49 protein-coding genes, 1 other RNA gene and 3 pseudogenes (2 of these 53 cut by a window edge) are annotated in these 57671 nt (G+C 53.6%); 16 read left to right on the forward strand and 37 right to left on the reverse strand.

Annotation, left to right across the window (positions count from 1 at the left end; genetic code table 11):
* Positions 1 to 1710, reverse strand: partial view of a peptidoglycan glycosyltransferase PbpC gene (pbpC, locus tag PSSD_RS00260; RefSeq protein ID WP_058968028.1) — the 5' portion only. It extends 609 nt beyond the left edge of the window; the window shows 1710 of its 2319 coding nt (coding positions 1–1710); the start codon lies at positions 1708 to 1710; its stop codon lies off the left edge, out of view.
* 6 nt (positions 1711 to 1716) lie between these two features.
* On the reverse strand, positions 1717 to 6603 hold the full coding sequence (locus PSSD_RS00265) for an alpha-2-macroglobulin family protein (RefSeq protein ID WP_058968029.1): 4887 nt from the start codon (positions 6601 to 6603) through the stop codon (positions 1717 to 1719).
* 155 nt (positions 6604 to 6758) lie between these two features.
* On the opposite strand from PSSD_RS00265, the gene sseA reads away from it, so the two are divergent.
* On the forward strand, positions 6759 to 7601 hold the full coding sequence (sseA, locus tag PSSD_RS00270; protein ID WP_058968030.1) for a 3-mercaptopyruvate sulfurtransferase: 843 nt from the start codon (positions 6759 to 6761) through the stop codon (positions 7599 to 7601).
* A gap of 36 nt (positions 7602 to 7637) precedes the next feature.
* Here sseA and sseB read toward each other — a convergent pair whose 3' ends face one another.
* From sseB to trmJ, 5 genes are all read right to left on the reverse strand, one after another.
* On the reverse strand, positions 7638 to 8405 hold the full coding sequence (gene sseB, locus PSSD_RS00275) for an enhanced serine sensitivity protein SseB (RefSeq protein ID WP_039329860.1): 768 nt from the start codon (positions 8403 to 8405) through the stop codon (positions 7638 to 7640).
* Positions 8406 to 8510: 105 nt separating this feature from the next.
* Positions 8511 to 9797 (reverse strand): aminopeptidase PepB, encoded by a 1287-nt coding sequence (pepB, locus tag PSSD_RS00280; protein WP_058968031.1) that lies wholly within the window; start codon positions 9795 to 9797, stop codon positions 8511 to 8513.
* A gap of 61 nt (positions 9798 to 9858) precedes the next feature.
* Entirely contained in the window at positions 9859 to 11028 is a 1170-nt protein-coding gene (locus PSSD_RS00285) for an IscS subfamily cysteine desulfurase (RefSeq protein ID WP_058968032.1), read from the reverse strand.
* A 484-nt stretch (positions 11029 to 11512) separates the two neighbouring features.
* A complete protein-coding gene (gene iscR, locus PSSD_RS00290; protein ID WP_038645393.1) occupies positions 11513 to 12010 on the reverse strand; it encodes a Fe-S cluster assembly transcriptional regulator IscR in 498 nt (165 codons plus the stop codon).
* A gap of 135 nt (positions 12011 to 12145) precedes the next feature.
* A complete protein-coding gene (gene trmJ / locus PSSD_RS00295; protein WP_058968033.1) occupies positions 12146 to 12889 on the reverse strand; it encodes a tRNA (cytosine(32)/uridine(32)-2'-O)-methyltransferase TrmJ in 744 nt (247 codons plus the stop codon).
* Between the two features lie 121 nt (positions 12890 to 13010).
* Between trmJ and suhB the strand changes: the two genes are divergently transcribed.
* Complete coding sequence (suhB, locus tag PSSD_RS00300; RefSeq protein ID WP_039329879.1) at positions 13011 to 13814, forward strand: inositol-1-monophosphatase; 804 nt, start codon at positions 13011 to 13013, stop codon at positions 13812 to 13814.
* Between the two features lie 41 nt (positions 13815 to 13855).
* Here the strand turns inward: suhB and PSSD_RS00305 are convergent, their stop codons facing one another.
* Together PSSD_RS00305 and PSSD_RS00310 are read right to left on the reverse strand one after the other, a co-directional pair.
* Positions 13856 to 14839: a nickel/cobalt transporter gene (locus tag PSSD_RS00305; protein WP_058968034.1), complete on the reverse strand. Its 984-nt coding sequence runs from the start codon at positions 14837 to 14839 to the stop codon at positions 13856 to 13858.
* A complete protein-coding gene (locus PSSD_RS00310) occupies positions 14830 to 15456 on the reverse strand; it encodes a DUF1007 family protein (RefSeq protein ID WP_058968035.1) in 627 nt (208 codons plus the stop codon). The genes PSSD_RS00305 and PSSD_RS00310 overlap by 10 nt, the downstream gene beginning before the upstream one ends.
* A gap of 157 nt (positions 15457 to 15613) precedes the next feature.
* On the opposite strand from PSSD_RS00310, the gene csiE reads away from it, so the two are divergent.
* Positions 15614 to 16882 carry a stationary phase inducible protein CsiE gene (gene csiE, locus PSSD_RS00315; protein WP_058968036.1) on the forward strand — a complete coding sequence of 423 codons (1269 nt, stop codon included), beginning with the start codon at positions 15614 to 15616 and terminating at the stop codon, positions 16880 to 16882.
* On the opposite strand, the gene PSSD_RS00320 is transcribed toward csiE, so the two are convergent.
* Together PSSD_RS00320 and glyA are read right to left on the reverse strand one after the other, a co-directional pair.
* Positions 16879 to 18015: a 3-phenylpropionate MFS transporter gene (locus tag PSSD_RS00320; RefSeq protein ID WP_058968037.1), complete on the reverse strand. Its 1137-nt coding sequence runs from the start codon at positions 18013 to 18015 to the stop codon at positions 16879 to 16881. The genes csiE and PSSD_RS00320 overlap by 4 nt on opposite strands.
* Positions 18016 to 18202: 187 nt before the next feature.
* Positions 18203 to 19456, reverse strand: a complete 1254-nt coding sequence (gene glyA / locus PSSD_RS00325; protein ID WP_058968038.1) for a serine hydroxymethyltransferase — start codon at positions 19454 to 19456, stop codon at positions 18203 to 18205.
* 337 nt (positions 19457 to 19793) lie between these two features.
* Here glyA and hmpA point away from each other — a divergent pair, with 337 nt between their 5' ends.
* Entirely contained in the window at positions 19794 to 20978 is a 1185-nt protein-coding gene (gene hmpA / locus PSSD_RS00330) for an NO-inducible flavohemoprotein (RefSeq protein WP_058968039.1), read from the forward strand.
* Positions 20979 to 21026: 48 nt separating this feature from the next.
* Here the strand turns inward: hmpA and glnB are convergent, their stop codons facing one another.
* The 5 genes and pseudogenes from glnB to purL form a co-directional block, all read right to left on the reverse strand.
* The gene (gene glnB / locus PSSD_RS00335; RefSeq protein ID WP_039329891.1) at positions 21027 to 21365 is read right to left on the reverse strand and encodes a nitrogen regulatory protein P-II; all 339 of its coding nucleotides are present in this window, start codon (positions 21363 to 21365) and stop codon (positions 21027 to 21029) included.
* Positions 21366 to 21441: 76 nt separating this feature from the next.
* Positions 21442 to 22774, reverse strand: a pseudogene (gene glrR / locus PSSD_RS00340) (two-component system response regulator GlrR).
* A 2-nt stretch (positions 22775 to 22776) separates the two neighbouring features.
* Positions 22777 to 23433, reverse strand: coding sequence for a two-component system QseEF-associated lipoprotein QseG (qseG, locus tag PSSD_RS00345; protein WP_058968163.1), 657 nt, complete (start codon positions 23431 to 23433; stop codon positions 22777 to 22779).
* An 18-nt stretch (positions 23434 to 23451) separates the two neighbouring features.
* Positions 23452 to 24879, reverse strand: coding sequence for a sensor histidine kinase (locus PSSD_RS00350; protein ID WP_058968040.1), 1428 nt, complete (start codon positions 24877 to 24879; stop codon positions 23452 to 23454).
* 593 nt (positions 24880 to 25472) lie between these two features.
* Positions 25473 to 29363: a phosphoribosylformylglycinamidine synthase gene (gene purL, locus PSSD_RS00355; protein ID WP_058968041.1), complete on the reverse strand. Its 3891-nt coding sequence runs from the start codon at positions 29361 to 29363 to the stop codon at positions 25473 to 25475.
* A gap of 270 nt (positions 29364 to 29633) precedes the next feature.
* Here purL and mltF point away from each other — a divergent pair, with 270 nt between their 5' ends.
* Positions 29634 to 31091 carry a membrane-bound lytic murein transglycosylase MltF gene (gene mltF, locus PSSD_RS00360; RefSeq protein WP_058968042.1) on the forward strand — a complete coding sequence of 486 codons (1458 nt, stop codon included), beginning with the start codon at positions 29634 to 29636 and terminating at the stop codon, positions 31089 to 31091.
* Here the strand turns inward: mltF and tadA are convergent.
* Positions 31088 to 31582: a tRNA adenosine(34) deaminase TadA gene (gene tadA, locus PSSD_RS00365; protein WP_039329972.1), complete on the reverse strand. Its 495-nt coding sequence runs from the start codon at positions 31580 to 31582 to the stop codon at positions 31088 to 31090. The two genes, mltF and tadA, sit on opposite strands and share 4 nt — an antisense overlap.
* Positions 31583 to 31638: 56 nt before the next feature.
* Positions 31639 to 32277, reverse strand: coding sequence for a phosphatidylglycerophosphatase C (yfhb, locus tag PSSD_RS00370; RefSeq protein ID WP_039329901.1), 639 nt, complete (start codon positions 32275 to 32277; stop codon positions 31639 to 31641).
* A 206-nt stretch (positions 32278 to 32483) separates the two neighbouring features.
* Between yfhb and PSSD_RS00375 the strand changes: the two genes are divergently transcribed.
* Positions 32484 to 33323 (forward strand): MurR/RpiR family transcriptional regulator, encoded by an 840-nt coding sequence (locus PSSD_RS00375; protein ID WP_058968044.1) that lies wholly within the window; start codon positions 32484 to 32486, stop codon positions 33321 to 33323.
* 139 nt (positions 33324 to 33462) lie between these two features.
* Here PSSD_RS00375 and PSSD_RS00380 read toward each other — a convergent pair whose 3' ends face one another.
* Positions 33463 to 33654, reverse strand: coding sequence for a hypothetical protein (locus tag PSSD_RS00380; RefSeq protein ID WP_153011383.1), 192 nt, complete (start codon positions 33652 to 33654; stop codon positions 33463 to 33465).
* Positions 33655 to 33864: 210 nt separating this feature from the next.
* Here PSSD_RS00380 and PSSD_RS00385 point away from each other — a divergent pair, with 210 nt between their 5' ends.
* On the forward strand, positions 33865 to 34113 hold the full coding sequence (locus PSSD_RS00385; protein ID WP_058968046.1) for a YfhL family 4Fe-4S dicluster ferredoxin: 249 nt from the start codon (positions 33865 to 33867) through the stop codon (positions 34111 to 34113).
* On the opposite strand, the gene acpS is transcribed toward PSSD_RS00385, so the two are convergent.
* From acpS to rpoE, 11 genes are all read right to left on the reverse strand, one after another.
* Entirely contained in the window at positions 34110 to 34490 is a 381-nt protein-coding gene (acpS, locus tag PSSD_RS00390; RefSeq protein WP_034825626.1) for a holo-ACP synthase, read from the reverse strand. The two genes, PSSD_RS00385 and acpS, sit on opposite strands and share 4 nt — an antisense overlap.
* The gene (gene pdxJ, locus PSSD_RS00395) at positions 34490 to 35221 is read right to left on the reverse strand and encodes a pyridoxine 5'-phosphate synthase (RefSeq protein WP_058968047.1); all 732 of its coding nucleotides are present in this window, start codon (positions 35219 to 35221) and stop codon (positions 34490 to 34492) included. Before pdxJ ends, acpS begins: the two co-directional genes overlap by 1 nt.
* 71 nt (positions 35222 to 35292) lie before the next feature.
* A complete protein-coding gene (gene recO, locus PSSD_RS00400) occupies positions 35293 to 36021 on the reverse strand; it encodes a DNA repair protein RecO (protein WP_058968048.1) in 729 nt (242 codons plus the stop codon).
* Positions 36022 to 36024: 3 nt separating this feature from the next.
* Complete coding sequence (gene era, locus PSSD_RS00405) at positions 36025 to 36930, reverse strand: GTPase Era (RefSeq protein ID WP_058968049.1); 906 nt, start codon at positions 36928 to 36930, stop codon at positions 36025 to 36027.
* A gap of 49 nt (positions 36931 to 36979) precedes the next feature.
* Positions 36980 to 37660 (reverse strand): ribonuclease III, encoded by a 681-nt coding sequence (gene rnc / locus PSSD_RS00410; protein ID WP_039329911.1) that lies wholly within the window; start codon positions 37658 to 37660, stop codon positions 36980 to 36982.
* A 114-nt stretch (positions 37661 to 37774) separates the two neighbouring features.
* The gene (gene lepB, locus PSSD_RS00415; protein WP_058968050.1) at positions 37775 to 38746 is read right to left on the reverse strand and encodes a signal peptidase I; all 972 of its coding nucleotides are present in this window, start codon (positions 38744 to 38746) and stop codon (positions 37775 to 37777) included.
* 9 nt (positions 38747 to 38755) lie between these two features.
* Positions 38756 to 40555 carry a translation elongation factor 4 gene (lepA, locus tag PSSD_RS00420; RefSeq protein WP_039329914.1) on the reverse strand — a complete coding sequence of 600 codons (1800 nt, stop codon included), beginning with the start codon at positions 40553 to 40555 and terminating at the stop codon, positions 38756 to 38758.
* Between the two features lie 217 nt (positions 40556 to 40772).
* Complete coding sequence (gene rseC / locus PSSD_RS00425; protein ID WP_039329915.1) at positions 40773 to 41237, reverse strand: SoxR-reducing system protein RseC; 465 nt, start codon at positions 41235 to 41237, stop codon at positions 40773 to 40775.
* Entirely contained in the window at positions 41234 to 42190 is a 957-nt protein-coding gene (rseB, locus tag PSSD_RS00430) for a sigma-E factor regulatory protein RseB (RefSeq protein WP_058968051.1), read from the reverse strand. Before rseB ends, rseC begins: the two co-directional genes overlap by 4 nt.
* Complete coding sequence (rseA, locus tag PSSD_RS00435) at positions 42190 to 42849, reverse strand: anti-sigma-E factor RseA (RefSeq protein WP_058968052.1); 660 nt, start codon at positions 42847 to 42849, stop codon at positions 42190 to 42192. Before rseA ends, rseB begins: the two co-directional genes overlap by 1 nt.
* 27 nt (positions 42850 to 42876) lie before the next feature.
* Positions 42877 to 43455: an RNA polymerase sigma factor RpoE gene (rpoE, locus tag PSSD_RS00440; protein ID WP_039329921.1), complete on the reverse strand. Its 579-nt coding sequence runs from the start codon at positions 43453 to 43455 to the stop codon at positions 42877 to 42879.
* A 442-nt stretch (positions 43456 to 43897) separates the two neighbouring features.
* On the opposite strand from rpoE, the gene nadB reads away from it, so the two are divergent.
* Positions 43898 to 45517: an L-aspartate oxidase gene (gene nadB, locus PSSD_RS00445; protein WP_058968602.1), complete on the forward strand. Its 1620-nt coding sequence runs from the start codon at positions 43898 to 43900 to the stop codon at positions 45515 to 45517.
* Here nadB and trmN read toward each other — a convergent pair.
* A complete protein-coding gene (trmN, locus tag PSSD_RS00450; RefSeq protein ID WP_058968053.1) occupies positions 45502 to 46251 on the reverse strand; it encodes a tRNA(1)(Val) (adenine(37)-N(6))-methyltransferase TrmN in 750 nt (249 codons plus the stop codon). The two genes, nadB and trmN, sit on opposite strands and share 16 nt — an antisense overlap.
* 137 nt (positions 46252 to 46388) lie before the next feature.
* Between trmN and srmB the strand changes: the two genes are divergently transcribed.
* Positions 46389 to 47717 (forward strand): ATP-dependent RNA helicase SrmB, encoded by a 1329-nt coding sequence (gene srmB / locus PSSD_RS00455; protein ID WP_039329925.1) that lies wholly within the window; start codon positions 46389 to 46391, stop codon positions 47715 to 47717.
* A gap of 198 nt (positions 47718 to 47915) precedes the next feature.
* On the opposite strand, the gene grcA is transcribed toward srmB, so the two are convergent.
* Positions 47916 to 48299 carry an autonomous glycyl radical cofactor GrcA gene (grcA, locus tag PSSD_RS00460; RefSeq protein ID WP_039329927.1) on the reverse strand — a complete coding sequence of 128 codons (384 nt, stop codon included), beginning with the start codon at positions 48297 to 48299 and terminating at the stop codon, positions 47916 to 47918.
* Between the two features lie 265 nt (positions 48300 to 48564).
* On the opposite strand from grcA, the gene ung reads away from it, so the two are divergent.
* Positions 48565 to 49242 (forward strand): uracil-DNA glycosylase, encoded by a 678-nt coding sequence (gene ung / locus PSSD_RS00465; protein ID WP_058968054.1) that lies wholly within the window; start codon positions 48565 to 48567, stop codon positions 49240 to 49242.
* Between the two features lie 50 nt (positions 49243 to 49292).
* Here the strand turns inward: ung and grpE are convergent, their stop codons facing one another.
* Positions 49293 to 49871, reverse strand: coding sequence for a nucleotide exchange factor GrpE (gene grpE / locus PSSD_RS00470; RefSeq protein WP_039329975.1), 579 nt, complete (start codon positions 49869 to 49871; stop codon positions 49293 to 49295).
* 122 nt (positions 49872 to 49993) lie between these two features.
* Between grpE and nadK the strand changes: the two genes are divergently transcribed.
* The 3 genes and pseudogenes from nadK to bamE all read left to right on the forward strand — a co-directional run bounded on the left by nadK (position 49994) and on the right by bamE (position 53246).
* Positions 49994 to 50872, forward strand: a complete 879-nt coding sequence (gene nadK / locus PSSD_RS00475; protein WP_039329930.1) for an NAD(+) kinase — start codon at positions 49994 to 49996, stop codon at positions 50870 to 50872.
* Between the two features lie 85 nt (positions 50873 to 50957).
* On the forward strand, positions 50958 to 52619 hold the full coding sequence (gene recN, locus PSSD_RS00480) for a DNA repair protein RecN (protein WP_058968055.1): 1662 nt from the start codon (positions 50958 to 50960) through the stop codon (positions 52617 to 52619).
* Between the two features lie 332 nt (positions 52620 to 52951).
* Positions 52952 to 53246, forward strand: a pseudogene (gene bamE, locus PSSD_RS00485) (outer membrane protein assembly factor BamE).
* Between the two features lie 55 nt (positions 53247 to 53301).
* Here the strand turns inward: bamE and PSSD_RS00490 are convergent.
* A complete protein-coding gene (locus tag PSSD_RS00490) occupies positions 53302 to 53592 on the reverse strand; it encodes an RnfH family protein (protein ID WP_039329935.1) in 291 nt (96 codons plus the stop codon).
* Positions 53585 to 54019, reverse strand: coding sequence for a type II toxin-antitoxin system RatA family toxin (locus PSSD_RS00495; RefSeq protein WP_039329937.1), 435 nt, complete (start codon positions 54017 to 54019; stop codon positions 53585 to 53587). Before PSSD_RS00495 ends, PSSD_RS00490 begins: the two co-directional genes overlap by 8 nt.
* Before the next feature lie 158 nt (positions 54020 to 54177).
* On the opposite strand from PSSD_RS00495, the gene smpB reads away from it, so the two are divergent.
* The 3 genes from smpB to PSSD_RS00505 all read left to right on the forward strand — a co-directional run bounded on the left by smpB (position 54178) and on the right by PSSD_RS00505 (position 56453).
* Positions 54178 to 54660, forward strand: a complete 483-nt coding sequence (gene smpB, locus PSSD_RS00500) for an SsrA-binding protein SmpB (RefSeq protein WP_039329939.1) — start codon at positions 54178 to 54180, stop codon at positions 54658 to 54660.
* A 43-nt stretch (positions 54661 to 54703) separates the two neighbouring features.
* Positions 54704 to 55066, forward strand: a transfer-messenger RNA (tmRNA) gene (gene ssrA, locus PSSD_RS26160).
* Between the two features lie 193 nt (positions 55067 to 55259).
* On the forward strand, positions 55260 to 56453 hold the full coding sequence (locus PSSD_RS00505; protein ID WP_058968058.1) for an integrase domain-containing protein: 1194 nt from the start codon (positions 55260 to 55262) through the stop codon (positions 56451 to 56453).
* Between the two features lie 12 nt (positions 56454 to 56465).
* Here the strand turns inward: PSSD_RS00505 and PSSD_RS00510 are convergent, their stop codons facing one another.
* Both PSSD_RS00510 and PSSD_RS00515 read right to left on the reverse strand, forming a co-directional pair.
* Positions 56466 to 57080, reverse strand: a complete 615-nt coding sequence (locus PSSD_RS00510) for a hypothetical protein (RefSeq protein WP_058968061.1) — start codon at positions 57078 to 57080, stop codon at positions 56466 to 56468.
* Positions 57080 to 57671: pseudogene (locus tag PSSD_RS00515) on the reverse strand (DUF4747 family protein); it runs 300 nt beyond the window's last position. The gene PSSD_RS00510 and the pseudogene PSSD_RS00515 overlap by 1 nt, the downstream one beginning before the upstream one ends.

The raw sequence follows: 57671 nt of genomic DNA on the forward strand, positions 1-57671 counted from the left end.
TGCACCGCGCACCGACATGTGCCCCGCCAGCAGATTGTTGACCTGATTCATTACCGGCACAGCCGAGGCAAAACCAAACTGCCCGGCGACGGGCGTGGCGTCAGGTCTGCCGACCCATACACCAATCAGATAACGTGGCGTGATGCCAATGGTCCAGGCATCCCGATAGCCATAGCTGGTGCCGGTTTTCCATGCCAGTGGTGCGATATCCGGCACCGCGCCAGAGGGTAACGCTTCACCTGCCAGTATGCGCCGAATAATCCAGGCTGCTCCGGGTGAGAGCAAGGGCCGTTCCAGCAGAGGCTGGTCAGGTAACCAGCGCAGTTGCGCCGCATTACCCTGGCGGGCAAAGGCGCTGTAGGCCGCGACAATATCATCCAGCCTTGCGCCCGTGCCGCCCAGGATCAATGACAGGTTGGGCTCGGCTCCAGCCGGGAATCGCAGGTTCAAGCCCACATTGCGTAAGCGCGCCGCCACCGTTTTCGGGCCGAGCGTGTCCAGTAACTGCACCGCGGGCAGATTCAGCGAACGTTCCAGCGCTTCACTGGCACTGACCGGGCCATGAAAACCGGCATCAAAATTGCCCGGACGATAATCGCCAAAGCGGCGCGGCACATCCTGTAACAGCGATTCACCGTGGATCAGCCCTTCATCCAGCGCCATACCATAGACAAAAGGCTTTAGCACCGAACCGGGCGAGCGCACGCTGGCGATCATATCGACATGGCCAAAGCGGCTGTCGTCATTGAAAGACACCGAACCCACATAGCCACGCACCTTCATATTGCTGTGATCGACCACCAGCAGTGCTAGCGAGGTGCGCGGTGGCAACTGAGTTTTAAGCGAAGTGGCCAGACTCTCCAACTCACGCTGTAGCGACACATCAATCGTGGAGGTAATTTTATTGTCGGGTGAGAGTGACAGCAGACGACGCGCCAGTAACGGGGCCATTTGCGGCGTCTGACGCGGCGGCAGCCAGACGGACTCCTGTTTGATATCAGCGACATCTTGCGCCGACCACACCCGATACTCAGCGAGACGATCCAGGACTTTGTTGCGGGCGGCTTCCGCACGTTGCGGCCAGCGGTCTGGGCGCAGACGGCTCGGCGCCTGCGGCAGCACCGCGAGTAACGCCGCCTCACCTTTAGTGAGTTGTGACGGTGGCTTACCCAGCCACATCCAGCTTGCCGCTCCGACACCTTCAACGGTACCGCCAAAAGGGGCGCGATTGAGATACAGCGTCAGAATGTCGCGCTTCGACAGGTGCCACTCCAGTTGCAGTGCGCGCCACGCCTGAACCACTTTGCCACGCAGCGTACGCGGTTGCGGATCGATCAGCCGCGCGACTTGCATTGTGAGTGTACTGCCGCCCGAGACAATGCTGTGATGCAGCACGTTTTGTCCGATGGCACGCACAACCGCCATCGGGTTGATGCCCGGATGGTGCCAGAACCAGCGATCTTCGTAGGTCAGGAGTGCCTGGATATAATCAGGCGAGACCTCTTCCAGCGTGACGGGATAACGCCAGACCCCGTGTTGGTCCGCAAAACGCCACAGCGGTGTGCCATCTTCGGCCACCACGACACGCGCGGGCTGCACCTCTCGCAGCGGCAGCGGATCGAGCTGATCCAGCAACCACAAGCCCGCTAACAGCAGCAGTAAAAAAAGCGGCAGCCAGCGCCACCGCTTTAGTCGCTTTACCTTGTTCATCAATGCTTAGCGCACATTGAGTTTTTCTGGCGTGCTGCCAATCGCGCGCCACTCTGGCACATACATGGATTCCACCTGCGGCGGCGGCAGAAGATAGCTACCCGGCGTCACGGCCCGCGCCAGATACAGCAACGTGCCTGGCGTGTAGCCATCCAGCGCCAGCGCCGCGACAAAACGATCGTCGCGGAACTCAATGTGTTTGATGTTGGCCTGCTGCATATCCATCATGCTCTCTTTCAGCGCATCAGCACTGTCGCCAAGACTGGCGCTGCTGTCGCTGAGATTCTGGTTTTCCAGCTCAAGCCCCGCGGGCAACAGATCCACCACCAAAGCATCACTGACACGTTCGCTGGCCGCCACCTTCAGTCGGACCACCAGCAGTTCACCACTCTTCAGATTAGTGAGATCGGCCGGTTTCCCTTCCAGTGTGAAGTATTCACGGGTAATGCTGAGGACGTTGCTCATTGGCGACGGTGCCGTACGCGGATAACCCACCACATTCAGCGTGCCGTACAGTGGTGACGCATTGTCGCTTTTCACCGACAGCCCTTGTCGCAGCTGCGCTTCGTCGATCCCCATGTTGATTGCCTGATTGCTGCTCAACGGTTCGCTTCTTCCTTGTAGCGAGGCTTGCCACTGCTCACCTTTGTGCTGCTGTAAGGTGCGCGCAGCAAGGAACAGGGCGTTATTTTCCTGGGTGGAGAACCAGCGCTGGCCATGCACCGCTTTTGCCAGGTCAATCAGTAATGGCCCCTGCATATCTGGCAACAGCTGATTTTCCGTTAACAGCGAGAGTATCAGTGCACGATCGCGCACCGGGCTACCATAGTCTCCCAGCCAGCTATTCGGTTTACGCTCCAATCCGATTCCTTGCGCCAATGCCAGCTGCGCGCGCTGTTGATCGCCCATCAGTTTCAACGCCACGCCGAGTTGCACCAGTGCCAGACCCGATTTTGCCTGTTCACGCTTGTCATACAAGGCACGCAGTGCCCCGAGTGGTGCCTGTTGCTGGCGTGCCAATACCAAGCCGGCATAGGCTTGCACACTGAAACGCAGGCCATCGGCATCGCTGCTCCAGCTGGTTTCAATCTGTGACGGGTCCTGCAAGTAGCGCAGCAGACGCTCATCTGCACGGCTGATGACGCCTTCTGGCACGCTGTACCCCGCCTCACTGGCGCGCAACAGGAAGTCGGTGACGTAAGCGGTCAGCCAGAACTCTTCAGCGCTCTCTTTGCTCCACAGGCCAAAGCTGCCGTTGCCACGTTGCATGCCAGCAAGACGCGCAATACCGGTAGCAATCGACGCGCGGCGCGCCTCGTCTGTGCTGGTTTTGATACCTAAGGCATCCAGTTGCGCCTTGTTAGTGAATACCGACGGCCAAATCCCGCTGGCCGTCTGCTCCAGGCAGCCGTAAGGATAAGCATAAAGTTGGCTGATGAAGCTGGCGATATTCAACGGTGGTCGATTGCTAAGTGACAATTGCCCGGTCAAGGTGTCTTTTTGCAGGCCATTAAACGCGCTGGCGACAACCTGCCAACTCTGGCCGGTTTGCATCACATTATCGAAATTCAGGGTTTGTGCTGGATAGGCCGGGCGCACGCCGATGGTCCATTGATGCTCACTCGGCGCCAAAGTTTCCCCTGGCAGGCTCATGCCCGAAACCTTGACCTGCACCGCGCCTTCGCCAAAGGCTCCCTGCGCTTTCACTGGAATCTGCAAGGTGGTGCGCGCCCCTTTCGCCAGCTGCACCGAAGAGGGCACATTACCGGTCAACGCAATCAACCCCTTCGCCGTCACATCAACCTTCAATGTTTGAGGCTGATCGGTGAGGTTGGTGAGATCCAGCGCCAGCGTCGATTGGTCACCGCTGGCCATAAAGCGCGGCGTCGCCAACTCGCTGATCAGGGGTGCAGCCACCACCAATTTACGATCCGCCGAGCCAAAGCTGTCGTCACTCCACACCTGCGCCATCAGGCGTAACTCACCATTAAAGGCGGGAACAGGCAGTTCAAGTGTGCCTTCACCATTAGCGTCCAGCGTGACGGGTTGCAGCTGCTGCGCGATAATTTGCACGTCCGTCACAGGTTTCTTGCCGCCACGTGACAGCGCATCAGCATCGTCACCATCACCGCCAAAACGCAGCGCGGCCAGCTTGCCGCCGCCTTCAATCAGTTGACCATAAACATCGTATTGATCGGCGTTGTAGCGCTTGCGACCAAAGAACGCCTGCCACGGATTCGGCGTTTTGTAATCCGTGATGTTCAACACGCCACTGTCCACCGCAGACAGCAAAACCTGAACCTGCTTGGGTAACTCGCCACCTTCACGGGCGGCTTTGACCTTCACTTTTATCGTCTGCTCAGGGCGGACTTTATCCGGCGCATCCAACACCAGGTTAAGGCGACGTGCTTCCGTGGCCATTGGCAAATGCAGCAGACCCACCGCCCGTTTGGGTGTGGTGCCACTGGCTTTATCGCCGTCTCGCACGACGATAGCGCTGAGATAAAGATCGTGACGCTGCCAGCTTTCACTGACAGGAACATCAATGGTCGCGCCACCTGCAAGCACATCCAGCGGTTGCCACCACAGTGTGCCGCTGCTTGACTCCACCATCAGATAACCTTTAGCGGCCGCAGGTGATTCGACCTGCACGTGCGCAGTGTCACCCGGCTGATAGGCGCTTTTATCGATTTTCAGTTTGACCTGATCGGGACGCAGCGCACCCGTGCCGTCGGTATTGTCCTGCCACCAGTAACCGGCATTGAAGCGCACACTGCTGATAATCTTGTCACCCGCATGCACTTCCAGCCGATAGGTGCCCCACTCCACCGGGAAGCTCACTTTCTGGCTGCCACCCGCCGCGATAGTGATGTGTTGGTCATCTTCCTGCAGATCTTTTTGATCGTAACGCGACTGCCAGCCCTCGCTGTCGGAGAAGCTCCAGAAATAGTCACGACGCTCATGAATCAGGCGCACATCCAGATCCTGTGCGGCCAGTTTCTCCCCCTGAGGGTTGGCATAAACCACATCGAATTCCGCCAGACTGTTTTCAGGCACCGTCGGTTCATCACGATAACGATCGGTGCGATAATCGTAGACTGATTCGCTGTTAAACAGCGGGCGAATACCCGGCAGTGCAGGCGCAGGCCAGATGGCTTGAGTTGCGCGGCGCGTCACCGGACGGCCACCGGTTTCCAGCAGGCTGGCTTGCAAAATCAAATTCAAAGGTGAGTGACTCTCCGCCCAGTTGCTCTCCACGTTGAGCTGCAGTTTGCCGCTTTCATCCAGCTTCTCGTCGACATCGTCCAGGCTGCGCTTTAGCTCTTCGGTAATGTCACCAAACTGGTAGCCAGGGAGTGCCGTCACCGCTTCACGCGCCGGGCGCAGGAACAGTTGCCCCTGCAGTTCATTGCCTGCCGCAGGCGCGCCATAGAGATAACGCCCTTCAACCGCAAAAGTCACTGTCGCATCCGGTGCCAGCGGCTGTTCACTGTTGCTCAGCGCCAACGCCATCCGCTCTGGCAGAAAATCTTCCACATGGAATGACCAGTTTCGCGGCTGGTTATCCCCGCTGTTAATACGCAGCGTCCACTCTCCGGTCATGGCCGAAGCAGGTAACGCAAAACGCTGCTGATAGATACCGTTTTCCGGCTGCCACACAAAGGTTTGTGTGACTTCACCATTCGGCTGCACCACCTCAGCTTTCACCGGTTGCGGTGGCAGCGGCTTGCCATCCGCATCACGCAGTAAGGCGTTCACAATGACAGTTTCGCCGGGGCGATAGAGATCGCGCGGACCAAAAATAAAAAACTGTTTGTCGTAACCTTGTGGGCCGTCGATCGGGAATTCTGCCAGATCCAAGGCGGGGCGATTAAGATCGATTAGCGAGGTTTGTCCTTTTAGCGTCGCCAGCAGCAGCTTACCTTTGGCATTGGCGGGTAAACGAAGATGGCCCTGACTGTCACTGCTGCCACTTGCCAGCTGCTGGCCTTTTTCATCCAGCAGTTGCACATTGACGTCATCCAGCGGCGCGCCACTCGCCAGACTTTGCGTAAAGAGTTCCAGTTGATCCGGGAAGCTGTGCAGCGATAAGCCAATGTCGCTGAGGGTGAACAGGGTCGCGGGTTGCGTGTAGTTATAAGTGCCCGCCTGCTTCATCACCGCCAGATACACACCGGGTTGTTTGAGTGCATCAACGTCACCCAGCGGCAGCTGCATTTTTTCACGGGTGTTACGTGCTGGATTGAGGTCAAAACGACCGCTGTAGATTAAATCAGCATTTTTCAGCAGGTCGCGGGATTCCCAGTACGAAAGATTGTTGCCGTAATTCCACTGGGCGAGAAAATCGGCCAGCGCGGCACTTTTTACCCGGAAGAAGTCGACATCAATGTTATTCACATTCAGCGCCAGCACCGGTAAACCCTGCGTCAGGCGCAGCGGCAGTAATGAACCCCGGCTGGAGAAACCGACCATCGGCTGGATGTCACGCGTGGTGAGTGTCTGGTTAAAAGGGCTGGATAAGCTGCTGCCATCGGCGGCTTTGAGGCCAGCATCAACGGTGACCGTCAATTTGCGCGACGGCTCAGGATGGCGGAAGCGCAAGGTTTTGCCATTTTGCGCCAGCTCCCAGCCGCCATCAACTTTACCGCTTTTCTCATCGCTGAGGTGGATAAGCGCATTGATATCCTGCTTGCTGTCGAGCGCGGTGTTGAAGGTCAACACCAGTGCCGCCGCGCCATCCAGTTGCAGTTCTGAAAGGTCGATAACCGCGAGTGTTTTTGCCGCCTTTTGCACCGCAGGCGTATCCGCCGCTTGTGCAGGCAGCAATGTGCTGCCCAAAAGTGATCCGCCGATCAGCACACTGAGCAGCAGTCGATTAACACGTCTTGTCATGGTAAGTCCCTCACCAGCCCCAAAAGGTTAAAAAGTGTTTGCTGCGCAATTTCACATCAACCTACTCACTTTAGCAATGATACCCTTGAGATAGCGTTCACATTCCCGGACACTGGGCCTTTCTGCTTTCCGATGATTAAGAAGAGGTTGTTGCGATGACAGCTCCCCTGTTTGTATCTGCCGATTGGTTAAAAGAGCATTACACCGAGGAAACGTTGCAGGTTTTGGATGCGCGCATGTTGCCGCCTGGTCAGGAAGCGGTGCGCGATATCGAGGCAGAATATCTGGCTGGACATTTGCCGGATGCGCCTTACTTCAATATCGAAGCTTTATCCGATCACACCAGCGCTTATCCACATATGATGCCGCGCCCCGAAGCTTTTGCAGTCGCGATGCGCGAACTGGGCGTCAACCAGGATAAACATCTGGTGATCTACGATGAGGGCAACCTGTTTTCTGCGCCACGCGCCTGGTGGATGCTGCGCGCCTTTGGTTGCGTGAACGTCTCCATACTGGCGGGAGGATTACAGGGTTGGAAAGCGGCCGGGTTTGACGTTGCGACGGGGCCAGTCAGCTTGCCGGAAGGCGAGTTTGAAGCCAACTATGACAGCGCGCAGGTGAAGCGCCTGACGGATGTGCTGCTGATCAGCCATGAAGGTGGCGCACAGATCGTTGATGCCCGCGCCGCTAACCGTTTTAACGCTGAAGTGGATGAGCCCCGTCCCGGCTTACTGCGCGGACACATTCCCAACAGCCTGAACATGCCGTGGAATAATCTGGTGGTGAACGGTGCGCTTAAGCCCGCTGCTGAGCTGCGCGATCTGTTCGAGAAAGCAGGAATCAAGCTGGATCAGCCGATTGTCGCCAGTTGTGGTTCTGGCGTGACGGCGGTAGTGGTGATTCTGGCATTGACCGCTTTGGGTGTGCGAGATGTGACGCTGTATGACGGCTCCTGGGGAGAATGGGGCAGCCGCGACGATTTACCGATCGAGAAATAAACCAGGTCGCCATCAATGGCGACCCTACCATAAACCTTAAATAATGCGCTGGCTGCCTTTGAAATCACGCAGGAAGCTGCCCCAGCGGCGCTCGTAGAACGGTGTGATGTGAGCAGTAAAGAAATGGCTCACGCCCTTCTCATCGCTCACCACTTCGCAGATATCGATGGGGGCATCGTCTGCCAGCGTATCGGTAGCGACACTGCCTGCGGCCTGGATAATCTCATCAATATTGCTGTCCGCTTCAATGCCAATCAGCAGGTTCGGTTCTTCCGTGGCGCTTTCGCGGATGCTGGCAATATAAGCACGACGCACCTGCTTGTACTTGGCAAACAGCTGCGTGAGCGAATCAATCATCTGCGCCGGTGGCTCAGCGACTTCCGACAATAACAGCGCATGGCCACCTTCCAGAACGGTTTGCTGGCTAAGTGCACTGCCCTCTTCACCGATAAGATGCGCAATCTCGCCCGGAGAAAACTCTTTGCCCGCTGGCAACTTCGGATTGAGGAACAAACTCTCCCCCAACGTCATCTCGAACAGGGTTCGCGCCGGTAAACGCAAGTATGGCTGCTCCTCTTTGATCGCCTCACCCATCGCCTCTTCAGAAGTGAAGAACGGGATCACGCTACCACCGCCCTCTTTTTCCCAGTGCAGCAATTCCACCGGTGAGGTGGCATCAAATTGTTCAGCAGGACTTTCACCCGGTACCCAGACGTCAGATTCCAGTAGCAGTTGAAAAAATTCCGGACGGTGCGCGGGCTCAGTAGCGGCCAGCTTCAGCACCTCTTCAAGACGATTACTCATTTATCCAGTTCCAAAAACGGCAAGCTCAGGCAGAAGTCTGTGACTTAAGCGCTTTTTGGCCGCCATAAATGGCGGCCCTGCAGCAGCGCGTGATGCGCAGCGGCTTTATTTCAATAACAGATTGGCGACGGTACGCACGCCAAGGCCGGTTGCGCCAGCGGACCACTGATCGACAGCACTTTTGCGATAGGTCGCAGAACAGTCAATGTGCAGCCAGCCCTGCTGATATTTGCTAACGAAATACGAGAGGAAAGCGGCCGCACTGCTGGCACCGGCGGCATGTGCCGGGCTGGCGATGTTATTCAGATCGGCGAAGTTCGATGGCAGATGGCTACGATGGAACTCGGCCAACGGTAAACGCCAGAAAGCTTCGTTTTCACCGGTTGCGCTCCCCATCAGTGATTCAGCCAACACGTCGTCAAAGGTAAACAGCGCGTGATAATCGTTACCCAGCGCGGTTTTCGCTGCACCAGTCAGGGTGGCGGCATCAATCAACAGCTCAGGATTCTGCTCGCTGGCGTCAATCAAGCCGTCAGCCAATACCAGGCGGCCTTCGGCATCGGTATTCATCACTTCAACGGTTTTACCGTTGCGATAACGGATGATGTCGCCAAGACGGAACGCGTTACCGCTCACCATGTTGTCTGCACAGCACAGATACAGCTTCACGCGTTTAGTCAGGCCGCGTGAAATCGCCAGCGCCAGCGCGCCAGTCAGGGTTGCAGCCCCGCCCATATCGGATTTCATCGAATCCATAAAGGCGCTCTGCTTCAGGCTGTAGCCACCGGTATCGAAGGTGATGCCTTTACCGACCAGGCAGGCATAAACTGGCGCATTCTCATCCCCAGTCGGGTTAAAGTCCAGCGCCAACAATACCGGTGGGCGCGTTGAACCGCGGCCAACGGTGTGAATACCGGCATAACCTTGCTCGCGCAGATCTTCGCCTTTGGTGATGCGATAGCTGACAGCATCTGCGCCCACTTCTGTGATCAGATCAATAGCACCGTGTGCCAGTTGCTCTGGGCTCAGATCTTCCGCTGGCAGGTTGATGGTGTTGCGAACCCAATCAATGATCTTCAGGCGGCGATCGAATTCTGCCTGATCGTTTTCATTCAGTTCTGGCCACTCAACCTGGCGCTGGCCTTTAGGGCTGCGAAAGCCTTGCCAAAATGCCCAGCACTTCTCTAAATCCCAGCCTTCACCGCTCAGTGCAACATGGCGGATACCTTGACCGTCCAGCTTACGCCCCGCGCGCTGGATGCTCATCAGCGCATCCGCGCCAGTCAGGTGTACGGTCATGCCACTTTCAGTACTGCTCAGCAACGCTTTTTCCCCCCAGCGCGCATCGGCGGCCTGGGAGTTGAGCGTAATTGTCATCGGTTGTGTTGTCATCGCGTGGCTCCGTTGCGTTAGGTGTCACCTTGCGCCAGAACCGGCGCAAGGGGTGCATGAATTAGCGGGACGTTGCAGGGGTTAACGTCTGCAAACGACTGACCGCTTTTTTAACCAGTTCAATAGCATAATCAATCTCTTCCTCTGTGGTGAAACGGCCCAGAGAGAAGCGCAGTGAACTGTGAGCCAGCTCCTGTTCAACGCCCATGGCGCGTAGCACATAAGAGGGTTCGAGGCTGGCAGAGGTACAGGCGGAACCGGATGAGAGCGCCAAGTCTTTCAACGCCATAATCAGCGATTCGCCATCAACGTGGGCAAAACTGAGGTTCAGAATATTCGGCGCGCCCTGCTCCAGCGAGCCGTTAACCTTAACATTATCTAACTGACTCACACCGTGCCAGAGACGCTGACGCAATGTCGCAAGACGCGCCATTTCACTGTCCATCTCCTCACGCGCAATGCGGTACGCCTCGCCCATCCCCACGATTTGATGCACCGGTAACGTCCCTGAACGCATCCCTCGCTCGTGTCCACCGCCGTGCATCTGCGCATCAATCTGCAATTTAGGCTTGCGACGCACCCACAGCGCACCAATGCCTTTTGGACCATAAATTTTATGCGCGGAGAACGACATCAGATCGACCGGCAGTGTACTGACGTCAATCGGCAGCTTGCCCACACTTTGGGTGGCGTCAACATGGAACAGAATGTCTCGCGCCCGGCACAATGCGCCAAAGGCCGCGATGTCCTGAATTACTCCCGTTTCATTGTTCACATGCATCAGTGAAACCAGCACGGTATCGTCACGCAGCGCGGCTTCCAGCATCGCAGGCGTGACAATGCCGTCACTACCCGGCTGAAGCCAGGTGACGTCAAAACCTTCACGTTCCAGCTGTTGACAGCTATCCAGCACGGCTTTGTGCTCTGTCTGGCTGGTAATGATGTGCTTGCCGCGCGCCTGATGGAACTGCGCCGCACCTTTAATCGCAAGGTTATCAGCTTCAGTAGCGCCAGAGGTAAAAACGATTTCACGCGGATCGGCGTTAACCAGCTCAGCAATCTGATTGCGTGCCACATCAACGGCTTCTTCAGCCTGCCAGCCAAAACGGTGAGAACGGGAAGCGGGGTTACCGAAGGTGCCATCCAAAGTGAGGAACTGCATCATTTTGGTGGCGACACGCGGATCCGCAGGCGTGGTCGCTGCGTAATCCAGGTAGATCGGTAATTTCATTGCGCTAGAACTCCGTATATTAAATCATACGCCTTTATAGCATGAATCGACCCGTCATGCTTTACGCCACAAGTGCGTTGGCTGCGCGCTCTCACCCCAGTCACTTACTGATGTAAGCTCCTGGGGATTCGTTCACTTGCCGCCTTCTTGCAACGTAAATCATTTAGGGTCGGGATCGAGAACTATAGCGTTGGGAATTGAGAGTTTAAGAGTGGGCGACGAAAACGTTGAGGGAATGAATGCCGTCATGCTTTACGCCACAAGTGCGTTGGCTGCGCGCTCTCACCCCAGTCACTTACTGATGTAAGCTCCTGGGGATTCGTTCACTTGCCGCCTTCTTGCAACGTAAATCATTTAGGGTCGGGATCGAGAACTATAGCGTTGAAATTGAGAGTTTAAGAGTGGGCGACGAAAACGTTTGAGGGAATGAACCCGTCATGCTTTGGCTGAAGACCAAGCATGACGGGTTAGAACTGGGAGAGAATTAAGCGCGCAGATTAACGTTGATGGTTTCTTGCATGCGGTGCTGCTGGAAGCGACGGTTATCAGTCATATTCTGACGGTCTGCTACGTCCAGGATCTCTTGGTTGTTGACCAGTTCTGCCAAGGTGATGTTGTTGAGGAATTCGCTGATGCGCTCGCTCAGATCACGCCACAGAACGTGGGTCAGGCAACGTTCGCCGCCCTGGCAACCTTCTTTGCCCTGGCATTTGGTCGCATCAACGGATTCGTCAACCGCGGTAATCACTGCACCCACGGCGATAGCGCCCGCATCTTTACCTAACAGATAACCGCCGCCTGGGCCACGAACACTGGCTACCAGGCCGTGCTTACGTAGACGCGAGAATAACTGCTCCAGATAGGAGAGCGAAATGCCCTGACGCTCAGAAATATCTGCCAGTGGCACCGGGCCCTCATTGGAGTGCAGTGCAACGTCCAGCATAGCGGTTACGGCATAACGTCCTTTGGATGTCAGTCTCATAGCATACAACCTCGTAAGCGTCCGTCCGGGTATCGGCGGGCTATCTGATGAATTGACGCCAGTCTGCCATTCCTGAGTAAAACGGTCAACTATTTAACCAAGTAATTTACTCAACTATTTAACCAACTGTTTTACTCAACTATTACCCTTATCACCTTTAGGCTTTTGGAAGGATGCCAGCATGCCGCGCAGGATATTCAATTCATCACGCTCCGGGCGCGCGCGGGTATACAGACGACGCAGTTTGCTCATCACCTGGCTCGGCGTACCTTCGCGAATAAAGCCACTGTCCAGCATCATCTTTTCAATGTGCTGATAGAAACGCTCCAGATCGTCCACTAAAGGATAGGGAGACTCCTCTTCTTGTGGCTTCGGGTTGGCTTTTTCCTGTGCTTCCAGCCAGGCCATACGCACTTCGTAGGCAATAATCTGCACGGCCATCGCGAGGTTGAGCGAGCTGTATTCTGGGTTGGCCTGAATGGCAACGTGATAATGGCACTTCTGCAATTCGTCGTTAGTCAGGCCAACGCGCTCGCGACCAAACACCAGTGCAACGGGTGCCTGCTGGCCCTCTTCGACACTTTTAATGCCGCATTCACGTGAATCCAGCATCGGCCACGGCAGTGAACGTGAACGCGCACTGGTGCCCACCACTAAGCTACAACCGGCAATCGCCTCGTCCAGTGTATCAACGATCTTCGCGTCGCCGATCACATCACTGGCGCCAGCAGCAAGCGAGATGGCCTGTGAATCCGGTTTAACCAGCGGGTTGACCAGATACAGATTGGATAAGCCCATGGTTTTCATAGCGCGGGCAACAGAGCCCATGTTGCCGGTGTGCGAGGTTTCAACCAGTACGATTCGGATATTTTGCAGCATAATAGTCAGTGATGAGAAAATGATGGCGCGTAGCCTAGCATAAAAGCAGGACATTTGCTGAACACCCTGATATACTCCGCGCCGTTTTCACCCGTTCTTTAACATCCAGCGAGAGATACCGATGCATCCGATGCTCAACATCGCCGTGCGCGCAGCGCGCAAGGCCGGAAATTTAATTGCCAAGAATTATGAAACCCCGGACGCGGTTGAAGCTAGCCAGAAAGGCAGCAACGACTTCGTTACCAATGTTGACCGTGACGCAGAACGTCTGATTATCGAAGTCATTCGTAAATCGTACCCGCAACACTCCATCGTCACCGAAGAAAGCGGTGAACTGGCGGGCGATGATCAAGATATTCAATGGGTAATCGATCCGCTGGATGGCACCACCAACTTCATCAAACGTTTACCACACTTCTCTGTTTCTATCGCTGTGCGCATTAAAGGCCGCACCGAAGTTGCCGTGGTTTACGATCCAATGCGCAACGAACTGTTCACCGCTGTACGCGGCCAGGGCGCACAGCTGAATGGCTACCGTCTTCGTGGCAGCACAGCACGCGATCTGGATGGCACCATCCTCGCCACTGGCTTCCCGTTCAAACTGAAGCAACACGCCACGCCATACATCAATATCGTGGGCAAACTGTTTACTCAGTGTGCTGACTTCCGTCGTACGGGTTCTGCTGCGCTGGATCTGGCCTACGTGGCGGCTGGTCGTGTGGACGGTTTCTTTGAGATCGGCCTGAAGCCTTGGGATTTCGCTGCGGGCGAACTGCTGGTGCGTGAAGCAGGTGGCCTGGTGACTGACTTCACCGGCAACCACGGCTACATGATGTCCGGTAACATCGTTGCCGGTAACCCTCGCGTGGTGAAAGCCATGCTGGCGACCATGCGTGAAGAACTGAGCGAAGCGCTGAAGCGCTAAGCAGAATAAAGGCGGATATCCTATCCGCCTTTTTTACGCCCTTAAAACGGGCGCAAACCGCTACTCATCATTGGTTGCGCGCTTTGCCACAGTAAGGCTCCCGCCAGAACCAATAATGCCCCTCCAGCCAATGCCAACGCCGGCATCACGATTTTTGCCATGCGTGTACCGCTGTTCGCAGCTCCTAATCGTTCCGCCAGTCGGCGCGATCGCTGAACCAGTAGCCCCATAGCGGATACTGTCACCGCGGTGCCAACCGCCATCGCTACCGCCGAGGCCACACCCCAGGCGTAGACACCAATGACCTTTGCAAACAGCAGCATCATGATGGCTCCCGAACAGGGGCGCATCCCCATGGAAAACACCACCAGCGCCTGCGTTTTTTTACTGACTGCCTGATCCATCTGTTCAGCACTGGGCAAGTGCGCATGGCCACATCCACAGTTTTCATCATGCTGATGATGCGGCCGAAGGGCGTGAATCTGCATTTTTTGCCGCACGGGACGTAACACCTGATAAAGAGAACGCAGGGCTCGCCATCCCACCCACACGCCTAGCGCCATCACTAACAGATAGCTCCCCTTCTCCAGCCAATAGCTGCCGAGGTGCATCTGCCGTGATGAGGTTTGCAGTACCACCAGCATCACCGTCACCAACCCAATCGCCACGCCACCTTGTAATAGCGCGGCCAACAGCGTCAGTTTCATACTGGTTTTTAGCTTTGCAGGATGGGTGGCCAGAAAGGTGCTGATCACCACTTTGCCGTGGCCAGGCCCAAGCGCATGCAAGACGCCGTACGCCAGGCTGAACAGCATTAGCGTCACACCCGCCTGCTGCGGCTGCTGTGAAACCTGTTGCAGTAGCTGCGTCATTTCACGATTGAGAATTTTTTGCCACATCACGCTTTGCAGCAGAATTTGCGGCCAGTGCTGCCATAAGGTAAAACCCGCCGCCAACATGATTAACGCTAACAACCACAGCGGCCAAAGGCGACGTGTACGGGCAGGCAGAGAAATCAATGACATGTCAGGGTTACCGTTTGTGCAAATTGCTGGCCCAGGTCCATGTCTTCAGGCGGCGCATCGGCTTTGTCCAGTGACAGCGCATATTGTTTCAGCGAGTCGTCAGGTTTCGGTGTGTGCAAATCAATCTGGCAATGCGCTTTCACGCTGTCGTCCATGGTTAATGCCTGTGGGTTGTCGTAATACATATCGACAAAGTAACTCGGATCAAACGTCTGGATGCGGTACTGCCTGTCAGTGAGTAACTGGGGCTCACCAAACGGCACAATAAACTCCAGCACCGCTTTGTTGCCATTACGCGACAAGTTGTACTCCTTGGGTAAATTCAGGAATTTCACGCGCGTTTTGTCCTGCCACACTTCAGAAAAGTAGTGCTGCCCCAACACATTCGCCATCACCTGTGCCGCCAGCTTTTTCCACACCACATCCCCGGGTTTCGCCTTGCCCGCGTCATAGAGCAAATCGGCTGAGGTAATCTCGTCCATGGTCCACACCATCTTCATGCCGGTCAGATGATTGTTGTCACTGACAAACTCGGTTTTCATATCGATAAAGCTATGCGGATGTGACCAGGCCGCGGCGCTAAACAGCAGCGTAATGGGAATGAGTAAAATTTTCATGTGTTATAAAGTAACAATTCTCAAGTGAAGATTATAGTGGTCCAGAAAAACTGTGACCCGCTTTAAAGCTCTGAGCAAAAGTCACGACAAAGTGCAGGGTTACCGCGTGGAGTTAGCTATTCTTAGCTAAAAAAATGACCTGCGGATAATACACTTGATGAGTTCTGCACCTTCATCTGCACCACTCTTCAGCCGCGCCCAGCGTCGTTGCCATCTGCTATTGCTACTGTTTCTGCCCGCTCCCGCGCTAACGCTTGAAAAACTCTGCCAGTTAAATGGCGTTGATCCTGTCGTCGCCCGACAGGATATCGCGGAAGTCGGTGATGAGATACAGCGCTACCATCAACTGGAGTTACACCAGATGGTCGATGGCAGTTTTCGCATACATGGGACGGAACTGGACAGGCGGCTATGCCTGCTCCATTGGTTGCGACGCGCGCTGCGTTTGTCGCAGGATTTCGTCTGCCAACATTTTGCTCCGGTGCTACGCCAGCGCCTGAAAGTGCTCAACATCGAAAAAGCACTGTGGGATGAAACCAACTTACAGGCGCTGATCCAGCACTGCGGTTTAAGGCTGTCCCGTGACTTTAGTCCGCGCGACCGCCTGTTCCTGCAGATCTTCATGAAGTATTCCCTGTGCCAGCGGCAAAACGCCTTGTTCAGCGAAAAACAACGCATATGGCTGGCCGCTAAAACAGAGCGCGGCGCGGCTGACGATGTCATCCATCACTGGCAGAAGCGTTGTCATTTAGCCCCGGACGTCAGTGAAACTGATTTCTGGACACTGTTATTCAGCTTGATCCATGCGCCGGATGGCAATCAACTGCGGGATGCACAGGCTGAGAAGCTAATGGCGGCGGTGGAAGCGCTGATTGCCCGCTTTGAGCAACTGGCACAGACACGCATCAAAAACCAGCATGAGCTGAAACTGCAACTCTTTACCCATCTGGCTCAGGCACTGGATCGCAGCCATTTCGCCATTGGCATTGATAACAGTGTGGCGTTGGATGTTGCGCGACTCTATCCACGATTGCTGCGCACCACCGAGCGCGCGCTGTATCACTTCGGCAGCGATTTCGGCACGCAATTCAATGCTGAGGAGGTGAGTTTAGTAGCGGTACTCTTTGGCGCCTGGCTGATGCAGGAGAGCGCATTGCAGGAAAAGCAGGTACTGCTGTTAACGGGCGCAGATGCTGCGCTGGAGCAATTACTGGAGCAGCAGATCCGCGAGATGACACTGCTGCCCATCAACATCACCTATCAGGATATGCTGCATTTTCAGCGTGAAGGCGCCCCGCGTGACATTGCGCTGGTGATCACCCCTTATGCCACCTCTTTACCGCTATTTTCCCCGCCACTGATCCATGCCGAGCTGCCGCTGAGTTATCATCAGCAGCAGCGTATCCGACAATTACTGGAGGCTTAAGTAGCGCGCGGCCGCAGGAAAAGTGCAGGAAGCGCGACCAGTGCCATTACCCAGAACAGATGTCCCTGTAAATGGGTGAACAGCACGCCGGAAATCATCGTCATCACAGCAATACCGCCCCCCATCGCTAACGCCGAGTAGAGCGACTGCAAACGGATCACTTCAGCCCCTTTACGTGAGGCAATAAAACGCATCGCCGCCAGATGGCACACGGTAAAACTGCCGCAATGCATAATTTGCGCCACAATCAATAGCGGCAGCGCCGTGCTTGAACCGAGCATCACCCAACGCACCAGCGCACAAACGCAGGAGAGCAGTAGCAAGTCACGTGCACTCCAGCGGCGGAACAGCCGATTACTGAGGGCAAATATCACAATTTCCGCGACCACACCCAATGACCACAAATAGCCAATCACTGAAGTCGAGTAGCCCGCGTCCTGCCACCAAATGGCACTGAAGCTGTAATAGGCTGCGTGGGCGCCCTGCATTAATGTCACACACAGCATAAAGCGCCAAACCGCATTTTCACGCAGCAGGTCGCGCCACGCCGACCATCCACCGCTGGCTCCCTGCCGCACATCCCCTTGTGGTCGTGTTTTAGGAACCAGCATCATGCCGGATAACATCACCAGCACGCCCAAACTCAGTAAAACCAGAATCGCCTGCGATGACCAGGCATTGACCATCATCCCGGTGAGCGCGGAACTGATCACAAACGCCAGCGATCCCCATAACCGCACCGGACCATACGCCAGACCGATTTGCTGCGTCCAGGTCGCGGCGAGTGCGTCGCTTAATGGCACCAGGGGTGAGAAGAACAGATTAAAACCCACCATCACCAGCAGCAGCCAGAGCCACTGACCGCCTAACCAAAATCCCAAAGCGAATAAGCAGGTCATTAACGCCAGCAGCCGCAGCGCCAGAATAAGTTGGGAGGGATTTTTCACCTGTGAGGCAATAAACAAACTGCCAACGAATCGCGCCACCATGCCGCATCCCAGCAGCAAGCCGATTTTCTCAGCATCTAAGCCGATGCCTTTTAGCCAAACGCTCCAGAAAGGGAGATAGATGCCGTAACAAAAGAAATAAGTGAAGTAGCTGAGTCCCAGCCATCTGGCCGATCCGATGGTCATTTTGCCTCCCGCAAGCATGTCGGCTGCGCCCGCAGCCCATTTGGCGGCTACTTTGTCAGAGGAGAACTCAAAAAGAAATAGTGAGACAGGAGGAATGTGAAGGTATGCAGCTGGATAAGCTTTTGTTGCACAATAAAAAAAGGATGACTTTCGCCATCCTTTTTTATCACTTCAGCGTTATGCCAAATCAGGCATAAACTGGCAGACGTGCGCAGACGTCGAGAACTTTCTGCTTAGTGCGCTCAATGGTCGCTTCGTCGTTGATGTTGTCCAACACATCCGCAATCCAGCCAGCCAGTTCGCGAACTTCTGCTTCTTTGAAGCCACGACGGGTCACCGCTGGGGTACCAATACGCACACCAGAGGTCACGAATGGGCTCTTGGGATCGTTTGGCACACTGTTTTTGTTCACAGTGATGTTTGCACGGCCCAGCGCGGCATCGGCTTCTTTACCGGTCAGGTTTTTGCTCACCAGATCGATCAGGAACAGGTGGTTATAAGTCCCACCTGAAACGATGTTGTAGCCACGCTCCAGCAGCACTTCTACCATTGCTTTCGCGTTTTTCGCGACTTGCTGCTGGTAAGACTTGAATTCTGGCTCCATGGCTTCTTTGAACGCGACCGCTTTACCGGCGATGACGTGCATTAATGGACCGCCCTGACCACCCGGGAACACCGCGGAGTTCAGTTTTTTATACAGATCTTCGTCGCCGTTTTTCGCCAGAATCAGACCGCCACGTGGACCCGCCAGGGTTTTGTGCGTGGTTGAAGTGACGATGTGCGCATGTGGAACCGGGTTCGGGTACACATCCGCTGCGATCAGACCGGCAACGTGCGCCATGTCAACGAACAGGTAAGCACCCACGCTATCCGCGATTTCACGCATTTTAGCCCAGTCACAAACACCAGAATAAGCAGAGAAACCGCCGACGATCATTTTAGGCTTGTGGGTTTTAGCCAGCTCAGCCAGTTCGTCGTAATTGATTTTACCGGTTTCGTCGATGCCGTAAGGGATAACGTTATACAGTTTGCCCGACAGGTTAACCGGAGAACCGTGAGTCAGGTGACCACCGTGCGCCAGGTTCATCCCCAGGATGGTATCACCCGGCTGCAGCAGCGCAGTGTACACCGCGAAGTTCGCCTGAGAACCTGAGTGAGGCTGTACGTTGGCAAAGTCTGCGCCGAACAGTTCTTTTGCGCGATCAATCGCCAGCTGTTCAACGATATCAACGTATTCGCATCCGCCGTAGTAACGCTTGCCCGGATACCCTTCCGCGTATTTGTTGGTGAGCTGTGAACCTTGCGCCTGCATAACGCGTGGGCTGGTGTAGTTTTCAGAAGCAATCAGTTCAATGTGCTCTTCCTGACGCACCTTCTCTTGCTCCATAGCCTGCCACAACTCGGCATCATAATCGGCAATGTTCATATCACGCTTTAACATCCGGCATCTCCTGACTAGCTAACTTTTAACGGCAGTTTAGGCCCCGGCAAGGGGGCGAAGGCCAATAGTGTAAACGGTTTTGTCAGGTGAAGGTAGCCGCAACCCGCTCTTTTTACGCAAACGATTGGCATGGCGCTGGAACGGGATTTTTACGCATTTTTTTACGCCTGAAAATCACGATATTCCTTCACATTGAACGGGAATATTTTTCAGGTTTGTGTGCCAGCTTCCAGCTTTACCGCATAACCCTTAATCAAAGCGGGGGATTTACAGGCAAGGTGAACGATCATAAGATGCATTTAAAATACATGTTTAAAATTACCCTGAGGTATTCACCATGCTAGATGCGCAGACTATCGCTACCGTTAAATCTTCTTTACCCGCCATCGCCCAGGTTGGCCCTCAACTCACCGGCCACTTCTATCAGCGTTTGTTAACACAACACCCAGAGTTAAAAGACGTGTTCAACATGAATAATCAGCGCAGCGGCAACCAGCGTGAAGCGTTGTTCAATGCGATTGTGGCGTACGGTAGCAATCTGGAAAATCTGGCGGTGTTATTGCCCGCGGTGGAGAAGATCGCACAGAAACATACCAGCCTGAACATTCAGCCTGCACAGTACGCCGTGGTGGGTGAAACCTTGCTGGCAACCATTGAAGAGCTGCTCAATCCGGGCGATGAGGTGCTGGAAGCCTGGGGCAAAGCTTACGGCGTGCTGGCTGATGTGTTTATTCAGCGCGAAGAAGAGATTTATCGTACATCCGAAGAGAAAGCCGGTGGCTGGCGAGGCGCGCGAGACTTCCGTATCCGCGCCATCAATAAGGAAAGTTCGGTCATCAAAAGCTTTGAACTGGTACCTAATGATGGGCAGCCAGTGGCTGATTTCTTACCCGGACAGTATCTGGCGGTGAGTCTGCGCCCCGCCGGCAGCGACAATATTCAGCATCGCCAGTATTCACTGACGCATCTGCCTAACGGAAAAGCCTATCGCATTGCCGTTAAACGCGAAGAACACGGCAGCGTTTCAGGCTGGCTTCACACCAACGCCAAAGTCGGCGACATTGTGCAGTGTGCGGCGCCCGCCGGTGATTTCTTCCTGCAAACCGCATCCTCGGCCCCTGTCACGCTAATCTCAGCCGGTGTCGGACAGACCCCGATGCTGGCGATGCTGGCCAACCTTGCCGACCAACAGCATGCAGGTGCCGTTAACTGGCTGCATGCCGCCGAATGCAAATCACAGCATGCGTTTGCTGACGAAGTTAAAGCCACAGGCGCACGCCTGGCAACATTCAGCAGCCATATCTGGTATCGCCAGCCTGAAAGCCAGGATGCGGGAAGTTATGATGCGCAGGGTTTGATGGATCTCGCCAGCGTCTCAGGTGAATTAAATCAGCAAGATCGCCAATACTGGCTGTGTGGTCCTCTGCCGTTTATGCAGTTTGTCGCCCGTCAGCTGGTTGATGCCGGAGTCAGTGCCGAGCGCATCCACTATGAAGTCTTCGGTCCACATAAAGTGCTGTAAACAAAAAAGCCTGCTCAATGCAGGCTTTTTAGCGGCTAACGGAGAGGTTTAGATCGCCTCTTCGTCCTCTTCACCGGTACGAATACGCACAACGCGCGCCACATCGAAGACGAAGATCTTACCGTCGCCGATTTTACCGGTTTGCGCGGTTTTCATAATGGCTTCTACACAGGTGTCGACGATGTCATCACCCACCACCATCTCGATTTTCACTTTTGGCAGAAAATCGACCATGTACTCCGCACCACGATACAGCTCAGTATGGCCTTTTTGACGTCCAAAGCCCTTCACTTCACTGACCGTCATCCCGGTGATGCCCACTTCTGCTAACGCTTCGCGCACATCATCGAGTTTGAATGGTTTAATAATTGCATCGATCTTTTTCATGACAGATCCTTTTTTCACTCCCTCCATGATGGACGGATAACCTTAGTATATGTGTTCCTGACGCTGCCGCAGCAAGCTACTCTTTAAATTCACTGGCGTCCAGCTCATGCCGTGACAGCAGCTTATAGAATTCAGTACGGTTACGTCCAGCCAGACGCGCGGCATTGGTGACATTTCCTTTGGTCATTTGTAGCAATTTACGCAGATAGTTCAGCTCGAACTGATTTCGCGCTTCGACAAAGGTGGGCAGCGCCGTATTTTCTCCTGCCAGCGCTTGCTCCACCAGCGCATCGCTGATCACCGGCGAGGTGCTGAGTGCAACGCACTGCTCAATCACGTTCACCAGCTGGCGGACGTTGCCAGGCCAACTGGCACCCACCAGCCGTTTCATCGCATCCACGGAAAAACTGCGGACAAAAGGTTTATGCCGCTCAGCTGACTGGCGTAACAGATGGTTGGCCAGCAGCGGAATATCCTCAGCGCGCTCATGCAGCGCGGGGATCTTCAGATTTACCACATTGAGCCGATAGTAGAGATCCTCACGGAAGCTCTTCTTCTCCATGGCTTTAGGGAGATCGCGATGGGTCGCAGAGATAATGCGCACGTTGATATCGACATCGCGGTTACTGCCCAGCGGCCGCACTTTGCGCTCCTGCAACACACGTAGCAGTTTCACCTGCAGCGCTTGTGGCATATCCCCGATTTCATCCAGAAACAGCGTGCCGCCCTCAGCCGCCTGGAACAACCCTTCACGCGCGCTAACCGCCCCCGTAAAGGCACCCTTCGCATGACCAAAGAGTTCAGATTCCAACAACTGTTCCGGTAATGCACCGCAGTTGATAGCGATAAACGCTTTCTTCGCGCGTGGACTGGCGGCATGAATCGCCTGCGCCAGCACCTCTTTGCCGGTGCCGCTTTGGCCGTTGATCAGTACGCTGACGTCAGATTGCGCCACCATATGCGCCTGCTCCAGCAAACGCAGCATCAAAGGGTTGCGCGTCACTACCGCCTCACGCCAGGCATCATCACTGGCGGGCGCTCGCTGTGCCAGCGCCTCATCAATGGCTTTGTACAGCGCGTCACGATCTACGGGTTTGGTCAGGAAACTGAACACGCCCTGCTGCGTCGCCGATACGGCTTCAGGAATAGAGCCATGCGCGGTAAGGATGATCACCGGTAAGCCGGCGTGGCGTTTTTGGATTTCGCCAAACAGCGCCAGCCCATCCATCTCATCCATACGCAGATCGCTAATCACTAAATCTGCTTTCTCTTTTTTGCAGATGACGCAGTGCTTCCGGGCCACTTTCGGCTGTCGATACCTGAAAACCCTCACTGCTGAGCCGCATCCCCAGCAGCTTGAGCAAACCTGGGTCGTCATCCACCAGCAGTAAACGTGCGGACTGTTTCATGATTACTGATCCTCACTTTGCGCATCACTGGCACCGTGCGACGTATCGCTGCTGTCAGGTGCTTTACGTGATGACAGCTGGCGTTCGATGTCCGTCAAGCGCTCAAGCTTGCGCTGGGTCTCTTCCAGCGACTGACGCAGTTTAGTCTGCTGCTGGCGCAGGCTATCGAGTTCGGCGTCATTACTCTGCTGCAACGCAGCATAGCGGCTACGCTCACCACTGAGCGCTAACTGTGCCGCCTGATTACTGCGCCACAGTTGTAACAGTGGACGAACCGCCGTGGGATAAGCTGCGCTGTAGCCATCTAATGTGTCCAGATACTGACGGCGCTCGATTGGCGTCACGTTGCCATTGGCCAGCAGAATGCTTTGTTTATAGGCTCTCGCCCAGCCCTGTACCGGCCAACGACGCGCCTCAGCGCGTGCTTCAGCAGGAGATAACCTTTCAGCACAGTCGATGGCGCGCTGCCAGTAAAGGGGATTGCTCATCGCCGCAGGGGTTTCAATCTTCCAGACATTTTGGCAATCGGTGGCCAAATAATCGGGCAGCCGCAGGTCTGGCTCAGCCAGACTGGCACCATCATGCAAGGTGCTGCCCGTTGGCGGCGTCTGGCAGGCACTCAGGCCAAACGCCATTAACGCGCAGCTGAAAAGTTTCATCAGGGAGAGTTTCATTAATCAGGCATTCCCGGCGCTGGTAGTCAAAATAATTCGAAAACATACATCTGCATCCTTGCGCGTCACCAATTGCAAATCGCCTTGCATCCTGCGCAAGCAATCTTTGGCGATGCTTAAGCCCAGCCCGCTGCCTTTAACCGGCCCTTTGCGCTGCTGGCTGCCCTGATAAAAGGGCTCAAAGATCATAGCCTGTTCTTCCGCAGGAATCGGTGTGCCGGTATTCGCCACCTCAATCCATACCTGGTTGCCTTTCTGCTGGCTCTGCAGCCAGATGTTACCGGATTCGCTGCCGTAGTTCACGGCGTTCGAATAGAGGTTATCGATGACGCGTTGCAACAACGTGGCCTCGGCCAGACAATGCGTCACCTGTAAATCAACATGCGTAGTCAACTGCCGGGCGCTGGCGGGCAGTGAATGGACTTTCACCACCGCATCAACGATGTCATTAATCGCCACCGGCTCCAGCGCCAGAGGGCCATCCGCCAGCTTACGGTTGTAATCCAGCAGCTGTTCAATAAGACGCTGTAAATGACGGCTGCTGGTATCCAGAATCGCCACCACTTCCTGCTGCTCCGCATTCAGTGGCCCAGCGACCTGATCGGCCAACAGCTCTGTGCCTTCACGCAGGCTGGCCAGCGGTGTTTTCAGTTCATGCGAAAGATGACGCAGAAACTCATGGCGCTGAGCTTCCAGCCAGCTCAGACGTTCGCTGAGCCAGACAATACGTTGCCCGAGTGAACGGATCTCCCTTGGGCCTCGAAAACTCACGCTATCCCCCAGTGCTTTGCCCTGCCCCAGACGATTAATCATGCGTTCGACGCGTTTGACCGGACCGATGATCATACCGGTAAACAGCAGCACCAGCGCCAGGCTGATAAGAAAGAGTATCAGCGCTTGCCAGCCAAAGAACTGGCCGCGATCGGCAATCTCACGTTGCAGTTGTAACCCACGAGAGAACACCACTTCGCGCGTTGCCTGCACCATTTGCGCATTTGCGTCTGAAAAACGTTCCAGTGCCTTAGCAGCAACGGCCTGTGGATTGCCATTGTCACATTGCACGTTGGCTAATTGCGGTAAGGCCGTCTGCAGCACTTTAAAGGAGGGAAGATCCGGCAGGCTGGCGGCATGGCTTGCCAGCATCTGGCCGTAACGGGTCCATTGCGTCTGATACAGCTTTTGCAGCGTGGCATCACCCAACACGCAATACTGGCGGTAGCTGCGTTCCAACTCCAGTGCCGTGCGCGCCATTGCTTCGCTGCGGCGGACATCGGTGAAGGTATTGCGGTTGGTATCAGCCGCCTGATCGCTCAACGCTGAGAGGCTTTCCCACGCTTGCCACGCCAGCACTAACAGCGGCAGCAGCACCAGCAGGAAAGCCAGCAACACTAATTGCCTGAGAGAACGGGGAAACAGACGCCATTTATTCACAACCGCGCTTCCTTAAAGGTGAACTGCAGGCATGCTAGCGAAGTATCAGAAGGTTAGAAAGTGGAGAGATGAAAACGGCAGGCCTTTTGGCCTGCCGTGAGAGCGACGCCGCAGCATCGCTTGCAAAATAGGTGGAGCCTTACTCAACGTTACGTCCGATGCTTGATAACGTTGCAAAGCAAACGATTATCGGTGGGGTGGACGGCAGGCTCCGTTTGGTGCGTCATTCAGTTTTTATGAGCTCAACCGCAATGCGGGGCATTCATAGACAGGAGAATGAGCAACGTTGTAAGTATAGCAACTATCGTGCCAAAAATGAAATAGCCAGTATTATCAGAGTTATGCGGGGGTTAATCACGTTTTAAGGCTCAAAGCGGACCGGCTGGTCCGGTAAAAGTGTCGCTAATCGGCAACGTTATAAAGATCGTTAAATTGAGACATTAAAAATCAATGGGTTAAATGTCGCCTTTTAGAGACAATAACAAGCAAGAATTGTCGCCGATTTTAGACACTCGCTAAAATCCGGCAAAAACCGCTTTACCGGGCGCAAAAAAAAGTCGCCCGAAGGCGACTTCTTAAACGAATGGGAAGACTTATCCCAGCTGTTTACGCGCATTGCGGAAAATACGCATCCATGGGCTGTCTTCGCCCCACTCTGCCGGATGCCAGGAGTTGCTCACGGTACGGAACACGCGCTCCGGGTGTGGCATCATGATGGTCACACGTCCGCTTTCGTTGGTTACCGCAGTGATACCGTTCGGCGAACCGTTCGGGTTTGCTGGGTAACTCTCGGTCACTTTACCGAAGTTATCAACGAAGCGCAGTGCCACCAGGCCTTTGCTTTCCAGCTGTGCCAGATGGTTAGCATCACGTACTTCCACAAAGCCTTCGCCGTGAGAAACCGCGATAGGCATGTGAGAACCGGCCATGCCGTCCAGCAACAGTGATGGACTTGCCGCGACTTCCACCAGGCTGAAACGCGCTTCAAAACGCTCGGACTGGTTGCGTACGAAACGTGGCCACAGCTCACTACCCGGAATCAGCTCACGCAGGTTTGACATCATCTGGCAACCGTTACACACGCCCAGCGCCAGGGTCTGTGGACGGTAGAAGAAGTTTTCAAACTCGTCACGCACACGGCCGTTGAACAGAATCGATTTCGCCCAACCCTCACCGGCACCCAGCACATCGCCGTAAGAGAAACCACCGCAGGCTACCAGCGCCTGGAATTCTTCCAGACCACGACGTCCCGCCAGTAGATCGCTCATGTGGACGTCAACGGCGGTGAAGCCAGCACGATGAAAGGCAGCCGCCATCTCAACGTGGGAGTTCACACCCTGCTCACGCAGCACAGCAACACGTGGACGCGCGCCAGTGGCGATCATCGGTGCAGCCACATCTTCTTCTGGCTTGAAGGTCAGATGCACGTTCAAACCGGGATCGTTGTCGTCCTTCTTCGCTTCATGTTCCTGGTCAGCACAGGCTGGGTTATCACGCAGACGCTGCATCTGCCAGGTGGTTTCCGCCCACCAGGTACGCAATGTGGTACGGCTTTCGCTGTACACGGCGCTCTCGCCTGAACGAATGACAAAGCGATCGCCCGGTAATGCCTGGCCAATCACATGCACGTTGCTGCTCAGACCATGATCGGCAAACACTTGCTCAACGGCTGCACGATCTGCGGCGTTAATCTGGATCACTGCACCCAATTCTTCGGTGAACAGTGCCGCCAGCGCATCGCTGCCCAGTGCGGCGATATCCGCTTCAATACCGCAGTGACCAGTGAAGGCCATCTCGGCCAGTGTCACCAGTAAGCCGCCATCTGAACGGTCATGGTATGCCAGCAATTTCTGCTCGGCCACCAGCGCCTGAATGGCGTTAAAGAAGCCTGCCAGCTGCGACGCATCGCGCACATCAGCAGGTTTGTCGCCCAGCTGACGGTAAACCTGAGACAGCGCGGTGGCACCTAAGGTGTTGGCACCGTTACCCAGATCAACCAGCAACAGCAGGTTATCTTTATCCGCTTGCAACTGGGGAGTGACCGTGCGGCGCACATCTTCTACACGCGCAAATGCGGTGATCACCAGTGACAGCGGTGAGGTCATCTCACGCTGCTCGGTGCCCTGCTGCCAGCGGGTCTTCATCGACATGGAGTCTTTGCCCACCGGGATAGTGATACCCAGCGCTGGACACAACTCTTCGCCAACCGCTTTCACTGCCGCATACAGACCGGCATCTTCACCTGGGTGACCCGCTGCGGCCATCCAGTTTGCCGAGAGTTTCACGCGCTGCAGGGAACCAATCGAGGTGGCGGCCAGGTTCGTCAGCGCTTCACCCACGGCCAGACGGCCTGATGCGGCGAAGTCCAGCAAGGCGACCGGAGCACGCTCGCCCAGTGAGAAGGCTTCACCGTGATAGCTGTCGAGGCTAGCGGTGGTGACGGCACAGTTTGCTACCGGAATCTGCCATGGTCCCACCATCTGATCGCGTGCCACCATACCGGTTACACTGCGGTCACCGATGGTGATCAGGAAGGTTTTCTCTGCCACGGTTGGCAGATGCAATACACGGTTAACCGCATCGGCCACGGTAATGTTGTCACGTACCAGCGCATCACCTTTGGCTTGCTGGCTGGCAACATCACGCGTCATCTTCGGCGTTTTGCCCAGCAGCACGTCCAGTGGCATATCGATAGGTTTGTTGTCGAAGTGGCTGTCGCCGAGGTTCAGATGCAGCTCTTCCGTCGCTTCACCAATCACCGCATACGGCGCGCGCTCACGCTGACACAGCTCATCGAACAGCGCTAACTGCGCAGGCGCAACCGCCAGCACATAACGCTCCTGCGATTCGTTACACCACACTTCCAGCGGGCTCATGCCTGGCTCATCGTTAAGGATATCGCGCAGATTAAAGTTACCGCCACGGCCACCATCGCTGACCAGTTCAGGCATTGCGTTGGACAGGCCGCCCGCCCCCACATCGTGGATGAACAGAATTGGGTTGGCTTCGCCCAGCTGCCAGCAGCGGTCGATCACTTCCTGGCAACGACGTTCCATTTCTGGGTTATCACGCTGTACAGAAGCGAAATCCAGGTCAGCATCAGACTGACCAGATGCCATGGAAGAGGCCGCGCCGCCGCCTAAACCGATGTTCATCGCCGGGCCACCGAGCACGATCAGTTTCGCGCCGACAACGATTTCGCCTTTTTGCACATGGTCGGCACGAATGTTACCAATTCCGCCCGCCAGCATGATTGGCTTATGGTATCCACGCAGTTCTGAGCCATTATGGCTGTTGACGCGCTCTTCGTAGGTACGGAAGTAACCATTCAGGGCCGGACGACCAAATTCGTTGTTGAACGCCGCGCCGCCCAGCGGGCCTTCGGTCATGATGTCCAACGCAGTGACGATGCGATCTGGCTTACCGAAATCTTCTTCCCATGGCTGTTCAAAGCCCGGAATACGCAGGTTGGAAACCGAGAAGCCGACCAGACCCGCTTTTGGCTTCGCGCCACGTCCGGTTGCGCCTTCATCACGGATTTCACCGCCTGAACCGGTTGCCGCACCTGGCCACGGTGAAATCGCCGTTGGGTGGTTGTGGGTTTCCACCTTCATCAGGATATGGGCATCTTCCTGATGGAAGTTGTATTCGCCCTTCTGCGCATCGGCGTAGAAGCGGCCAACCTGTGAACCTTCCATCACAGCAGCGTTGTCTTTATAAGCAGACAGCACGTGCTCTGGATTATGTTCAAAGGTGTTTTTGATCATTTTAAACAGCGATTTCGGCTGTTTTTCACCGTCGATGATCCAATCGGCGTTGAAGATTTTGTGACGGCAGTGCTCAGAGTTTGCCTGGGCAAACATGTAGAGCTCGATGTCGTTAGGATTGCGACCCAGCTTGGTAAAGGCATCCAGCAGGTAGTCGATCTCGTCATCGGCCAGCGCCAGACCCAGCGTGGTGTTGGCTTGCTCCAGTGCGCTGCGGCCTGCGCCCAGCACGTCAACGCTTTTCAGCGGCTGCGGCTCATGATGTGCAAACAGCTGCTGTGCGTCATTGAGGTCACCAAACACGGTTTCCATCATGCGGTCATGCAGCAAGCTAGCCAGCTGCTGCCATTGTGCTTCGGTCAGTTGCGGTGCCTGCACATAAAACGCCATACCGCGTTCCAGGCGAATAACCTGTGGCAAGTCGCAGTTGTGCGCGATGTCGGTGGCTTTTGAGGACCACGGGGAGATCGTGCCAGGGCGCGGGGTCACCAGCAACAGACGCCCTTGTGGCGCGTGTTCGGCGAGAGAAGGACCGTATTTCAGCAAACGTTGCAGGCGGGCGTGTTCATCCGCACTGAGTGGTGCGCTGACATCGGCAAAATGGACGTACTCGGCGTAAATATCACTCACTGGCAGGTGAGCGTCCTGAAAGCGGGTCAGCAGTTTGTTTACACGAAATGCCGACAGAGCGGGCGAACCACGCAGAATTTCCATCATCAAAGATCTCTCGTCTTTGAAGCGCCGGGCGACGCTTCATTGGGCGCAACAGGGGAAAACGGGCGGTATTATAGAGAAACCTCGCGGGTTACGAAACCGTTTGCGCATAAAATCTGGCACTCAGCATTTGGCTGAATTTTGCGCAATTCTTGCTATATAAGTTGCCCTGTTGCGCTTTGTTGCGCAAAATGCCCCTCGCTCTGGGAGTGAAAACAACATAAATACTGCCTTTAAAAGACAGAGGCCTGTGAGCCATTAAGAGACAACTATTTGAAACGCCTGAAAATAAACTATCTGTTTATCGGTCTGATCACCGTGCTACTTGCGCTGGCACTGTGGCCCTCCATCCCGTGGTACGGCGGTGGAAAAGACGCGCTATCGCAGATTAAATCACGGGGAGTGCTGCGCATCAGTACGGTGAACTCCCCGCTGACTTACTACACCATCAACAATGCACCAGCAGGTATGGATTACGAGCTGGCGAAACGCTTCGCCGATTATTTAGGCGTCAAACTTGAGGTCACGGTGCGTCCGAACCTCGGCGATCTGTTTGACGATCTCGATGATGGCAAAGCGGATTTGCTGGCAGCCGGGCTGATTTATAACGGTGAACGCCTGGCCCACTATCAAAGTGGACCCAGCTACTACTCCGTTTCTCAGCAGTTGGTGTACCGCATTGATAAGCCACGCCCGAAGAACCTCGGCGATCTGAAAGGTCGCCTGATTGTGCAGTCCGGTTCGGCATATCTGTCAACTTTACGTTCCGCTAAAGCTGACAGCTATCCCGATCTCGATTGGGCGATTTCCACCGATCAGGGACAAAAGACCCTGCTGGAAGCGGTGGCAGATGGCAAACTCGACTATACCGTGGGCGACTCCGTGACCATCGGCCTGTTACAGCGTATCCACCCTCAGTTGGCCGTAGCGTTCGACGTGACCGATGAAGAGCCGGTGACGTGGTATCTACCGCGCAACGATGACGACAGCCTGAATGCCGCGATGCTCGACTTCTACAGCCAGATGGGGGAAGAAGGCACCATGGCGCGGCTGGAAGAGAAATATCTCGGTCACGTTGGTACCTTCGATTATGTCGATACGCGTACCTTCCTGCGCGCCATTGATAGCACGCTGCCGGATATCAAGCCGCTGTTTGAAAAGTATGCGGCGAGCATGGACTGGCGTCTGCTGGCGGCCATCTCCTATCAGGAGTCGCACTGGAATCCTCAGGCCACCTCCCCCACCGGGGTGCGCGGCATGATGATGCTGACGCGTAACACGGCAGACAGCCTGAATGTGAATGACCGCCTCGACCCTGAGCAGAGCATCCGCGGTGGCAGTGAATACCTGCAACGCATGATGGAAAAAGTGCCCGACACCATTCCTGATGACGAGCGTATCTGGTTTGCACTGGCGGCTTACAACATGGGGTATGCGCATATGTTGGATGTGCGTAAGCTGACGGCGAAACAGGGCGGTAACCCCGACAGCTGGGCCGATGTGAAATTACGTCTGCCGATGCTCAGCCAGAAGCGTTACTACGCGCAGACCACCTATGGCTACGCGCGTGGCCATGAAGCCTATAATTACGTCGAGAATATCCGTAAGTATCAGATCAGTCTGGTGGGTTACCTGCAAGAGCAGGATAAGCGGTTAGCGCAGCAGTCTGCACTGGAAGCCGAACTGGGTGCCGGCTATCCGGCGGTCGAACCCAAGATTGCGATGAATTAACCTTCGCGCTGCGCCTGACGCAGCGCTTTCTTTTGTTCCCGGCGCATGCGGAAGAAGTCACTCAGCATCCCGGCACACTCTTCTGCTAATACACCGCAATCGATTTGAATCTGGTGATTCATACCCGGATGACCAATCACGTCAAGCAGTGAACCTGCCGCACCGGTCTTTTCATCTTTCGCACCATACACCAGCCGTGTGATGCGGCTGTGCACCATCGCGCCCGCACACATCACGCATGGTTCCAGCGTGACGTATAAGGTGGTGTCGAGCAGACGGTAATTTTCGAGGATTTTCCCGCCCTGACGCAGCGCCATGATTTCGGCATGCGCCGTGGGGTCGCATTGACCAATCGGGCGGTTCCAGCCTTCGCCGATCACTTTATCGCCCTGCACTAACACCGCACCCACGGGCACTTCGCCCTGCTCCCACGCGCGACGCGCCAGCTCAAGCGCATGACGCATCCAGTATTCATCAGTTTGTGGGCTCACCAGCAACTCCTGCGGATAGAAAAGGCGGCGCATTATAGACGGAATCGCCGCGTGATTCACTCCAGCTGTTGCAGCTCACCGCGTGGCGTGACGCGCCAGCGATGCTGGCAAAAGAACAGCAACGGGTTGTCCTGCTTGCTGTCACTGTAACCGCTGTAAAGCTGCAATGGCGTACCAATCTTCTCTTCGAGCTGTGCCACCTTCTCATGACCCAGGCAGCGCATCGCCAACACGCGACCACCTAATCCTGGCTGCATCTGGCTGGCGATCAGTTGGACACGCGGCAGGAATGCCGAATCGAAATAGACTTGCTCAACCAGCGATTGCGGAGAACCGGTAATCAGCCACACGTCGGCATCATCACTGCTGAGATAATCGGTGAGGCGCTGCTGCACCACCGGAAATGCGGTGACACGCTGACGAAACCAGGCAGCGAACTCCGCCTCACGCTGACGCAACCGCTGTTCGTTGTGACCAAACGTAATCGCCCAGAGTAGTAAACTCATCGGCCAACGCGCAGCCCGGCCCTTAATCAGCATGCCTAAGCCAATCACCGGCAGCAGCGGTACCACCAGCAACAGGTTGAGCGGCTGACGACGCAACAGATAGCGCATAAATGTGCCAAACATGTCCTGCTGGTGCAGCGTGCCATCCAGATCGAAAAATACCACTCGGCGTTGCGTACCCTTTGTCAAACTCCACTCCTTATCGCTTTTAACTCTACGGCTTGCCCTACAGTGTAGCCAGCTTCATTCTCTGGGGCGAAAACAGTCATTTTTAATTCCAATGACCACAATGCCAGCTGAATAGTTTATTCTTTGTAGCGGTGTGCTGTCATTAAACAGTGATGGCGCGAAAAGAGACTACGCTCAATCGGGAATAGTTGGATTAAGGATCGAACATGAGTTCATTGCTGCGAATTCGCCAGCTTTACCCTCGACTGGCGCTGAATGAGCGTCGGCTGGCGGATTTTTTGCTTTCGCAGCCGGATCGGGCACGGCATCTGAGTTCGCAAAAACTGGCTGAGGAATCGGGTGTCAGCCAATCTAGCGTGGTGAAATTTGCCCAGAAACTGGGCTACAAGGGTTTTCCAGCGTTAAAGCTGGCGCTGAGTGAATCGCTGGCCGATCGCGACGCCATCACAGTTCATAACCAAATCCTCAGCGATGACCCGCTCAAAGTGGTGGGTGAGAAGTTGCTGACAGAGAAAATCTCTGCGATCCGCGCCACGCTGGATATCAACAGTGAAGAGAAGTTGTTACAGACGCTGCAACTGCTGAAAAACGCCAACCGCATTTTGTTGGTCGGGATTGGCGCATCGGGGTTGGTGGCAAAAGATTTCTCGTGGAAGCTAATGAAGATTGGCATCAACGCGGTGGCCGAGCAGGATATGCATGCTTTACTGGCGAGCGTACAGGCGATGGCACCTGGCGATGTCTTGCTGACGATCTCCTACACCGGTGAACGTCGGGAAATCAATCTTGCCGCGCAGGAAGCCGCGCAGTTGGGCGTAGATGTGCTGGCGTTTACCGGGTTCACCCCTAACTCATTGCAGCAGTGTGCGTCTATCTGCCTCTACACCGTGGCTGAAGAGCAGAGCACACGCAGCGCGGCCATCTCTTCAACCAGCGCACAGCTGGCATTGACCGACCTGCTGTTTATGGCGCTGGTTCAGAACGATCCCGAACGTGCATCGAGCCATATTCGCCACAGTGAAGAGTTGGTGAAGAAGCTGGTTTGAATCAGATTCTGGCCACTTAAGCGCTTTTGCTCGCCATAAATGGCAACCCTACGACGATCGGGCGCGATTTTCGTAGGGTGCGCATTAATGCGCACTGGCACCAAGATTTAATGTTTAGTTAAGTGAGCTGCATTGCGCGTTAGTCGGCCTTTTTAGCGCTTTGCCCTTCCGCCTGGCGACAGGCTTCACGACTGTCACGTTGCAAGTGGTGTAAGCATTCATCGCACAGCGATTGCTCAGCGGAGATGAGTCGCGCCCAGAAGCCAATGGGTCGACCGCAGCACAAACAGTGTTGTTTAATCAGAATCTTTTTCACTTCGTTATTTTTCATGCCTGTATGACAAGCAATTTTGCCGGTCATTATCGCACGAAATGATAACTCGGATTATTCCCACTCACTATCAACCCGCCATCAATAATTGATGAATAGTTCTAAAGTGTGTTTTATTCGCAGATTGTTTGATGCAGGCCAATACCCTGTCGGGTCAATTGAGGTGATTTATGCTAAGGTGCGCGCCTGCTAACCACACCGACACACACTATGGCGTTATTGATCACCACGAAATGCATCAACTGTGATATGTGCGAACCTGAATGCCCAAACCAGGCGATCAGCTTAGGGGATGCGATCTATGAGATTGATGTCGACCGCTGCACTGAATGCGTGGGCCATTATGATGTGCCGACCTGCCAAAGCGTCTGCCCGATTGATAACACCATCATTTCTGACCCACAGCACCCTGAAAGTCGCGAGGCGCTGTGGGAGAAATTTGTGGTCTTAAATGTCTAATCTTCGATGATCACCGTGGCGCAGGCATAATGACGTTCATCGGCTAACGTGACATGCACGTGTTTCACACCGAGTTGGCTGGCAATCACTTTCGCCTGTTCGAAGAAACGTAAGCCCGGTTTGCCCAAGGCATCGTTGTACACTTCGAACTGATTAAACGCCAAACCACCCCGGATGCCGGTGCCAAACGCTTTGGCTGCTGCTTCTTTCACGGCAAAACGTTTTGCCAAAAAGCGTACGGGCTGCTGGTGCGCTTGATATTGTTGCCACTCGGCTTCACTCAGTACACGACGTGCCAGACGATCGCCAGATCGTTCAATTACACCGGCAATACGTTCGATTTCGACAATGTCACTGCCTAGCCCGAGAATCGCCATCAGCGACGCGCTTCCCGCATCAGCTGTTTCATTTCTGATACCGCATCAGCCAGCCCGCTAAACAGTGCGCGACCAATAATCGCGTGACCAATATTCAGCTCATGCATCTCTGGCAGTTCAGCGATAGGTTGCACGTTGTGATACGTCAGGCCATGGCCGGCATTGACTTTCAAGCCCAGACTGGCAGCAAAGGTCGCGGCTTTACGAATGCGCGACAACTCGGCTTCACGCTCCAGGCCCTCCGGGGCTTCCGCATAAGCGCCAGTATGGATTTCGATGTAGGGTGCACCGCTGGCGACGGCCGCCTCAATTTGACGATGATCGGCATCGATAAACAGAGAGACCAGAATGCCTGCCTCGCTTAACAAGCGAACCGCAGCGTTGATTTTGTCCTGCTGACCCGCCACATCCAGCCCCCCTTCCGTGGTCACTTCCTGACGCTTTTCTGGCACCAGGCAGACGAAATGCGGTTTGATCTCACAAGCGATATCGATCATCTCATCGGTGACCGCCATCTCCAGGTTCATACGTGTCTGGATGGTGTCACGCAGGATCCGCACATCACGATCGGTAATATGGCGGCGATCTTCGCGCAGGTGAACGGTAATGCCATCTGCACCCGCTTGCTCTGAAACAAACGCCGCTTGAACGGGATCGGGATAATTGGTGCCACGTGCGTTACGTACGGTGGCGATATGGTCAATGTTGACCCCTAACAGTAACTCAGCCATGACAATCCTTAAATGTGTTCAGTGTGTTTGCAGTTTACCGGGCTTAAGAATATCAAGCGGTACGACCAGCGCTAGTCGTTTGACACATCGGGTTTCTTTTTTGGGACAAACTGACGAAACAGTTCCTGGCTCTTCAGGGGTCTACCGCCGAGGTAGGGCTTCAACGCCATTCGCGTAAAGCGCTTAGCCGCACGCAGGCTGTCGGCATCGGGGAAATCGCGTTCCCACAGCGCACGCAGTTGGCGACCGGTAAAACTGCGCTGATTCACCACCAGGCTGGCAATAAATCCCTTCTCTTCCCGGTAGCTGTAGGTCATGCCATCATCGATCTCTTCGCCGCTGCCCGCGCAATGCAAGAAATCGACGCCATAACCCAGGTGACCCAGCAGCGCCAGCTCAAAGCGACGTAGCGCAGGTTCCGGCGTGCCATTGCCAACTGCCAACATTTGGATGCAATTGAGGTAATCGAAGAAGAGTTCGGAGAAGGGAATTTCTTGCTCAAGCACGCGGGACAGCAGTTCATTGACGTACAGTCCGCAGTAGAGTGTGATGCCACTGAGCGGTAATGCCAGCGATACCGCTTCGGCGCTGCGCAGTGTTTTCACTTCCCCACGACCGCCCCAACGCACCAGCAACGGTGTAAAAGGCTGTAAAGCACCTTTGAGTTGAGAGCGGCGCGAACGCGCGCCTTTGGCAAGGACGCGAACGCGCCCTTCGCTTTCGCTGAACAGATCGAGGAGTAGGCTGGTTTCGCTGTAAGGGCGACTATGCAGCACAAAGGCGCGTTGCCAGCCTTCCATCTATTAACCTTCGTCGGAGTAACCCAAGCTGCGCAGCGCACGTTCGTCGTCTGCCCAGCCCGATTTCACTTTGACCCACAGCTCAAGATGCACTTTCGCTTCAAACATCTCTTCCATGTCTTTACGCGCTTCAATGCCGATGGTTTTGATCTTGGCACCTTTGTTGCCGATCACCATCTTCTTCTGCCCTTCACGCTCAACGAGGATCAGGCCATTGATGTCGTAGCCGCCGCGATCGTTTGAGACAAACTGCTCGATCTCCACGGTGACGGAATAAGGCAGTTCAGCACCCAGGAAGCGCATCAGTTTTTCACGGATGATCTCCGAGGCCATAAAACGCTGAGAGCGGTCGGTGACGTAATCTTCTGGGAAGTGATGCTCAGATTTTGGCAAGCATTTGCGCGCGATTGCGGCAATGGCATCAACGTTTTGCCCGCTTTCCGCCGAGATCGGTACGATTTCAAGGAAGTTCATCTGCTGGCTGAGGAACTGCAGATGCGGCAACAGAATGCTTTTATCCTGAATGTTATCGACCTTATTGATCGCTAACACTACGGGCACTTTGCCGTCGCGCAGCTTGTTGAGCACCATCTCATCGTCTGGCGTCCAGCGCGTGCCTTCAACGACGAAAATCACCAGCTCCACATCACCAATCGAACTACTTGCAGCACGGTTCATCAGACGGTTAATCGCCCGCTTTTCTTCCATGTGCAGCCCTGGGGTATCCACGTAAATCGCCTGATAAGCGCCTTCGGTGTGAATCCCCATGATGCGGTGACGCGTGGTTTGCGGCTTGCGTGACGTAATCGACACTTTCTGCCCCAGCAACTGGTTCAGCAAAGTGGATTTACCGACGTTAGGTCGGCCTACAATCGCGACAAAGCCGCTATATGTTTCGAGTTCGCTCATTCGAGTCCTGACTTGGGCAGCGCCACTGTTGACGCTGCGATATGACTATTTATTCGAGACCAAGCTTAATCAACGCCTGTTCGGCGGCAGCCTGCTCTGCTTTACGGCGGCTGGACCCTACGCCCACCACCGGTTCTGCCATGCCACTCACCTGACAGTGAATGGTGAATTCCTGATCGTGGGCTTCTCCACGCACCTGCACCACTAAATAGGATGGCAGTGGCAGATGGCGCCCTTGCAGATACTCCTGCAAACGCGTTTTTGGATCTTTTTGCTTATCGCCTGGGCTGATTTGATCAAGGCGATTTTGATACCAGTCGAGAATCAGCTTCTCGACGGTCTGGATATTGCTGTCGAGGAAGATCCCGCCAATCAGCGCTTCCACCGTATCGGCAAGAATGGATTCACGACGGAAACCGCCGCTCTTCAGTTCGCCCGGTCCCAGACGTAAGCATTCTCCCAGCTCAAATTCACGCGCCATTTCTGCCAGCGTATTGCCGCGCACCAGCGTGGCGCGCATGCGGCTCATATCGCCTTCGTCCACGCGCGGGAAGCGGTGATACAGCGCATTGGCGATCACATAGCTGAGAATGGAATCGCCAAGAAACTCAAGACGTTCATTATGTTTACTGCTGGCACTACGGTGAGTCAGCGCTTGCTGCAGTAGTTCCGGATGAGTAAAAGTGTAGCCCAGTTTGCGCTGCAGCTTGTTAATAAGGATGGGGTTCATGCGATTCCAGTTATTCTGTGCGTCTGTAACTCTGCATACGAAACAGGGCTGAGGTTCCAACACGTTCTGTTTGGTGTGCAGTGGCCCCCCGAGAGAGGCCAACCGTTTTTAATATCAGTGGATTCCGCCAATGCGACTTAAGCGCACGCCCGTTGGCCACTGTCCTTCTTGTTTATCAAAGCTCATCCAGATCGCCACCGCTTTACCGACCAGGTTCTTCTCAGGCACAAAGCCCCAGTAGCGGCTGTCGGCGCTGTTATCGCGGTTATCGCCCATCATGAAGTATTGCCCTTCCGGCACGATCCAGGTCGATTGCGGCTGGCCCGGCTGCTGATAATACATGCTTGCCTGGCTCTGCGCTTCGTTGACTAACAGGATATCGTGCGTGACGGTGCCCAATGTCTCTTTGCGTGTCCCCAGGCGCAAACCGCCTTTCATGGTTTCGCCTTGTGGCGCCTGGAAGAAACCATTACCGGTTTCATTGCCATCAAAACCACTAAAGGTCTGAATGAAGGCGCTCGGTTCAACATTGGTGTAGGTCACGGGCAGTGCGGTTTCACACTTGCCTGTGCCACAGCCTGGGTTGATAGTCAGCGTTTTACTGTAAGGATCAAACACCACTTTATCGCCCGGCAAACCAATCACACGCTTGATGTAATCCACGCTGGGATCTTTCGGATATTTAAATACCGCCACATCACCGCGCTGCGGATGACCCGTTGGGATCAGCGTGGTTTGCGTAATCGGATCTTTAATACCGTAAGCAAACTTCTCCACCAGGATAAAGTCGCCAATCAGCAGCGTGGGCATCATTGAACCAGACGGGATCTGGAACGGCTCAAAAATGAACGAGCGAACGATTAGCACTACCGCCAGCACCGGGAACACCGATGCCGTGGTTTCGACCCAACCCGGCTGTGCAGCAACTTTGGCCAGCGTTTTACTGTCTAGGGTATTACCAGCCTGCGCTTGTGCAGCAGCCTGCTTAGCACGACGCGCGGGTACCCATTTAAAGCGATCGATACACCAGATAACGCCAGTTATCAGTGTGGCGATCACCAGGACCAGGGCAAACATGTTAGCCATTAAAATTCCTTATTTGCTGTCTTTACCGACATGCAGAATGGCAAGGAATGCTTCCTGCGGCAGCTCAACGTTGCCGACCTGCTTCATTCGCTTCTTACCGTCTTTCTGCTTCTGCAACAGTTTCTTCTTACGGCTAACGTCACCGCCATAGCATTTTGCCAGGACGTTTTTACGCAGCTGCTTGACCGTTGAGCGAGCGATAATGTGGTTGCCGATGGCCGCCTGAATCGCGATATCGAACTGCTGACGCGGGATCAGATCTTTCATCTTTTCCACAAGGTCGCGGCCACGATACTGTGAGTTATCACGGTGGGTAATCAGCGCCAGCGCATCAACACGTTCTGAGTTAATCATCACGTCGACACGCACCATGTCAGAGGCTTGGAAACGTTTAAAGTTGTAGTCAAGCGATGCATAGCCGCGAGACGTCGATTTCAGACGGTCGAAGAAGTCGAGCACCACTTCCGCCATTGGAATTTCATAAGTCAGCGCAACTTGTTTACCGTGGTAAACCATGTTGGTCTGAACGCCACGTTTTTCGATACAAAGGGTGATAACGTTGCCGAGGAACTCCTGTGGCAGCAACATGTGGCACTCCGCGATCGGTTCACGCAGTTCAGCGATGTTATTCAGCGGCGGCAGCTTGGAAGGGCTGTCGACGTAGATCACCTGACCATCGGTGGTTTCCACTTCGTATACTACTGTTGGTGCCGTGGTGATCAGGTCGAGATCGTATTCACGCTCCAGACGCTCCTGAATGATCTCCATGTGCAGCAGACCCAGGAAGCCAATGCGGAAACCAAAGCCCAATGCTGTCGAGCTTTCTGGCTCATAGAACAGGGAAGCATCGTTCAGGCTCAGTTTGCCCAGTGCATCGCGGAACGCTTCATAGTCATCAGAGCTGATCGGGAACAGACCGGCGTAAACCTGTGGTTTCACCTTTTTGAAGCCCGGCAACACTTTGTCCGCAGGATTGCGCTGCAGCGTCAGCGTATCGCCGACTGGCGCGCCGAGGATGTCTTTAATCGCGCACACTAACCAGCCTACTTCGCCGCAGTTCAGTTCGTTACGGTCAACCTGCTTAGGCGTGAAAATACCGAGACGGTCAGCGTTATACGTCTGTCCAGTACTCATCACTTTCACTTTGTCGCCTTTGCGCAGTGTACCGTTCTTGATACGAATCAAGGACACTACGCCCAGGTAGTTATCAAACCAGGAGTCGATGATCAGCGCCTGCAGCGGCCCTTCAGGATCGCCTTCCGGTGGTGGAATATCACGCACCAGACGCTCAAGCACATCAGGCACGCCCACGCCGGTTTTCGCTGAGCAGCGCACCGCATCAGCAGCATCGATACCCACGATGTCTTCAATCTCTTCCGCCACGCGCTCTGGATCGGCTGCAGGCAAGTCGATTTTGTTCAGAACCGGTACCACTTCCAGATCCATTTCCATTGCGGTGTAGCAGTTTGCCAGCGTCTGTGCTTCAACGCCCTGGCCTGCATCGACCACCAGCAATGCCCCTTCACACGCCGCCAGAGAGCGGGAAACTTCGTAAGAGAAGTCAACGTGACCGGGAGTATCGATAAAATTGAGCTGGTAAGTTTCACCGTTCAACGCTTTGTAATCGAGCGTCACGCTCTGCGCTTTGATGGTGATGCCGCGCTCGCGCTCCAGATCCATGGAGTCCAGAACTTGCGCTGCCATCTCACGATCGCTAAGGCCACCACAAATTTGAATCAAACGGTCTGACAGCGTTGATTTGCCGTGGTCAATGTGAGCGATGATAGAGAAATTTCGTATGTGCTTCATTTATATGAATATCTTCACGTAAAAAATCAGTGGAAAACTTGAGCACAGACACATTCAGGAAAGTGAGCTTTACCCGGAACCCTGTCAGCCTCATTAATGACGACGCATATTACACTGTTAATGCCGCGCGTTAAAGAATGGAACTGCGGGGAATCGCAACAGATTTCAGCGGTTAAGCCAAAACGAAAAGGCCGCACAGATGCGGCCCAGACGGGGATCAAACTTCGTTTTCCACGCGTAAGGCATCAGGCGGTAACGCCACGCTCAGAATCACCGGTTGGAAGGCTTCGCGATCGCCAAACAGACTGGAAACACCTTTCGCAACAATAAAACCGCCAATGCCGCCTAAAAGCGCACCGCATGCTGCGGCTAAATCGCTGTGGAACAGCATCTGGAAGATGCCTGCAACCAGAAACAGGCCAAACAGTGGCGTCATGTAAACCAACAACGCCGATCCCAACAAGCTGCTTTCACGGATGCCCAGCTCAATGCGCTGGCCCGGCTGTAAAGGCTCTGGGCTGGCAATGGTCATCACATGGGCATTTTTCGGCCCCAGTTGGTTAAGCGCGTGGCTGCCACAGCCTTTACGGGCCGAGCAGCTGTTACAGGAGGTTTTAGCTTCCGAATGCAGCGTGGCAACGCCTTTCTCCCACGCCACCACTGTGGCCCATTCTCTCATCATTTTTGTGCACCTGAATCTATGCTGTCCGCAATACGTTTAGCCGTGGCAGGGGGTAACTCACCCACCACCGTGATTTCACGATTATCGCGCACTTCTGTCTGCACCGTACGACGCCCAGTGCGCAATGACTGCGGCACACTGCTTTTATCGGCAGGGGTAATATTGATAGCGAAGCTAAACAAGCCATCGCTGTACAGACGAGATTCGACCGTTTTGTTCATGGCCGGCATTTCGCGGCGGCTTTGCGAAATCAGCGTCATCCCTGCCGGAAGCCAACCTGGCTGCCAGCTGAGTTGGACTTTATCGCCCGCCGGTAATGACAAGGTAGGTGGCAGATTGGCTTTTTCCAGCCCTTGCATCAGGTTTCGCACGCCTTCATCGACCGCAAAACTGATCACGCGGAACTGCTCCAGCGTTTCACCATCACGATCGAGGAGATCGATACGCAATGGCAATTTGGTGTCCACATCCAACCACACCACATAGCTGTAACGAGTGCCATCACGCGACACGATGCGCACCACTTCACACATCTGGTCAGCCATGCGTGAACGCCCTACCGGAATGAAATCGTAGGCTTCACCTAAACGCGAGAAATCCGCAAACATCAACGCAGGCAACGCATCGATGATGTGGTTACCCGGCAACGAGAAAGGATCAAGCCCTGGCTCGAAATAGCTGATGTCATTCCCGCGTTGAATCACTTCACGGCGTGGTCCATCCATCTGCAACAGTTGGGCAAAAATACGATTGTCGATAACCGCGTGACGATAACGCAGCGACTCAATGCCAAGACGCGAGACATTAATATAGGCAAATTCGTAGTTGAGGTTCTGACTTGCCTGCTCCATTTGATGTAACAACGCCCCGGACGCAGAGGTCTGCGCCGGGGCGGTGGATGACCAAAGCAGGCTGCCTGCCAGCAGGCTAACGGCACACCAAAGCTGCTTCATTACTGCTGTTGAGTTCCTAACGACTGATTTCCGGGAACGTTAGCCTGGGCCTGCTGCGGATCGTTCTTCTCATCAAACTGAACCTGATCGGCATGCAGACGGCGTTGCAATTCGTAATCCTGCAGCATTGCATTCACACGACGACGCTGTTCTTGCACCTGCTGGTTAGAGCTGTTGGTGTCAAACGCATCAGACGGCACGCCGAGGCTGACAGGTAAAGCTTTACCCATCATAGGCAGCGTATTGAATGCAGGGGAATCAGATGCTTCTGTCGCGCCACTGCCAGGTTGATTGTTGTAGTGTTGAACACCCACAATCACCGCCAGCGACACACAGGCAGCCACACCGATTTGCGCCAGTTGCGCAGTCCAGGTGCCGCCACGACGCCAGAATGGCATTTTCTCCCAGCGTGAAGGCTCCGGCTGCGCTTCAGGAATCAGCGTAGTGACTTTGCGCGCTGGTTCAAGAGCAATGGCCGCTGCAACACGTGCGGAGATATCAAAATGCAGCACTTCACCAACGTCACCTCGCATGGTGTCGCGGATTAGATGGTAGCTCTCCCAACTTTTTTGAAGATCTGCATCCTTCGATAACGACGCCAACAGCTCGTTATCTAAAGTTTCACCATCCATTAAAGCGGAAAGTTTTTCTTTCTGCATGCTTTGGTACCCTTCCAGTAGCCGTTATCACTGACGTTGGATAAGCGGTTGAACTTTATTATCAATGGCCTCTCGGGCGCGGAAGATACGCGAACGTACGGTACCGACCGGGCAATCCATGATGGCGGCAATCTCTTCGTAACTTAAGCCATCCAATTCCCGCAGGGTGATGGCCATACGCAGATCTTCGGGAAGCGCCTCAATGGTCCGAAAAACAATTTGTTTCAGTTCCTCTGACAACATTAAGTTCTCAGGGTTCGAAATTTCTTTTAGTGCACCCGCACTTTCGAAATTTTCTGCATCAATCGCATCCACATCACTAGAGGGTGGACGACGCCCCTGAGCCACCAGGTAATTTTTTGCGGTATTCACCGCGATGCGGTACAGCCATGTATAAAAGGCGCTATCGCCACGGAATGATTCCAGTGCGCGATACGCTTTGATAAAGGATTCCTGAACCACATCAGGCACATCGCCTGAAGGAACATAGCGTGAAACCAGGCTCGCCACTTTATGCTGGTATCGAATAACCAGTATGTTAAATGACTTTTGATCTCCCTTCTGAACCCGCTCAACGAGAACCTGATCCGTTAACTGCTCGCTCATCCGAGGTAATGTCTCCCCAAATCTTTTTTATTCGTAAGTGAACTGCCAGCACATCTCATTGTTCTGAGCAAGCATGCGCTTTGAGTCATATGTTGGCCTGAAGTTCACTACGACCAGATAATTTCCGTATCGGAACCACGACATCATTTGTTGTTGATTGTCTTTCAGTGTAGCGACTGACTACGCTGGTGGTGTCTTTTGCGGCACCGATAATCGCTGGCAGAGTACCCTATGACGCCCTAATTTTCATCTTTATTACCTGAATTTTCATAGTGTTTGATATAAAAAACACGATGTGCTCATTTTAAGACATAACTCACTGAAATCGCGTTGTTATCTCCACTGCCTGAAGATTTTTTCCGCGTAATTTGTTCAAAATACTTCACACGACCGCCATCCAGGCATATGCTCGGGTCACCTTTTGTTTAGTAAATTAAACACCATGACTTCGATACCTGATTACCAATGTGATGTGTTGATTGTGGGCAGCGGTGCCGCCGGTTTGTCGCTGGCGCTGCGTCTTGCCCCCTATTACCAGGTAACCGTGCTGAGCAAAGCGCAGGTTAACGAAGGCTCAACACTGTATGCACAGGGCGGGATCGCGGCGGTGTTTGATGAAACCGACAGCATTGAATCCCACGTTGAAGATACTCTGATCGCTGGCGCCGGGTTATGCGACCGTGAAACCGTCAGCTTTATCGCCAGCAACGCGCGCCATTGCGTGCAATGGTTAATTGATAATGGCGTGGCGTTCGATATGGAGCCGCAACCCGATGGTGAGGCGCGTTATCATCTGACGCGTGAAGGCGGCCACAGCCATCGCCGTATTCTGCACAGTGCCGATGCCACAGGTCGCGCAGTGGAAACGACACTGGTCAGCCAGGCGTTAAGCCATCCCAATATACGCATCATTGAACGTACCAACGCAGTGGATTTAATTCTTTCAGATAAAGTCGGACTGCCGGGCAAACGTCGAGTGGTGGGGGCATGGATCTGGAATCGCAATCGCGAACAGGTTGAAACCTGCCGTGCACGAGCCGTAGTGCTGGCGACTGGCGGCGCGGCAAAAGTGTATCAATACACCACTAACCCGGATGTCGCCTCCGGTGATGGTATTGCCATGGCGTGGCGTGCGGGCTGTCGCGTGGCCAATCTGGAGTTCAACCAGTTCCATCCTACCTGTTTATTCCACCCTCAGGCGCAGAACTTTTTGCTGACCGAAGCCCTGCGCGGTGAAGGTGCGTGGCTACTGCGTCCGGACGGTTCGCGCTTTATGCCTGACTTTGATGAGCGTGCTGAGTTAGCACCGCGCGATATCGTGGCGCGCGCCATCGATCACGAAATGAAGCGCTTGGGCGTGGATTGCATGTATCTCGATATCAGCCATCAGCCGGAAAGTTTTGTGCGCGCCCACTTCCCGATGATCTATGAAAAATTGCTGACCTTCGGTTTGGATCTCACTAAAGAGCCCATTCCGATCGTCCCCGCTGCACATTACACCTGCGGTGGCGTGATGGTGGATCAGCATGGCCGTACCGACGTTGATGGGCTGTATGCCATTGGAGAAGTGAGCTATACCGGACTGCATGGTGCCAATCGCATGGCATCCAACTCACTGCTGGAGTGTCTGGTTTATGGCTGGTCGGCGGCGGAAGATATGATTCGTCGCCTGCCAGCGGTTACCGCCGTTGAGCAGTTACCCGCATGGGATGAAAGCCGTGTGGATGACGCCGACGAGCGCGTGGTGATTCAGCATAACTGGCATGAGCTACGCCTGTTTATGTGGGACTACATGGGCATTGTGCGCACCACCAAAAGGCTGGAGCGCGCCCTGCGCCGTATTACGTTGTTACAGCAGGAAATTGATGAGTACTATGCGCACTTCCGACTCTCTAACAATCTGTTGGAGCTGCGCAATTTAGTTCAGGTGGCGGAGTTGATGGTGCGCTGTGCGCTGCAGCGCAAAGAGAGCCGAGGTCTGCATTACACGCCAGACTATCCCGATCAGCTTCCTGAAGCCTTACCCACGCAACTCCAGCCGGATAATTATCTGAACAGATAAAAATCGGAAACCAGGCTGATCCAGTCAGCCGAATAACTCTTATCTTCGTCGCGAATGGCGAGACGTTCCAGCAACGTTTCGCCCGCGGTCGGGGAAAAGCCCAATACCAGACGATTTGGTGGGCGTTGGGCATAAGCCGCGACATCATAGCGGTAACGCAGATGCCAGCCTTCTGCCAGTGCGAGTGAAATCAGCTGTTCTCCCGTCTCTTCAGGCAGTACCACACAAAAAATTCCCTCTTCTTCTATTAATTGTGCGGCGCAGCGTAACAACGTGGGATGGTCGAGTGTGGCGGTGCTGCGCGCGTTATCCCGCTCGACACTGCCGGTCGTGTTGCCGGGTGTAAAAAACGGAGGGTTACTGACAATCAGAGAGTAGCGTTTCTCGCTTTGCTCACTCCAGCTCACAATATCCTGATGATGGATGGTGATACGATCGGCCCAGGGTGAAGCCTGCACATTCTCGAGAGCCTGGCTTGCGGCACTCTCTTCCAGCTCAACCGCATCAAGGGTGACCTGTTCGGGGGTACGCTGCGCCAACATCAAGGCAATCAATCCGCTGCCACAGCCAATATCGAGGATACGACGCGTCCCCGCCACAGGAGCCCAGGCGCCAAGTAATACGCCATCCGTACCGACTTTCATCGCACAGCGGTCATGCGCCACGAAAAATTGCTTAAAGGTGAAACCATCTTTTCTTAACATCGCCCGCGTTTGCGGCTGGTCCTGAGACATTCTTCACTACCATTGAATTGTTTACTGCGGGGAGTGTAACGTGGTCACGCGGGGAATTCACCTGCACCTGAAATGCACAAACAGATGAAGATTATGTTTGATCTGTCTATAATCAGCGCCCCAAACTGAGGTAGACCATGACCGTAACCACATTCTCCGAACTCGAACTTGACGAAAGCCTGCTGCAAGCTTTGCAGGAAAAAGGCTACACGCGCCCCACTGTTATTCAGGCTGAGACCATTCCTGCCGCGTTGGAAGGCCGTGACGTTCTGGGTTCGGCTCCAACCGGGACGGGGAAAACGGCAGCCTTTCTGCTGCCTGCATTACAGCACCTGCTCGATTTCCCACGTAAAAAATCGGGCCCACCGCGTATCCTGATTGTTACGCCTACCCGTGAACTGGCGATGCAAGTGGCTGACCAGGCACGTGAGCTGGCAAAACACACCCATCTCGATATCGCCACCATTACCGGCGGCGTGGCGTACATGAACCACGCAGAAGTGTTCAGTGAAAACCAGGACATCGTGGTGGCCACCACTGGCCGTTTGCTGCAGTACATCAAAGAAGAGAACTTTGATTGCCGCGCCGTTGAGACCCTGATCCTCGACGAAGCCGACCGCATGCTCGACATGGGCTTCGCGCAAGATATCGAAACCATCGCGGCCGAAACGCGCTGGCGTAAGCAGACGTTGCTGTTCTCTGCCACGCTGGAAGGCGACAACATCAAAGATTTCGCCGAGCGTCTGCTGAATGATCCGGTGTCGATTGAAGCTGATCCCAGCAAAAGCGAACGTAAAAAGATTCAGCAATGGTATTACCGCGCCGACAATCTTGAGCACAAGACCAAGTTGCTGATCCATCTGCTGAAAATGCCAGAAGCCAAGCGCGTGATCGTCTTTGTACGCAAGCGTGAGCGTCTGCATGAGGTGGTGACCTGGTTGCACGAAGCCGGCATCCGCACCAGTTATCTGGAAGGTGAGATGGTGCAGGTCAACCGCAACGAAGCGATCAAGCGCATCAATGAAAATCGCGTAAACGTAATGATTGCAACTGACGTTGCCGCACGCGGAATCGACATTGATGATGTGACGCATGTGATTAACTTTGACCTGCCGCGCACCGCTGATGTCTATCTGCACCGCATTGGCCGCACCGCACGCGCTGGCCGTAAAGGCACGGCGATTTCGCTGGTTGAAGCGCATGACCATCTGCTGCTGGGCAAAATCACACGTTATATCAATGAGCCCGTTAAGGCTCGCGTGATTGAAGAGTTGCGCCCAGAATCACGCGCACCAAGTGCCAAAGTCACGGGTAAACCGTCGAAAAAGGTGCTGGCGAAGCGAAAAGAACAAAAAGAGAAAGAAGCGGAAAAACCGCGTGTTAAACAGCGTCATCGCGACACTAAAAATGTCGGGAAGCGCCGCAAGCCAAGCGGCAGCAGCACGCCAGAGAGCAGTGCGGAATAAAACAGCACTCGCACAATTAAAGCGCCTCTTTTGAGGCGTTTTTTTATGCCTGAAGATAAGAAATAGCCTTCACGCCACGCTTTTCATCTCAATGACCTTTCTGAGACTCCTGGCGCATATCATTAAATGCAAAAAAGGCCGCACCGACTGACATCGGCACGGCCTGAATGATTGTGTGACTTTTGGTCAGCCGATCAATTACAGACTTTCAGTGAAAGTACGGGTAATCACATCGCGCTGCTGTTCCGGCGTCAGCGCATTAAAGCGCACCGCATAACCTGAAACACGAATGGTCAGCTGCGGATATTTCTCCGGGTGCTTGACGGCGTCTTCAAGCGTTTCACGGCGCAGCACATTCACATTCAGATGCTGGCCCCCTTCAATACGCACTTCTGGCTTCTGCTCCAGTGGGATCTCACGGTAAGCAATCTCGCCCAAATCGCTGATCGCAACGACCTGATCTTCAGTGAAATCGCCTTTAGCACACAGGCAACGCGCTTCGGCTTTCTCGTCATCCAGCAACCAGAATGAGTTCAGAAGTTTTGGGTTGTTGGCCTGAGTAATTTGAATACCAGTAATCATAGTGACCTCCAGGGCTTTGATGCGCTGCTGACAGGCACAGCGCGGTTCATCATGTGATTAGATGCTCTGGTATATCACCCCGATAAACAGGCCGTTTTGACCTGCATCAATTATGCCCAGCCCGAATGTCAGCGAAAAAACTAACAAATTGATTTATAACCATTATGCGCAATAACTTTTTTTGTGTTTTCTCAAATTATTTTTACCCTTCTGCTACCGCTTACGACACGTTAAGCTAGGTGCAAAATTTTGCAGGGAGTTGAAAATGGCTGAAAAGCTAACCTGGCACAGCGTGCTGGCTGAAGAGAAAGAGAAACCTTACTTTATCGACACGTTAAAAGCCGTGGCGAATGAGCGCGCAGCCGGTGTCACCGTTTATCCGCCGCAGAAAGATGTGTTCAATGCCTTCCGTTTGACGGAGCTGGGTGACATCAAAGTGGTGATTCTGGGCCAGGATCCCTATCACGGTCCCAATCAGGCCCACGGTTTGGCCTTCTCGGTATTGCCGGGCGTGAACATCCCGCCTTCTCTATTGAATATGTACAAAGAGCTTGAGAAGGATATTCCCGGTTTTATTCGCCCACAGCATGGCTTTCTGGAAAGCTGGGCCACGCAAGGCGTGATGCTGTTAAACACCGTGCTCACCGTCGAAGCCAGCAAGGCGCATTCCCATGCGCGTTTCGGTTGGGAAACCTTTACCGACAACGTGATCAGCGCCATTAATCAACATCGTGAAGGGGTGATTTTCTTGCTGTGGGGTTCACATGCGCAGAAGAAAGGCAGCATCATTGATACTCAGCGCCATCACGTTTTGAAAGCGCCCCACCCTTCACCGCTCTCGGCCCATCGTGGATTTTTCGGCAGCCAGCACTTCTCGCAGGCCAATGCGCTGCTGCGCCAGTCTGGACAAACACCTATCGACTGGATGCCGGTATTACCCTGACAAATAAAAACGGCCGCATTCAGCGGCCGTTGATCTTTAAAGCGGGCTAATTAACCTTTTGCTTTGGTCACGGCCACCATCGCCGGGCGCAGCAGGCGACCATTGAGGGTATAACCACGCTGCATCACCATCAGCACGTGATTAGGCGCCATATCTTCAGATTCAATCATCGACATCGCCTGATGCACGTCTGGATTGAATGGCACATTGGTTTCACCGACCACTTCCACACCGTACTTACGCACGGCACCCAGCAGGGATTTCAGCGTCAGCTCAATGCCTTCAATCATAGAGGCAAGCTCGGTGTTCTCTTTGTCGGTCACTTCCAGCGCGCGCTCCAGGCTATCGATCACCGGCAGCAGCTCATTGGCAAATTTTTCCAGCGCAAACTTGTGCGCCTTTTCCACGTCCATTTCGGCACGGCGACGGATATTTTCAATCTCCGCCTGAGCACGCAGCTGCGCATCGCGCACGCCGGTCTGCGACTGGGCTAATTCAGCTTCCAGTTGCGCAATACGCTCATCACGCGGATCCACCTCAGTTGCCGTCTCTGCGTCCACGTGCTGTTGGTCCTGTTGAATTTCGTCTGAGACTTGCTCGTTAGGGGTATTCTGTTCTTTACTACTCATGAATTTCTCCGCGTTTTGCACATTCATCTCGCTGGTTGGCTTATTATGGGGATCAGTTTGACGGTTTCAAGTGAACCCATCACATTGCCTGGCCGTTTTGGCTTATGAGGAACACCTGCTAAATGAACAAACACTTTAACTGCATTGGGATTGTGGGTCATCCGCGTCATCCTACTGCGTTAACCACCCATGAAATGCTCTGGCGCTGGCTGACAGCAAAAGGCTATGAGGTGATCGTCGAGCAGCAGATTGCCCGCGAATTGAATTTGAAAGATGTGGAAACCGGCAGCCTGGCGGATATCGGTCAACGCGCCGATTTAGCGGTCGTGGTCGGGGGTGACGGCAACATGCTGGGCGCCGCGCGCGTGCTGGCACGTTATGACATTAAAGTGATTGGGATTAACCGCGGTAATCTCGGTTTTCTCACCGATCTCGATCCCGACAATGCTCAGCAACAGTTAGATGATGTGCTGCAGGGCGAATACTTCGTGGAGAGCCGTTTCCTGCTGGAAGCACAAGTGTGTAAGCAAGATTGCTCACCGCGTATTGGCAGCGCTATCAACGAAGTGGTGCTACATCCGGGCAAAGTGGCGCATATGATTGAATTCGAGGTCTACATCGATGAAGTCTTTGCGTTTTCACAGCGCTCCGATGGATTGATTATTTCCACACCGACGGGCTCAACCGCCTACTCGCTTTCCGCTGGCGGCCCGATCCTGACCCCGTCGCTGGATGCGATTGCGCTGGTGCCGATGTTCCCGCACACGCTCTCCGCTCGCCCGTTGGTGATTAACAGCAGCAGCACCATTCGCCTGCGTTTTTCCTCACTGCGAAGCGACCTGGAGATCAGTTGCGACAGCCAAATCGCGCTGCCAATTCAGGAAGGAGAGGATGTGTTGATCCGTCGCAGCGCCCATCACCTCAATCTTATCCATCCAAAAAATTACAATTATTTTAATACCTTAAGCTCAAAATTAGGCTGGTCTAAAAAATTGTTCTGAAAATCACCGCCAGCTACTTTACTGTATAAAAAACCAGTTTATACTGTATGAAAAACCATATCTGTTTTTACATACAGGTGATTCTATGCTGGCACAACTGACCATCAGTAACTTTGCTATCGTTCGTGAACTGGAGATTGACTTTCATCGTGGTATGACAGCAATCACAGGGGAAACCGGCGCAGGTAAATCCATCGCAATTGATGCGTTGGGCCTGTGCCTGGGCGGCCGTTCTGAAGCAGATATGGTGCGTCAGGGTGCCAGTCGAGCAGATATCTGTGCGCGCTTCCAACTGAAAGCCTCGCCGTCAGCCCAGCGCTGGTTGGTCGAGAATCAACTTGATGAAGGCAACGAGTGCCTGTTGCGCCGCGTGATCAGCGCCGATGGCCGTTCCCGTGGCTTTATTAACGGCACTTCCGTACCGCTCTCACAGTTACGCGAACTGGGCCAGCTGCTGATCCAGATTCACGGTCAGCATGCGCATCAGCTCCTGCTTAAATTCGATCACCAAAAACACCTGCTGGACGCCTATGCCGCCCATGATGGCCTGCTCACCGACATGCGCCAGCACTATCAGCGCTGGCATCAAAGCTGCCGCGCGTTGGCGCAGCATCAGCAACTCTCGCAAGAGCGTGAGGCGCGTCGTGAACTGCTGCAATATCAGCTAAAAGAACTCAATGAATTTGCCCCGCAGCCTGGCGAGTTTGAACAGATTGATGAGGAGTACAAGCGCCTGGCTAACAGCGGTCAGCTGCTCTCAACCAGCCAACAGGCCCTGCAGATTCTCGCCGACAGTGACGATACGAATCTGCAAAGTTTGTTGTATAGCGCCCGTAATATGCTGGGTGAATTAGTGACGCTGGATGACAAAGTGAGTGGCGTGTTCAATCTGCTGGAAGAAGCCGCGATTCAGTTGAGTGAAGCCAGCGATGAGCTACGCCATTACTGCGAGCGACTGGATCTCGACCCTAACCGTTTGCATGAGCTGGAGCAGCGCCTGTCACGCCAGATCGCCTTGTCCCGTAAGCATCACGTTTCCCCGGAAACCTTGCCGGTGCTGTATCAGCAGTTGCTGGATGAAGCCGAACAGCTGTCGCAGCAAGAGAGCGATCAGGAAACGTTGCAAACTGAAGTCGTTGCCCATCATCAGGCGGCACTGGCCTGTGCGGAAAAACTGCATCAGCTGCGTGAACAGTCAGCACAGGAGTTGAGCCAACTGATCACCCAAAGCATGCGCACCCTCTCCATGCCGCACGGTCAGTTTGCCATTGAGCTGGAATTCAATGCCGATCAACTGACGGCGGACGGCGCAACCCGTATTGAATTCCGCGTGACCACCAACCCAGGCCAACCGCTGCAACCACTGGGGAAAGTGGCGTCCGGCGGTGAACTGTCACGTATCGCCTTGGCGATCCAGGTAATCACCGCGCAGAAAATGGAAACCCCGGCGATGATCTTTGATGAAGTCGATGTCGGTATCAGTGGACCAACGGCTGCGGTGGTGGGTCAAATGTTGCGTCAACTGGGTGAGTCAACCCAGGTGATGTGCGTGACGCATTTACCACAGGTAGCCGGTTGCGGACATCAACACTTCTTCGTCAGTAAAGAGACGGATGGCGCGATGACAGAAACCCATATGCAGCCGCTGGATAAACGTTCTCGCCTGCAAGAACTGGCACGTTTGCTGGGCGGCAGCGAAGTCACGCGTAACACCCTGGCCAACGCCAAAGAACTTTTAGCAGCCTGATACCGCACTTTTTTCTGGCCCAATGGTCATATGCTTGCTCTGTAGAGGTTTCCAATAGGACAAAGGTTTATTATCATCGGCATTTATACCCAAAATAATTCGAGTCCCCTCATGGGGCCTACTCTTGGTTCAGGAAGGCGACAAGTGCATGAATCCTCAGGAGCTTACTGAAGTAAGTGACTGAGGTGAATGCACTTAGTCAACGCACCTGCAACTTGAAGTATGAAGGGTATATATCGCCATAATAAAGCCTGCCGTATGCAGAGTTCAGATTTCGATGGCAACAAAACTGCCTGATGAAAGGCGTTTGGCCCCAGAAAAGGAATGTATAGATGCGCTGTAAAACGCTGACTGCCGCGGCAGTGGTAATGTTGATGATGACCGCCGGATGTTCCACCCTTGAGCGCGTAGTGTATCGCCCGGACATCAACCAAGGTAACTACCTGGTCGCCAACGATGTTTCGAAAATTCACACCGGCATGACGCAGCAACGTTTGGTATTACGTATTCCGCCAGGAACCAGGTCATGAAGGTGTAAAACAGCAAACGCTGACGCTGACCTTCGACAGCAACGGTACGTTGACCAATATCGACAACAAACCGAAGCTCACTGGGTCGGAAGGCTAAGTGAATCACAACAAAAAAAGGCGCCTGAGCGCCTTTTTTTGTGCCTGAGATTGGGTTACTTGTTGGTAGCCGAACGTTCAGCGCGTTGACGTCGCATCTCTTTCGGATCGGCAATCAGCGGGCGATAAATCTCTACACGATCGCCATCCTGAACGGCATCACCCAATTTGACCGGGCGACTGAAGATGCCGACTTTGTTACTTTTCAGGTCAATGTCTTTGCGCAGCGTTAAGAGTCCCGATGCTTTAATCGCCTGCTCTACCGTCGCGCCTTCATCGAGCGTGACAGTGCGCGAGTACTGCTTTTCGGGCAGCGCATACACCACTTCAACGCTGATATCAGCCACGGTAAACCTCTTTGGCGCGCTGTGAGAACGCCTGCACCATACTGTTGGCCAACTCTTTAAAGATGCGACCAAACGCCATTTCTACCAGCATGTTGGTGAATTCGAAGTCGAGGCTTAGCTCGACTTTACAGGCATCATCTCCTAAAGAGGTGAAGTGCCACCCACCGGTCAGCTTACGAAAAGGACCGTCAACCAGTTGCATCAAAATGCTTTGATTACTGATCAATGTATTGCGCGTGGTAAAGGTTTTACTGATGCCTGCTTTCGAGACATCCACCGCCGCCGTCATCTGATTTCCGCTGTTATCTAACACTCGGCTACCCGTGCAGCCTGGCAGAAATTCGGGATAAGCATCCACGTCATTAACAAGACGGTACATCTGCTCAGCGCTATAGGGGACCAACGCCGAACGGCTAATCTGGGCCATAATGGTTCCTGTTCATCACAAAACCGTTGAATAATACCATTTTCGGTTACCAAACAAAATTCACGGGTTTGTTAGCTGTGCTAAAATGAACTGTTTTTTACCGCCCCCAGGACAGGGGGATGCGCCCACAGACTGAGTGATGTAGACTACGCCGCACTATGACAAAGAAAAAAGCTCACAAACCCGGTTCAGCCACTATTGCCCTCAACAAACGCGCTCGCCACGAATACTTCATTGAAGAAGAGTTCGAAGCAGGTCTGTCGTTGCAAGGATGGGAAGTCAAATCACTCCGCGCCGGTAAAGCCAACATCAGTGACAGCTATATTTTGCTGCGCGATGGCGAAGCCTATCTGTTTGGTTCCACTTTCCAACCGCTGGCCGTAGCCTCCACACACGTGGTGTGCGACCCGACCCGTAACCGTAAACTGCTGTTAAAACAGCGCGAACTAGACTCGCTCTATGGCCGAGTGAATCGCGAAGGTTTTACCGTGGTTGCGTTGTCGATGTACTGGAAAAACGCCTGGGCCAAACTGAAAATTGGTGTGGCACGCGGTAAGAAAGAACACGACAAGCGTGACGACGTGAAAGAACGTGAATGGAAGATGGATAAAGCACGTATTATGAAGAATTCAAAGCGTTAAGCACTGGATTCAGACGTCATCTTTCTGTAGTATGAGAAGTTCTGGGGCTGATTCTGGACTCGACGGGATTGTGAAGCCTTAGGAGCATGCCGAGGGGCGGTTTGCCTCGTAAAAAGCCGCAAAAAAATAGTCGCAAACGACGAAAACTACGCTTTAGCAGCTTAATACCCTGCTTTGAAGCCCTCTCTCCCTAGCTTCCGCTCTTAAGACGGGGATCAAGAGAGGTCAAACCCAAAAGAGATCGTGTGGATGCCCTGCCTGGGGTTGAAGCATTAAATCTAATCAGGCTAGTTTGTCAGTGGCGTGTCTGTCCGCAGCTGGCCGGCGAATGTAAAGATTGACTAAGCATGTAGTGCCGACGGTGTAGTAATTTCGGACGCGGGTTCAACTCCCGCCAGCTCCACCAAAATTCTTCAAAGATGGTTCCAGAGCCATCCGCAGAAGTCCTGAAAGCCCGCACGGCACAAGCCCTGCGGGCTTTTTTGTGTCTGTAATATTCCGAGACGATCCGCCTGAATCCAGTGATTATTGGTATACGGATTGGTATACGCTAGAATGTATGCCAATTCCGTATACCAATTTATAAAGGAACGTCTATAGTGGCACGGACAACTCGCCCCCTTACCAACACAGAAGTTCTGCGCGCTAAAGCGCTGGAGAAGGATCTAACGCTGCATGATGGCGATGGGCTGTTCCTGATAGTGAAAACTAGCGGTAAAAAGCTTTGGCGTTTCCGTTATCAACGTCCGAGAACAAAGCAGCGAACAATGATGGGACTCGGTGCCTTCCCTGCCCTTTCACTCGCTGATGCCCGAGGGCTAAGAGCGGATTACCTTGCCTTATTGGCAAATGGTATTGACCCTCAAGTTCAGGCGGAGGTTATCGAAGAACAACAACAGATAGCTTTGGACAGTATTTTTTCGACTGTTGCGGCCAATTGGTTCCAGCTCAAAAGTAAAAGCGTTACTTCTGATTACGCTAAAGACATTTGGCGCTCATTAGAAAAAGATGTTTTCCCTTCGATTGGTGAGATTCCCGTTCAGCAAATCAAAGCCCGAACATTTGTTGAAGCGCTTGAACCTATCAAAGCTCGTGGGGCACTGGAAACAGTTCGTCGCTTGGTACAGCGTATCAACGAAATAATGATATATGCTGTTAACACTGGTTTGATTGATGCCAATCCAGCATCAGGGATTGGTATGGCTTTTGAAAAACCTAGAAAGAAAAATATGCCGACATTAAGACCAGAAGAGTTGCCGAATCTTATGCGCTCTTTGGTTATATCAAATCTGTCTGTAACTACTCGCTGCCTAATTGAGTGGCAACTCCTAACACTTGTGCGCCCTTCAGAGGCCTCTGGTGCACGCTGGGCAGAGATCGATCTAAATGCAAAACTTTGGACAATTCCGGCAGAACGAATGAAGGCTAAAAGAGAACATATTATTCCTTTATCGCATCAGGCTTTGGAGATTCTTAAAGTAATGAGTCCTATAAGTGCACATCGCGAACACGTCTTCCCCAGCAGGAATGATCCAAAACAATCCATGAATGGTCAGACCGCTAATGCCGCTTTGAAACGAATGGGGTATGGTGGAAAACTTGTTGCACATGGATTGCGCTCAATTGCCAGCACCGCTTTGAATGAAGCTAACTTCAACTCAGATGTAATCGAGTCGGCACTAGCTCACTCAGACAAAAATGAAGTTAGGAGAGCCTATAACCGTTCTATTTATTTAGAAAAAAGAATAGAAATGATGAATTGGTGGGGAGATAAGGTATACGATAAAAAATAAAAAAGCTCAAAACTATGAGCTTTTGTTTTTATTATTACCTTTATTTTCATTATCATTTTCTTTATTGTGTAATGTCATAAAGGTATTGTACCAGCTTGAAACGCGAAATATGGCGAGAACAGCGGCTAGCGCTGAAAATACTGAGTAAACAAATAAAAAATAAGCGATAAAGCTAAAACCCAACAAAATATATTTGTAAGAAATACCTAAATAGTAATACATAAAGGCATTCTTAACAAGAATGCCGCTATATGCCTTTGTGACCAAAGCTGTGATAATAGTCATTAACTGCAAAAGAATAAAATGCACAAAAGTTGCGTTCACTGACATGTATGGAGAATACTCTACAACTCCATTCTCAGTTTCTTCATCTCCCGTTATTACTTTTTTGAAGCCCTCATCACCAATAGCGATCCACATAGCAAAGCCGCCCAATGAAAATCCCAGAAGGTTAGGCATTAATGATAGAATATCATTCCACCAACCTTGATGAGCCCATGATGGATAAAGAACCACAGTCATAAAAATAGCACACCAGAAATAGCGACTTCTAATCACAGCATAGGTGCCGCCATAGATTTTCCAGTATCTGGCTAATGCACTATTTGATTCTTTCTTTTGAGTCATTACTTTTTCAGTAGCCTCTTAAATTCGCTTGCTAATGACCTTGCTTTTAATAACAACAGTTCAGCTACTGATGTTACATCCGAATCGTATGGCTCAACCCTTTGCAGTGGTACGCGGCTAGACGCATGTACTTCAACCAATCCCGCTTCGTTGATTCTGCGCACACTAACTTCACCATTTCTAGAAGCGATTAAAGCATCCTGTTTTAGCTCTTCATCAGGCTTTATTTCATTGCCTCGCTCTGACTTATATGTTTTATCTTCTTCAATTACTCCAATCCGTTTAAAGCGCCTTTGCATAACATTCTCGGCAGAAGCAAGATCATCAGGATTCGGGCGTCGAGTCACCATATTTATAGATGTAATACCTTTTAATGCAAGCATTTTCTCAACGCTTTCAGGCTCAGTAAGTATAGTAACATTAACCTTACCAAACTTCTTTATGATTCTTTCGTCGGAAAATATTCCATTCAAAAACAACTCAACTTGCCTTGATGAAAGATTTCTACTTTTATCCTGCATTTCATAAACTAAAAGATGACTAACTGGTAGAAAGACAAAAGAAAACCGAGCTACATTCGGCTTCAAGTTT

It is taken from the genome of Type-D symbiont of Plautia stali, from assembly GCF_001485335.1.
In the GTDB taxonomy this organism is placed as follows: Bacteria; Pseudomonadota; Gammaproteobacteria; order Enterobacterales; family Enterobacteriaceae; genus Pantoea; species Pantoea vagans_C.

Bases quoted from the DNA above. Each gene is read 5' to 3' on its own strand.
- PSSD_RS00265 (WP_058968029.1), bottom strand. From the start codon at position 6,603: ATGACAAGACGTGTTAATCGACTGCTGCTCAGTGTGCTGATCGGCGGA.
- sseA (WP_058968030.1), top strand. From the start codon at position 6,759: ATGACAGCTCCCCTGTTTGTATCTGCCGATTGGTTAAAAGAGCATTAC.
- sseB (WP_039329860.1), bottom strand. From the start codon at position 8,405: ATGAGTAATCGTCTTGAAGAGGTGCTGAAGCTGGCCGCTACTGAGCCC.
- pepB (WP_058968031.1), bottom strand. From the start codon at position 9,797: ATGACAACACAACCGATGACAATTACGCTCAACTCCCAGGCCGCCGAT.
- PSSD_RS00285 (WP_058968032.1), bottom strand. From the start codon at position 11,028: ATGAAATTACCGATCTACCTGGATTACGCAGCGACCACGCCTGCGGAT.
- iscR (WP_038645393.1), bottom strand. From the start codon at position 12,010: ATGAGACTGACATCCAAAGGACGTTATGCCGTAACCGCTATGCTGGAC.
- trmJ (WP_058968033.1), bottom strand. From the start codon at position 12,889: ATGCTGCAAAATATCCGAATCGTACTGGTTGAAACCTCGCACACCGGC.
- suhB (WP_039329879.1), top strand. From the start codon at position 13,011: ATGCATCCGATGCTCAACATCGCCGTGCGCGCAGCGCGCAAGGCCGGA.
- PSSD_RS00305 (WP_058968034.1), bottom strand. From the start codon at position 14,839: ATGTCATTGATTTCTCTGCCTGCCCGTACACGTCGCCTTTGGCCGCTG.
- PSSD_RS00310 (WP_058968035.1), bottom strand. From the start codon at position 15,456: ATGAAAATTTTACTCATTCCCATTACGCTGCTGTTTAGCGCCGCGGCC.
- csiE (WP_058968036.1), top strand. From the start codon at position 15,614: ATGAGTTCTGCACCTTCATCTGCACCACTCTTCAGCCGCGCCCAGCGT.
- PSSD_RS00320 (WP_058968037.1), bottom strand. From the start codon at position 18,015: ATGACCATCGGATCGGCCAGATGGCTGGGACTCAGCTACTTCACTTAT.
- glyA (WP_058968038.1), bottom strand. From the start codon at position 19,456: ATGTTAAAGCGTGATATGAACATTGCCGATTATGATGCCGAGTTGTGG.
- hmpA (WP_058968039.1), top strand. From the start codon at position 19,794: ATGCTAGATGCGCAGACTATCGCTACCGTTAAATCTTCTTTACCCGCC.
- glnB (WP_039329891.1), bottom strand. From the start codon at position 21,365: ATGAAAAAGATCGATGCAATTATTAAACCATTCAAACTCGATGATGTG.
- qseG (WP_058968163.1), bottom strand. From the start codon at position 23,433: ATGAAACTTTTCAGCTGCGCGTTAATGGCGTTTGGCCTGAGTGCCTGC.
- purL (WP_058968041.1), bottom strand. From the start codon at position 29,363: ATGATGGAAATTCTGCGTGGTTCGCCCGCTCTGTCGGCATTTCGTGTA.
- PSSD_RS00375 (WP_058968044.1), top strand. From the start codon at position 32,484: ATGAGTTCATTGCTGCGAATTCGCCAGCTTTACCCTCGACTGGCGCTG.
- PSSD_RS00380 (WP_153011383.1), bottom strand. From the start codon at position 33,654: ATGAAAAATAACGAAGTGAAAAAGATTCTGATTAAACAACACTGTTTG.
- PSSD_RS00385 (WP_058968046.1), top strand. From the start codon at position 33,865: ATGGCGTTATTGATCACCACGAAATGCATCAACTGTGATATGTGCGAA.
- acpS (WP_034825626.1), bottom strand. From the start codon at position 34,490: ATGGCGATTCTCGGGCTAGGCAGTGACATTGTCGAAATCGAACGTATT.
- pdxJ (WP_058968047.1), bottom strand. From the start codon at position 35,221: ATGGCTGAGTTACTGTTAGGGGTCAACATTGACCATATCGCCACCGTA.
- recO (WP_058968048.1), bottom strand. From the start codon at position 36,021: ATGGAAGGCTGGCAACGCGCCTTTGTGCTGCATAGTCGCCCTTACAGC.
- era (WP_058968049.1), bottom strand. From the start codon at position 36,930: ATGAGCGAACTCGAAACATATAGCGGCTTTGTCGCGATTGTAGGCCGA.
- rnc (WP_039329911.1), bottom strand. From the start codon at position 37,660: ATGAACCCCATCCTTATTAACAAGCTGCAGCGCAAACTGGGCTACACT.
- lepB (WP_058968050.1), bottom strand. From the start codon at position 38,746: ATGGCTAACATGTTTGCCCTGGTCCTGGTGATCGCCACACTGATAACT.
- lepA (WP_039329914.1), bottom strand. From the start codon at position 40,555: ATGAAGCACATACGAAATTTCTCTATCATCGCTCACATTGACCACGGC.
- rseC (WP_039329915.1), bottom strand. From the start codon at position 41,237: ATGATGAGAGAATGGGCCACAGTGGTGGCGTGGGAGAAAGGCGTTGCC.
- rseB (WP_058968051.1), bottom strand. From the start codon at position 42,190: ATGAAGCAGCTTTGGTGTGCCGTTAGCCTGCTGGCAGGCAGCCTGCTT.
- rseA (WP_058968052.1), bottom strand. From the start codon at position 42,849: ATGCAGAAAGAAAAACTTTCCGCTTTAATGGATGGTGAAACTTTAGAT.
- rpoE (WP_039329921.1), bottom strand. From the start codon at position 43,455: ATGAGCGAGCAGTTAACGGATCAGGTTCTCGTTGAGCGGGTTCAGAAG.
- nadB (WP_058968602.1), top strand. From the start codon at position 43,898: ATGACTTCGATACCTGATTACCAATGTGATGTGTTGATTGTGGGCAGC.
- trmN (WP_058968053.1), bottom strand. From the start codon at position 46,251: ATGTCTCAGGACCAGCCGCAAACGCGGGCGATGTTAAGAAAAGATGGT.
- srmB (WP_039329925.1), top strand. From the start codon at position 46,389: ATGACCGTAACCACATTCTCCGAACTCGAACTTGACGAAAGCCTGCTG.
- grcA (WP_039329927.1), bottom strand. From the start codon at position 48,299: ATGATTACTGGTATTCAAATTACTCAGGCCAACAACCCAAAACTTCTG.
- ung (WP_058968054.1), top strand. From the start codon at position 48,565: ATGGCTGAAAAGCTAACCTGGCACAGCGTGCTGGCTGAAGAGAAAGAG.
- grpE (WP_039329975.1), bottom strand. From the start codon at position 49,871: ATGAGTAGTAAAGAACAGAATACCCCTAACGAGCAAGTCTCAGACGAA.
- nadK (WP_039329930.1), top strand. From the start codon at position 49,994: ATGAACAAACACTTTAACTGCATTGGGATTGTGGGTCATCCGCGTCAT.
- recN (WP_058968055.1), top strand. From the start codon at position 50,958: ATGCTGGCACAACTGACCATCAGTAACTTTGCTATCGTTCGTGAACTG.
- PSSD_RS00495 (WP_039329937.1), bottom strand. From the start codon at position 54,019: ATGGCCCAGATTAGCCGTTCGGCGTTGGTCCCCTATAGCGCTGAGCAG.
- smpB (WP_039329939.1), top strand. From the start codon at position 54,178: ATGACAAAGAAAAAAGCTCACAAACCCGGTTCAGCCACTATTGCCCTC.
- PSSD_RS00510 (WP_058968061.1), bottom strand. From the start codon at position 57,080: ATGACTCAAAAGAAAGAATCAAATAGTGCATTAGCCAGATACTGGAAA.